This window comes from Escherichia sp. E4930 (genome assembly GCF_005845405.1).
In the GTDB taxonomy this organism is placed as follows: Bacteria; Pseudomonadota; Gammaproteobacteria; order Enterobacterales; family Enterobacteriaceae; genus Escherichia.
Window position 1 is genome coordinate 1 of sequence record NZ_VCDZ01000010.1, and the last position, 57,362, is coordinate 57,362.

Genomic DNA, 57,362 nt, shown 5'->3' on the forward strand with positions numbered 1-57,362 from the left:
CGTCAGCGTCGCWTCAGGCGTAATGTTTGCCGGATGCGGCGTAAACGCCTTATCCGGCCTACGGTTCAGGACTATTTGTAGGCACGATAAGACACGTCAGCGTCGCATCAGGCATTGTTTGCCGGATGCGGCGTAAACGCCTTATCCGGCCCACGGTTCAGGACTATTTGTAGGCACGATAAGACGCGCCAGCGTCGCATCGGGCATTGTTTGCCGGATGCGACATAGATCCAAATGCCACTGTATAAAGTTTTAGTTGCCGTTCTTCCCGCCTGTCAGGGGCGGGTTTTTTATGGCTTAGATAAACGCAAACGCATCGCCAAACAGGCGATCTTCCCGTGCATTACGCTCATTGCAGAACAGGTCACGGGCGATTTTCGCCATCTCAAAGCGGCCAGCGATATAGATATCATGCTCCGCCAGCGTACCGTGATCCTGCAATACCGCTGTTAACACGGTGCCAGTACGTCCACGCCAGCCCGCTTCTGGTTGTTCAACCACCGGCACCACACGCAAACCAGGATGCTTCAGAGAAAGCGCCTCAAGCTCGGACAGATCATAAAGGTGTTGCTCTTCACGCCCGCCCCAGTAAATGGTGATATCGCGATTGGGATTACGCGCCAACGCTGTCAGTAAAATCGAGCGCGCATAAGAGAATCCCGTGCCGCCCGCAATCAGAATCATCGGACGTTCTTCATCATCGCGCAGCCATGCTTCACCGTGGGGAATATCCACCACGATTTGATGATCTTTAAGGATGCGATCCATAACGGCTTTCGCGTAAAGGTTGATTTCAGAAGCGCCAATGTGCAACTCAATGAAACCTTGTTCATTCGGCGTCGAAGCCATTGAAAACGGGCGTTTGTCGCGCTCGTCCATCACCACCATCAAATACTGACCAGCACGAAAAGAAAAGGCCGCGTCTGGCACGATGCGGACACGATATACGGTATCCGTGATAGCTTCTACCGAGGTCACTTTACAGCTTAAGGTTGTCATGCGCTTTCTCTGTCGGATCGATAAATAGGGCAAAACAAACGCGCATCAGGCGCTTTTACCGTTGTTAAAAATAGCCAGTTCATCCCAGATGGCGTCAATATGCGCGACAACATCTGGATCTTTTTTGATGGGACGCCCCCATTCACGCTGGGTTTCCCCTGGCCATTTATTCGTGGCATCCAGCCCCATTTTTGAACCCAGCCCGGAGACGGGCGAGGCAAAATCCAGATAATCAATGGGCGTATTTTCTACCAACACCGTATCCCGCGCAGGGTCCATACGGGTGGTAATTGCCCAAATCACATCGTTCCAGTCGCGTGCGTTGACATCATCATCGCAGACGATTACGAACTTAGTGTACATAAACTGGCGTAAGAATGACCAGACCCCCATCATGACGCGCTTCGCATGTCCGGCGTACTGTTTTTTGATTGTCACTACCGCCAGGCGATAAGAACAGCCTTCCGGCGGCAGGTAAAAATCGACAATTTCCGGGAACTGTTTTTGCAGAATCGGCACGAACACTTCGTTCAACGCCACGCCCAGTACCGCGGGTTCATCTGGCGGACGCCCGGTATAGGTGGAATGGTAAATCGCATCTTCACGCTGGGTAATATGCGTCACGGTAAATACCGGGAAACTATCGACTTCGTTATAGTAACCGGTGTGGTCGCCATACGGCCCTTCCGGCGCCGTTTCGCCTTGTTCGATATACCCTTCCAGCACAATCTCCGCACTGGCGGGCACTTCAAGGTCATTGGAGATACACTTCACCACTTCGGTCTTAGTGCCGCGCAGCAATCCGGCAAAGGCGTATTCCGACAATGTATCCGGGACTGGCGTCACTGCACCGAGAATCGTAGCGGGATCGGCCCCCAGCGCCACAGAAACCGGGAAACGTTCGCCCGGATGCGCCGCGCACCACTCCTGATAATCCAGTGCGCCGCCGCGATGCGACAACCAGCGCATAATTAGTTTGTTTTTACCAATCAGCTGCTGGCGATAAATACCCAGATTCTGCCGCTCTTTATGCGGGCCGCGCGTTACGGTCAGCCCCCAGGTAATCAGCGGAGCGGCGTCTTCCGGCCAGCAGGTCATAATGGGAATGCGGTTAAGATCGACGTCATCACCAGAGACGATTTTTTGTTGGCAAGGCGCACCACGCAATCGCTTTGTCGGCATGTTTAACACCTGCTTAAACTGCGGCAGTTTATCAAACAGGTCGCGGAAACCTTTTGGCGGCTCCGGCTCTTTCAGAAACGCCAATAATTTACCGACTTCACGCAGCGCCGAAACATCTTCCTGGCCCATGCCCATCGCCACGCGTTTTGGCGTACCAAACAGGTTGCACAGCACCGGCATCGAATAACCTTTGGGGTTTTCAAACAACAACGCAGGTCCACCGGCACGCAGAGTGCGGTCAGCAATTTCAGTGATTTCCAGATGCGGATCCACCGGGAGCGTGATACGTTTTAGCTCACCCTGCTGTTCAAGCAGCGTCAGGAAGTCGCGTAAATCGTTATATTTCATGGCGTCCATTGTAGCCTCTTAATCTTCGCCCATTATACGGCGTTCATCTTCGCGATGCTGTAAATTTGTTAAATTAGCGTGAACTCTGACGGCATAACGCAAACCGGGGAATATAATTAACTTAGCGTAAAGCTTTTGCTATCCTTGCGCCCCGATTAAACGGATAAGAGTCATTATGCAATCCTGGTATTTACTGTACTGCAAGCGCGGGCAACTTCAACGTGCCCAGGAACACCTCGAAAGACAGGCGGTGAATTGCCTGGCGCCGATGATCACCCTGGAAAAAATCGTGCGAGGCAAACGTACCGCAGTCAGTGAACCATTGTTCCCCAACTACCTGTTTGTGGAATTTGACCCGGAAGTGATTCATACCACAACCATCAGTGCTACCCGCGGCGTCAGCCACTTTGTGCGCTTTGGCGCATCGCCGGCGATAGTCCCATCTGCGGTTATTCATCAACTGTCGGTGTATAAACCGGAAGACATTGTTGATCCGGCGACGCCCTATCCTGGTGATAAGGTGATTATCACCGAAGGCGCTTTCGAAGGTTTTCAGGCTATTTTCACCGAACCCGACGGCGAGGCTCGCTCTATGCTATTGCTTAATCTTATCAATAAAGAGATTAAGCACAGTGTGAAGAACACCGAGTTCCGCAAACTCTAAAACGCAATCCCAAACAGTGTTTTGACATTGGCATCCGTGGTGGCAGCCAGCCATGCGGCATCTTCCCCACGCCAGTGTGCAATACGTTGCAAAATATGGGGCAGATAGGCTGGCTCATTACGCCGTGACGATGGCTTCGGCGTGAGATCGCGCGGAAGCAAATACGGTGCGTCTGTTTCAAGCAGCAATTGCTCCGCCGGAATAAATGGCAACAGTTCTCGCAGCTCCAGTCCGCGTCGTTCATCGCAAACCCAACCAGTAATGCCGATATAAATTCCGCGCGCCACGCACGCCTGCATCTCTTCGCGTGTGCCGGTAAAACAGTGCAACACCGCGCCAGGCAGTTTATCCAGCCACGGCTCCAGCAATGTCATAAACCGCTCGTGGGCATCACGGCAGTGCATAAATACCGGCATATTTAACTCTGCGGCAATACGTAGCTGGGCAACAAAAGCGCGTTCCTGCTCTTCCGGCGTCGAAAAGTTGCGGTTAAAGTCGAGGCCACACTCACCAATCGCCACCACTTCTGGCTGCGAGGCCAGCGCCACAATCATTTCTTCTGTTGCGTCTTGCCACTGGCTACTGTCATGAGGATGCACGCCCGCCGTTGAGCAACAGGACGAATACTGACGCGCCAGCTTTTGCGCCTGCTGGCTTTCGCGCAGGTTAGTACCGGTGATGAGTAGCCCATTAACTCCCGCGTCAAAAGCGCGCGCTACAACATCATCACGGTCTTTCGCAAATTGCGAACTGGTCAAATTAACGCCGATATCAAACATCCTGCACTCCATATGACAACCGCCCTGACGGGCGGTTGAATTTATTCTTCAGTTTTTTCGCTTTCTGCTTCAGCGTCGTTTTCCTCTTCCCGATTTCGCCCTTTACCAACGTAAAAGCGTGAGAAGAAGACACCGATTTCAAACAGACAGTACATCGGGATCGCCAACAGCGTTTGCGAGAAGACATCCGGCGGCGTCAGAAGCATCCCGACGACGAATGCGCCAACCAGCACATACGGACGTTTTTTGCGTAAGTCTTCTGGCGAGGTAATCCCCATCCAGCACAGCAGCACAATCGCCACAGGCACTTCAAAGGAGATACCAAACGCCATAAACAGCGCCATCACGAAGCTCAAATAGCTGGCAATGTCGGTGGATACCTGCACCCCTTCAGGCGCGGTATTGGCAAGGAAACCAAACGCTAGCGGGAAGACCACGAAATAAGCGAACGCCATGCCGATATAAAACAGCAGAGAGCTGGAAACCAGCAGCGGCACCACCAGGCGACGTTCGTGCTTATAGAGTGCAGGAGCGATAAATGCCCACACCTGATAGAGAATCACCGGCGCTGACAGAATCAGCGACACCATAAAGGTCAGCTTGATTGGCGTAAAGAACGGCGAGGCCACATCGGTGGCGATCATCGTTGAACCTTGCGGCAACTGCTTGATCAATGGCGCGGATACCAGGTGATAGATGTCATTGGCGAAATAGACCAGACACAGAAATATCACGATCACCGCGATAATGCAGTTCAGCAGACGCTTACGCAGCTCAATCAGATGCGTGATAAGCGGTTGAGTATCTTCTACAGACATGTTTACGGTTTATCACTCGACGAAGGGGAATGTGCAGCGGTTTTCGGTTCAGCGTCCGCAGCAGGTTTTACCACCGGCTCTGGCGTGGTTTCTGGCTTCTGTTCCGGCGAACTGGCCTGCGTTTGTGCAGCGGCAGGCGTGACGCCTTCATGCGCAGCCTCATTGTCTTTCACCACCGGGTTATGAATGGTGTGCGCTTCATCGCTCGCCTTTTCAGGGTCATTCGCAACGTAGGAACGCTTCATCGACTCCGCGGCCTGGCGCAGTTCATCCATTGACGCTTTCAGTTCAGGCGTCAGGTTGGTGAGACTCGCCTTTTCAACCTTTTTCAGGCTGTCCTGAAACTCCTGGAGTTTTAACTCCTGGGTCAGTTCGTTCTGCACCGTTGTTGCCAGTGAACGCAACGCACGAATCCAGCCCGCTACCGTTTTTACCGCCACAGGCAGTCGTTGCGGCCCCAGAACGACGAGGCCGATGATGAACACCAATAGCAGTTCGCTAAAACCGATATCAAACACGGATTACACCTGCTCTTTATCGTGGCGCTTTGCGTCTTCTGTTTTAGCCTGTTCCTGATTCGCATCCGCCTGCTTATCGGCGATTGTTTTCGCAGTAAAATCAGCATCCTGACTGGTTTTATCCTGCTTTGGTTCATCATCGCTCATTGCTTTTTTAAAGCCTTTGATCGACGCACCAAGATCGGAACCGATGGAGCCGAGCTTTTTGGTGCCAAAAAGCAGTACAACGATGACGGCAATAATCAATAACTGCCAAATACTGATACCACCCATACATGTTCCTCTGTGGTAGATGATGATTAAACAAGGCCGCATTATACGTTACACGGCCCGCCTTGAGCGATGAAAAAATCAGCGTGTTTTGCACCAACCGACAAACCAGGCGATCAGACCGGCCGCCATTAACCAGCCGGGCATCAGCCCCCATTCCGGTCGGCTGACCAACAAGAATGTGCCGCTTAATACTAACGTCGCACCAATCCCCAATAAGTAACGAGATTGTCCCTGACGCACATGATTCGACTGTAACTCGCGCGCAATCTTATCAACACTATGCTGTAAATACTTGCCCTGGCGCAAACTGTCATAAACCAATTCAGGCAGTTCTGGCATTTTTTCGATCCAGAACGGCGCTTTTTCCTTAAATGCTCTCACCAGCGCGGGAATACCGACCTGATCTTTAATCCACGATTCAAGGAAAGGTTTTGCAGTTTTCCATAAATCGAGCTGCGGATAAAGCTGCCGTCCTACCCCTTCGATATAGAGCAAGGTTTTCTGAAGTAACACCAGTTGCGGCTGCACTTCCATATTGAAGCGACGCGCCGTATTAAACAGATTTAACAGCACATGTCCAAACGAAATTTCGGCCAGCGGTTTCTCAAAGATAGGTTCGCAAACGGTACGAATGGCAAATTCGAACTCTTCAACGTTGGTATCTGGCGGTACCCAGCCTGAATCGACATGCAGCTCTGCCACTTTGCGATAGTCGCGGTTAAAGAAGGCGATAAAGTTTTCCGCCAGATAACGTTTATCTTCCTTGTTTAGCGAGCCGACTATCCCGCAATCAATGCCGATATATTTCGGGTTTTCCGGGTGTTCATAGCTTACGAAGATGTTGCCTGGATGCATATCGGCATGGAAAAAGCTGTCACGGAAAACCTGGGTGAAGAACACCTGCACACCGCGTTCCGCCAACAATTTCATGTTAGTGCCGTTTTTCTCCAGCGCCGCAACATCAGAAACGGGAATGCCGTAAATGCGCTCCATCACCATCATCCCTTCGCTGCAATAGTCAGGGTAAACTTCCGGGATGTAGAGCATCGGGCTGTCTTCAAAATTGCGTCGTAACTGAATGGCGTTGGCAGATTCCCGCAGCAAATTCAGTTCATCAATCAAGGTCTTTTCGTACTCGCGCACCACTTCAGTTGGGCGCAGACGGCGGCCATCCGGCAGCAAACGCGGCACCCAGCGAGCCAGGCGGTAGATAAGTTTCAGATCCGCTTTAATCACCGGCAAAATGTCCGGACGGATGACTTTAATTACCACATCTTTGCCATTCGATTTCAATCGCGCGGTATGAACCTGGGCGATAGAGGCCGACGCCAGCGGCTCGATTTCAAAATCGTCAAACCACGCCTCCACCGGCAAGCCGCCCATTGCAGCTTCAATCTGCTGCTTTGCCAGTCTGCCATCAAACGGTGCGACTTTGTCCTGCAATAACGCCAGCTGATCGGCAATATGCGGTGGGAAAAGGTCGCGACGGGTAGACAACATCTGCCCGAACTTGATCCATACCGGACCCAATTCTTGCAGCGCCAGTCGTAGTCGCTCACCTAATGGTTTGTCTTTGTGCCGGTTCGGCATCCAGAATAATGAGTATCGCCATAACCGCAGCGGCAGGGTGATACGCATTTTAGGGATCAGTTCATCAAGTCCGTAGCTTAAAAAAGTGCGAATGATGAAATACAGGCGCCGTACTTCACCTGGCGTCATTAAACTGCCTCCAGTTTTTCCAGCCGTTTGGTTAACGCATCAACGGCACGTTCAACAGCGGCTGTCTCTTCCGCAAACCAGGCCACTTCAAGCGGACCAGGCGCCATACGCCACTCTTCGGTGATAGCTTCTGCCACGTAACGTTGCTGGCGTTTAATACCATGATGCAGGAATTTCGCACCGCCGCGCAGGGCTTTGCTGATTCCTTCAGCGGCGATATCACCGGTATAAGGGGCCAGCAGTTCCGCAGGGTCGAACTCTGCCAGATCTGCCAGCGCCACGAAATTCTGTACCACCTGAATATCGCCCTGCACTTCCAGCTCACCGCTACGAATTAGTGCGGCAAGCTGCTGGCGGTCACGAAGTTTCGGCAACACGCTGGCGTAGGCGATAACGGTGCAATCAGCATCGCCAGACCATTCGCCCAGCACATCGACCTGGCGTTCACTAAACACCAGAATTAGCGACGTCGAAAAGCCTTTTACCTCCACGCGCAATACTTTACCCAGCAGACGCGAGCGGGCTATTTTCAGCGCGGGTGAGCGATACAGGAAAGTGTTGAGCAGACTTTCAATTCCTGCCGTCACTAAAGGTTTAAAAGGCATAGTCGTACTCCTGTCAGAACTTATAACCACGATGCAGCGCCACAACGCCAGCCGTCAGGTTGTAATAATCGACACTTTCGAATCCGGCATCCTGCATCATGGCTTTCAGCGTATCCTGATCGGGATGCATACGGATGGATTCGGCCAGATAGCGGTAGCTGTCGGCATCGTTCGCCACCAGCGAGCCAATACGTGGCAGCACATGGAAGGAGTAAGCGTCATAGGCTTTGCTTAACGGTTCGATAATCGGCTTCGAGAACTCAAGCACCAGCAGGCGGCCGCCCGGTTTCAGCACGCGATACATTGAACGCAGTGCTTTATCTTTGTCGGTAACGTTACGCAGACCAAACGAAATGGTGATGCAATCAAAGGTGTTATCCGGGAACGGCAGCGCCTCTGCGTTCGCCTGAACATACTCAACGTTGCCAATCACACCGATATTACGCAACTTCTCGCGGCCCATTTTGAGCATGGATTCATTGATATCGGCGAGGACCACTTTGCCAGTCTCACCGACCAGGCGGGAGAATTTTGCCGTCAGGTCACCGGTGCCGCCAGCCAGATCCAGCACGGTCTGCCCACGGCGTACGCCGCTGCAATCGATCGTGAATCGCTTCCACAAACGATGAATACCAAATGACATCAAATCATTCATGACATCATATTTCGATGCCACGGAATGGAAAACGTGGGCGACCATATCCGCTTTTTGTTCTTTCGCGACGGTCTGAAAACCAAAGTGCGTCGTTTCTTGTGACTTATCCACCATCTCAATGCCTGCTCATCAAAAAATTGTTCCAGAAGTGTAACAGATTGGGCGTCGATGCCCTAGATTTCTACCCGGCTTAACTACCCCTAATGGGCTAGCGCGACTGCTGATTATATTCATCATCGCGTTGATAAGCTTCATCATTCGGCTGCCCCGGAACCGACCGCAGTCGATACTCTTCATCCTGGCTCACCGCCTGTTCAGCCAAGTCCGGATTAATCTCGCGTTTAATTTCTACCCCTAAACCGCGAAACGCTTCTGCCTGCGCCAGCACATTTCCGCGACCTGAAGAGAGTTTTTTCATCGCCTGGCGATAGTTATCCTGCGCTTTGTCCAGACTTTGACCAATCGCGGACATATCATCAATAAACAGACGCATCTTGTCGTACAGCTTGCTGGCACGATCGGCGATTTGCTGGGCGTTACGGCTTTGATGCTCATAACGCCACAGGTTGGCGATAGTACGCAACGCCACCAGTAGCGTGGTGGGGCTAACCAGCATGATGTTGTTCTTTAACGCTTCGGTGATCAGCTCCGGCTGGCGATCAAGCGCCAGTAAAAACGCTGGCTCAACGGGAATAAACATCAGCACGTAATCCAGCGTTCGTAGCCCCGGCAACTGTTGATAGTCTTTGCGCCCAAGCAAGCGGATGTGATTACGTACCGAAGCAATATGCTCCTGCAATGCGCTTTCACGTGTGTAGTCGTCTTCCGCGTTGAAGTAGCGTTCATAGGCGACCAACGTCATTTTGGCATCGATCACCACATCTTTCCCCTGCGGCAGCCGCACGATGACATCCGGCTGCATCCGCGAGCGAGCGTCATTTTCAATGCTTACCTGGGTTTCGTATTCATACCCTTCACGCAGTCCGGAAGCCTCCAGCACCCGCGTCAGTACCACTTCACCCCAGTTCCCCTGGGTTTTGTTATCGCCTTTCAGCGCGCGCGTCAGGTTGATCGCTTCCTGGGCCATTTGCGCGTTGAGTTGCTGTAGATTACGAATTTCGTGGGTCAGGGTATGGCGTTCTTGTGCTTCTTTACCAAAGCTGTCCTGTACCTGTCGGCGAAAACCATCCAGTTGTTCACGCAGCGGCGATAGCAGGTTGTTCAGACTCTGGCGATTTTGTTCATCTACACGGCGATTACTGTGCTCAAAAATACGGTTGGCGAGGTTTTCAAACTGCTCGCTCAAACGCTGCTCGCTGTTAATCATCTGGCGAATTTTATCGTCAGCATGTTGCTGTGCAGCTTCCATCCGCGTGGTCACTTCGCGCAGATCGGCCTCCAGCGAGGTGTTAATACTTTGCAGACTACGCACTTCGTTATTGAGCAATTCACACTCTGCACGCCAGTGCTCACTTTGGGTAATTTGTTGTTTTGCCGCACTTAACTCCGCGACCATCTCTTCACGTTCAGCTAATTGCTCGGCTTTTTGCTGCGCATGTTGATAACTGGCAAACAGCCAACCGATGGCCACACTGACCAGCGCAATAATGGCATAAACAATGATTGAGAAATCCACAAAGCCTCCTGACGCAACAACTTACCCGCACAAAATAGAATTGTGCTGTACAAACGTCCAGTTTGAAAGGTATTTCCTGCGAGGCGCTACGCAAAACGATCGTTTATTTTGCTTATTTTATCCCACAATATGAGACTAAGTTTATATTGTGGGACGCATCACCTTTTCCCCACTTTATTCTGTGAAACACTCGGCAATATCATCAGGAGACACCTATGGCAGAAACCTCTTCAACCACCGCTGGCGCACAAACGTTATTACGCGGACTGACGGTTATTAATGCTGTTTATAACGGTTGCCATGACCTGAAAAGTATCGGCGAGTTCACCGGCACGACGCGGAGTACAACCCATCGTTTAGTCTCTGTTTTGGTGGAGCAACGCTATCTGCGCCATGTCCCAACTCAGGGCTACCAACTGGGCGCCAAACTGATCGAACTCGGTGCCAGAGCTCTGGAAAGCACTTCATTGTATGAAGTTGCACAGCCCGTTTTGCAGCGTCTGGCCCGTTACACCCTGGACACCGTGCATCTGGGTATCGTTGAAAGCAACGAAGTGCTGTATCTGGAGAAAATCAACGGTCAGCGCGGGCTGGAGATGCGCTCACGTCCTGGGCATCGCATGCCTCTGGCGATTACGGGAATCGGTAAGGCGTTGATCCTCAACCGAACAGAAGAAGAGTGGCGCACACTATTTTTGACTTGTGGTGATGAAACAAAACTGGGCGCATTTATACAAAACATGCGCCGTTATGCCGCCAGTGGTTTTGCTTTTGATCTGGAAGAGAACGAGCCCACTATCCGTTGCATTGCAGCACCGATTTACAACGCCCGGAATGAAATTGTGGCGGCCATTTCTGTCGCCAGTACCACCACGTATATGTCGCTGGCGCGCCTGGAAGAACTGGCACCTTACGTCAAATCCTGTGCAGAAGAGATCTCCGCTGAACTGGGCTGGGGTAAGCACGTCCGCAAAGATAATTAAACCATGATTAAAGGAAACGGCTAATGTCGGGAAATACCTCATTTATTGCCCTGGACTGGGGAACGTCATCGCTTCGGGCATGGCGTTTTGGTGACTCACCAGATCCACAAGAAAAACGTGAATTCCCCTGGGGGATCATGAAATTACCCTCCCAGGCAGCAACACGTGAGGACGCTTTCCACGATACATTTTTGCGTGTCTGTGGCGACTGGCTGGCACAAACCTCATGCCCGGTTCTGGCTTGCGGCATGCTCGGCAGTGCGCAAGGGTGGCAACCAGCAGCTTATTTACCTTGCCCGGTCACTCTCGATGGACTGGCGAAGCAACTGACGCCGGTTATCCACCAGCAGCAGACAATGCTGCACATCATTCCCGGCGTGATTAAAGAAGGTGAAATGCCCGAAGTGATGCGTGGCGAAGAGACACAAATCTTCGGTGCCATCGCAATGGAACCTGCCCTGCAAGACGCAATCCGTAAGGGTGTGCCGGTGCTGATTGGCTTACCTGGCACTCATGCGAAATGGGCGGTGGTTGAAAACAACACCATTACCGATTTCCGAACCTTTATGACGGGCGAGTTATTCGATGTTTTATCCCGCCATTCTATTCTTGGCGCCACCATGCGTTCGGGAGATGAACCTCACTGGGATGCCTTCGCCCAAGGACTGACAGCGGCACTGGAGCATCATCAGACCGGATTATTATCGACGCTGTTTTCGACCCGTTCGCGCTTGCTGACCGATAATCTTACGCCGTCCTCACAGGGCGATTATCTTTCCGGATTACTGATAGGCCATGAATTATGTGGTCTGGCATCCAGCTTGCTGCGTGATTTACCCGCCACAACGCCGATCGCCTTAATCGGTAGCGCCACCCTGAACAGCCGCTATTCACGGGCGTTCAGCCACGTTTTTCCCGACAGACAGCTTCACGCAATTCCTAATGCCACTGAACAGGGATTATGGCGAATCGCCCACGCTGCCGGGTTACTCTCCACCAACGCCAGGGAATGTACTCATGCCATTTAATACTCTTTTGCAAAAAACCGGGTTAGTCGCCATTTTACGCGGCGTGAAACCGGATGAGATTGTCGCCATCGGTGAAAAGCTGTACGCCGCCGGATTCCGCCTGATTGAGATTCCCATGAACTCGCCGGAGCCGTTGCAAAGTATCAGTCTACTGCGCGACGCCCTGCCTAAGGACTGCCTGGTCGGAGCCGGAACTGTGCTTTCAGTAGAGCAGGTGGTCGCGGTTAAAGAGGCTGGAGGCCAGATTATCGTGATGCCGCATTGCGATACTGCGGTGATCCGTCGCGCCCGTGCGCTGGGTATGTATTGTGCGCCTGGCGTCGCTACGCCCACCGAAGCTTTTGCTGCCATTGAACATGGCGCCAATGCCATCAAGCTGTTCCCGGCTGAACAAATTACGCCAGAAGTCACCAAAGCCTGGCGTGCGGTTATTCCGCAATCCGTTCCGATGTTACCGGTAGGCGGTATCACACCGGAAACAATGGCGCGTTATCTGAGCCACGGCGCAAACGGTTTTGGTCTCGGTTCTGCGCTATATCGCCCCGGCATGACGCCAGAGCAGGTCTATGAAAATGCAGTGCTGTTTATGAACGCATGGAACAATTTAAATAATAAATAACTGAACAGAGGATGCAGCCAACCTCGGGGATATCGCTCCCCGAAGTTGGGGAGCGTGAGACTGATGACAAACGCTAAATTGCCTGATCTCTGCAATATACTGGATATGCAGACTTTTGTAGGCCAGATAAGGCGTTCACGCCGCATCCGGCAAAGGCAGCGCAGCCCGATTTAGCGATAGCGCCGGATGCGATGCTGGCGCATCTTATCCGGTCTACAGGACGCTGCAATTTATTGAATTTACACGATATTGCAGGCCGAACAAGGCGTTTACGCCACATCCGGCATGAATAAATCGCACGTTATCAACAAGTTGTCATTTCAGCAGACGACGCGCCGCTTCCACCACGATTTTCACCGCATGGCTTTCAGTTTGTTTCATCGTCTCAGCATTTGGGATCTCTTGCTGGGTGCGGTTAACGATAACGCCCGCCACCATACCCGCACGCAGGCCCTGGCTTGCGCACATGGTTAGCAACGTTGCGGATTCCATTTCATAGTTCATCACGCCCATCGCCTGCCACTCTTCCATAGAACCTTTAAAGTGACGGACTACGCGACCAGAGTATGTGTCATAACGTTCCTGGCCCGGGTAAAAGGTGTCAGAAGAAGCAGTCACACCAATGTGGGTGGTCGCGCCAATGGATTTCGCGGCTTCTACCAGTGCAGTAGTACATTCGAAATCAGCGACAGCCGGGAACTCCAGCGGAGCAAAGTGCAGGCTCGCGCCATCCAGACGAACAGACGCCGTGGTAACCAATACATCACCAACATTAATATGCGGCTGAATAGCACCCGTCGTACCGATACGCAGGAAGGTGCGAATGCCCAGCTGTGCCAGCTCTTCAACAGCAATAGAAGTAGACGGACCGCCGATACCGGTAGAGCAGACAATAACAGGTTTACCATCCAGCTCTGCGCGCCAGGTGGTGAATTCGCGGTGAGATGCCAGCTTAACCGGCTTATCCATCAGCGCGGCGATCTTTTCCACACGATCCGGGTCGCCAGGGACGATGGCAAGCGTAGCCCCTTGTAAATCGTTTTTAGTGAGGCCGAGATGAAAAACATCAGACTTGGACATATACAACTCCTCTGTGAATCGGTTTAGTCAGAAGAAGCAAAAAGACACTTTACCGAAGGATTTAACATTTTTTCGTGACACCCATCACCATGACGCAAATGTGTTGCATGCATTTACCTGATAAAAGTGATTTAAATCACATAAATAACTCTTTACCGTGTGTTGTTGCATAAAAGATGAGCCGATTCAGGCAATGTGATTTGTTGCATGCTGACTATAGTTAACATTGCGCAAAATTTTTATAAGGGTACGGAGAATACCATGGCAACAACACAACAATCTGGATTTGCACCTGCTGCATCGCCCCTCGCCTCGACCATCGTTCAGACTCCGGAAGATGCGATTGTGGCAGGGTTCACCTCTATCCCTTCGCAAGGGGATAACATGCCTGCTTACCATGCTCGCCCAAAGCAGAGCGATGGCCCACTGCCAGTGGTCATTGTAGTGCAAGAAATTTTTGGCGTGCATGAACATATCCGCGATATTTGTCGCCGTCTGGCGCTGGAGGGGTATCTGGCTATCGCACCAGAACTCTATTTCCGCGAAGGCGATCCGAATGATTTCGCCGATATCCCAACGCTGCTAAGTGGTCTGGTGGCAAAAGTACCTGACTCACAGGTATTGGCCGATCTCGATCATGTCGCCAGTTGGGCGTCACGCAACGGTGGCGATGTCCATCGTTTAATGATCACCGGATTTTGCTGGGGCGGACGCATCGCCTGGCTGTATGCCGCGCATAATCCACAGTTAAAAGCCGCAGTGGCGTGGTACGGCAAACTGACGGGCGATAAGTCACTGAATTCACCGAAACAACCTGTTGATATCGCAACCGATCTTAACGCTCCGGTTCTCGGCTTATATGGCGGCCAGGATAACAGCATTCCGCAGGAGAGCGTGGAAACGATGCGCCAGGCGCTGCGGGCAGCAAACGCGAAAGCAGAGATTATCGTTTACCCGGATGCCGGGCATGCGTTCAACGCCGATTATCGTCCGAGCTATCATGCAGAATCTGCAAAAGACGGCTGGCAGCGTATGCTGGAATGGTTCAGGCAGTATGGTGGCAAGAAGTCGCTGTAATGAGAAAAGACCGGGTGGTATTACCACCCGGTTTGGATTTATCCCCGACGCAAATTCTGCGCCGCCTGTACCATGTTCGCCAGCGCGGCGCGGGTTTCTGGCCAGCCGCGCGTTTTCAGGCCGCAGTCCGGGTTGACCCACAGACGCTCTGCCGGAATGCGTTTTGCCGCTTTCTTCAGCAAGGCTTCAATCCATTCTACGCTCGGTACGTTTGGCGAGTGAATGTCATAGACGCCAGGGCCAATTTCATTCGGATAATCAAACTCTTCAAATGACTCCAGCAACTCCATGTCGGAACGCGAGGTTTCGATGGTGATGACGTCTGCATCCAGCGCCGCAATAGAATCCATGATGTCGTTGAATTCGCAGTAACACATGTGAGTGTGGATTTGTGTGTCATCTTTCGCCACGGCGGCGTTGATACGGAAAGCCTCCACGCCCCACTGGAGATAGGCATCCCAGTCGCTGCGACGCAACGGTAAACCTTCGCGCAGCGCCGGTTCATCAATCTGGATGATGCCAATTCCAGCGGCTTCCAGGTCCGCCACTTCATCACGCAGCGCCAGCGCAATTTGTTTGGCGATGGTTTCACGGCTGACATCTTCACGCGGGAACGACCAGCAGAGAATCGTCACCGGGCCAGTCAGCATCCCTTTCACCGGTTTGTCGGTCAGCGATTGTGCATACTTCGCCCACTCTACGGTGATCGGTGCCGGGCGGCTAACGTCACCAATAACAATCGGTGGCTTCACGCAGCGGGAACCGTAGCTCTGTACCCAACCGTTTTGCGTAAAGACAAAACCGTCGAGGTGCTCGCCAAAGTATTCCACCATGTCGTTACGCTCAGCCTCGCCATGGACCAGCACATCCAGTCCCAAACGTTCCTGCTCAACAATGGCCTGCTTGATATGTTCCGCAATGCCCGTGCGGTAGTTATTGGCGTCAAGATTGCCCTTTTTGAAATCCAGACGCAGGGTACGAATTTCCGTGGTTTGCGGGAAGGAACCAATCGTGGTGGTCGGCCACGCTGGCAGTTTAAAACGCGCACGCTGGGCTTCAGCACGCACTTCATAGACATTCGCACGCTGACTGTCCTGCGCGGTGATCGCCGCCAGACGCTTTTCTACCGCCGGATTATGGACGCGGGTAGAGTGACGACGCGCCTGAATCGGAGCGCTCCACTCTGCCAGAGCTGCCGTATCACCACTGTTCAACGCATCGCGCAGCAATGCCAGTTCATGACATTTTTGCAGGGCGAAGGCAAACCAGCTTTTCACTTCTGCATCAAGACGTGTTTCCACACTCAGGTCGATGGGGCTGTGCAGCAACGAGCAGGAAGATGCCACCCACAAATCACGTTTGCCGACAATGTCCTTAATTTGCGCATATTTCTCGGTAAGATCGGCGCGCCAGACGTTACGGCCATTGATAAGACCAGCAGACAGCAGCCAGTCAGAAGGCAAACGCTTGTGCAGTTCAACAACGTCATCTTTGCCATGCACGAGGTCAACATGCAGCCCCTGAACAGGCAGCGCAGTAATCGTGTTGAGGTTTGGCGTTACGCCTTCAAAATAGGTAGTCAGCAGCAGTTTCACCTGGCCCTGGAGCGCGTCGTAAGCGGGTTTGTATGCATCCAGCCACGCCTGCGGCAGTTCCAGTACCAGCGCGGGTTCGTCGATCTGTACCCACTCAATGCCGCGTTTTGCCAGTTCTGCCAGCACTTGCTGATAAACCGGCAGAATGTCGTTCAGCAGGCTCAGGCGGTCAAATTGCTCACCTTTCACTTTACCCAGCCACAGGTAGGTAATCGGCCCCAGCAGCACAGGTTTCACCTTGTGGCCCAGCGCCAGTGCCTCGTCCACTTCCTCCAGCAGTTGCGTCCAGGTCAGTTTGAACTGTTGGCCTTTAACGAACTCCGGCACCATGTAGTGATAGTTGGTGTTAAACCATTTGGTCATTTCCGCCGCTGCCGCAGGTTCGCCAGTCGGCGCACGTCCACGACCAATACGGAACAGGGTGTCGATATCTACCGAACCCTCTTTGTTCTGATGACGCGCCGGAACATTACCCAGCAGCAGACTGGTAGTCAGAACATGATCGTACCAGGCAAAATCGCCCACCGGCAGCAGGTCGATACCCGCTTGCTTTTGTTGATCCCAGTGACGAGCACGTAATTCACGCCCTACTGCCAGCAGTTCTTCACGCGTGGAGTTCCCCGCCCAATAACTTTCTTGCGCTTTTTTCAGCTCGCGACGCAGGCCAACGCGAGGAAAACCGAGGGTGTGATTAAGAATTGTCATTATATGCCCCTTGTGGAATTTTTAGTATTTAGACGTCCAGATGTTTACACATCCATATTTGCCAGTTACTGTATATTCCTCAAGCGCAAATTATTCATGCCGAAGTGAAGGACTTTCATGATCGAAGTAAAACACCTGAAAACGCTACAAGCGTTGCGGAACTGCGGCTCGCTCGCAGCCGCTGCGGCGACGTTGCATCAGACGCAATCCGCCCTGTCTCACCAGTTTAGCGATCTGGAACAACGTCTTGGCTTCCGGCTATTTGTGCGTAAAAGCCAGCCGCTTCGCTTTACACCGCAGGGAGAAATCCTGTTGCAACTGGCAAACCAGGTGCTGCCGCAAATCAGCCAGGCACTGCAAGCCTGTAATGAACCGCAGCAGACACGCCTGCGCATTGCCATTGAGTGCCATAGCTGTATTCAGTGGCTGACGCCCGCGTTAGAAAATTTCCATAAGAACTGGCCGCAGGTCGAGATGGACTTTAAATCGGGCGTGACGTTTGACCCGCAGCCCGCGTTGCAACAGGGCGAGCTGGATCTGGTGATGACGTCCGATATTCTGCCGCGCAGTGGACTGCATTATTCGCCGATGTTCGATTATGAAGTGCGTCTGGTGTTAGCACCTGACCATCCACTGGCGGCGAAAACGCGTATCACGCCGGAAGATCTCGCCAGCGAGACGCTATTGATTTATCCGGTGCAGCGTAGCCGACTGGATGTCTGGCGGCATTTTCTTCAGCCGGCAGGCGTCAGCCCGTCACTGAAAAGCGTCGATAACACCTTATTGCTGATTCAGATGGTTGCCGCGCGGATGGGCATTGCCGCCCTGCCGCATTGGGTAGTAGAGAGTTTTGAGCGCCAGGGTCTGGTGGTCACCAAAACCCTGGGCGAAGGCTTGTGGAGCCGACTGTACGCCGCCGTGCGCGATGGCGAGCAGCGTCAGCCGATTACGGAAGCGTTTATTCGCTCAGCGCGCAATCACGCCTGCGATCATCTGCCGTTTGTGAAGAGCGCGGAGCGACCCACTTACGATGCACCCACAGTGAGGCCAGGATCACCAGCGCGCCTGTAATAAACGTTGGCCAGTGCGGCTGTTGGTGCCAGATAGCCAGGTTTACCAGCAGCCCTGCCGGAACGTGCATATTATTCATAATGCCCAGCGTTCCGGCGTCTACTTGGGTTGCGCCGTAGTTCCACATAAAGTAGCCAATCCCGGAAGCCACCACGCCAAGAAACACCAGAATGCCCCATTGCAGCGAGGTTTGCGGCATTTTCTGCGCATTTCCCAGCAAGAACCATGCAATCACCGCCACCAGGAACGCGCCGAGATAGAACCACGCAAAGGCGTTATGCTGCGGCATCGGACGAGTTTCCATCAGGCGTTTATAGCCCACCATACCGATGGCAAAAGTGATGTTGGAGAGCTGCACCAGCAGCAGGCCGGTCCAGAAATGGTCAGTCACCTGATCGTAGCGAATAATCCCGGCACCAATCACCGCCAGCAAGGCGCTAAAGGCATAGCCCCAGCGCAGACGGCGCTTACTCATGATGTCATAAATCAGCGTGATGTAGAGCGGCGTCAGTACGGTGAACAACAGCAGTTCGGAGACCGTCAGGTAGAGATAAGCACGGAAACTCAGCATATACATCACGCCAAGCTGCATCGCGCCCACCAGCATATACAGGCCGACCGTTTTCAGGCTATTGCCACGGGTACGCAGAAACGGCAGAAAAACGAGTGCCGCCAGACCAACGCGCACCAGCACCGCAAAATAGCTATCGACGTGCCCCGCAAGGTACTCGCCATAAAAGCTAAAGGAGAAGGCCCACAGAATCGTGGTGATGATAAGTAGCGCCACAATGGAAAACTCTTTGATTAACGAGTATCCATTGTAGCGAAGTATCAGGTTGACAACTGACCAAATAAAGAACGATTACGATAAATAGAGTTTACGCAGATAATGCGGCACTGCGTCTTCGGCGTTAGTACCAATCACTTCCAGCTCTGGATGCAGATCTTTCAGGCGCTGATGCGCGCTGCCCATAATGCAGCCTTTACCCGCCATCGACAGCATTTCGGCATCGTTCATCCCGTCACCAAACGCAATACAATCTTGCAGGCTGTAGCCCAGTTTCTTCGCTACCGCTTCCAGGGCATGGCCTTTTGAAACGCCGCCAGCCATGACTTCCAGGCAGGTTAAGGTAGAGAAACTGACATTGACGCGATCGCCCCAGCGAGCGTTAATCGCTTGCTCCAGTGGCAGAAGTTTTTCATGGGAATCACTGGTGAAGAACACTTTGCTGACACCTTCTGGTTCCAGCAATCCCGGCTCATACAGCGCATAATTGAACACCGCTTCTTTGAAAAAGCGCATCTCTTCCGGGCGATGGCGATTCATAAACCATTCATCATCGCGATAAACGTTAGTAATGATCTCCGGGTTGTCGTTGACCACGCCAAACAGGTCACTGGCAATGTCGCGATCCAGGTTATGAGCAAAAATCAGGTTGCCATCGAGGTCGTGAACGCGCGCGCCATTGGAGGTAATCATGTAAGACTTAATCTCCAGATTATCGCGAATTTGCCCCACATCAACGTGGTGGCGACCAGTCGCAAACACAAAGTTGATGCCGCGCGCGGTGAGCAGCTTCAGAGTTTCTTTGGCGTAAGGGGATAACGTATGGTCGGGAGAAAGTAACGTGCCATCTAAATCAGACGCAACAACCTGGTACATAAGAAATTTAAACCTCTGTAGAGCGGTTTCCGCTGGGTGAGTTATGCCTGTTGAAAAAATCAACGATGGCGTGGAGCGCGACTGAGCGCATTGCGTCCTTTTCAAAAAGGATCTCGTGGTACGCACCTTTAATTACCAACGGTCGACCTCCTTCTACAGGGTGGCCCGCGGCGGCGCGAAGTTCACAAAAACGGTCGTGCATGCGGTTATCCACCACGCGCTCTTCTTCAGCCTGCAAGAGAAGCGTTGGCGTGGCGTCATCACCTGCTCCGGCTAACACCTGTTCTCCGGCCAGAATACTTTCACGTACCCAATGGTATGTCGGCCCGCCGACACGAATCGTTGGGTCATCAGCATAGAAGCGTAGATTGCGCCGATATCGCTGCCTGCTGTGGGTAAGCACGTTGATGGCAAACGGCAAGGCGCGCCAGCGCCCGGTGCCTATCGCATAGCCATCGCGAAAACGTGGGTGCGCTTCGGCCCAGTTTAGGATCTGCCGCGCCATAAATGACGGCATGCGAATCACAATGCCGAACATTGGCGCGGTCAGTGCAATGGCATCGCACACGCCAGGATGGCGTTGCAGGAACAGAGTGGAGATTGCGCCGCCCATCGAGTGGGCCAGTATATAGCGTTTACGCCACGGACCTGGCTGGACCTCTTGTTGCCAGAACGCCGCCAAATCATCAACATAATCATCAAAGCGATTAACATGGCCGAGATGTGGATCGGCTAACAGACGACCAGAACGCCCTTGCCCGCGATGGTCGATGATTAATACGTCAAACCCCAGGTGAAACAGGTCGTAGGCCAGTTCCGCATATTTTACATAGCTCTCAATGCGCCCTGGACAGATGACGACCACCCGGTCATGGTGCTGCGCGCGAAAACGGACAAAGCGCACCGGAATGTCATCCACACCAGTAAACTCTGCTTCATCACGCTGACGCCAGAAATCAGTCAGCGGTCCCATGGTAAAAGCAGCAAACGCTTTTTCTCTTGTTTCCCAGTCTTTTTGCTGCTGAAACATCGGGTAATCTGCCTCTTAAACCACGTAAAATCGTTTTTTTAAGCGTGCCTGACACAACGCTGCGACAGTAGCGTATTGTGGCACAAAAATAGACACACCGGGAGTTCATCATGACTTTAGAATGGTGGTTTGCCTACCTGCTGACATCGATCATTTTAAGCTTGTCGCCAGGCTCTGGCGCAATCAATACCATGACCACTTCCCTTAACCACGGTTATCGTGGCGCAGTGGCGTCTATTGCTGGTTTACAAACCGGGCTGGCGATTCATATTGTGCTGGTTGGCGTGGGATTGGGGACGCTGTTTTCCCGCTCAGTGATTGCGTTTGAAGTGTTGAAGTGGGCGGGAGCGGCTTACCTGATTTGGCTGGGGATCCAGCAGTGGCGCGCCGCTGGTGCAATTGACCTTAAATCGCTGACCCCGACCCAATCACGGCGTCATCTGTACCAACGGGCCGTGTTTGTGAATCTCACCAATCCTAAAAGTATTGTGTTTCTGGCAGCGCTATTTCCGCAATTCATCATGCCGCAGCAGCCGCAAGTTATGCAGTATATCGTGCTCGGCGTCACCACCATTGTGGTCGATATTATTGTGATGATCGGTTACGCCACGCTCGCCCAACGGATCGCGTTATGGATAAAAGGGCCGAAACAAATGAAGGCATTGAATAAGATTTTCGGCTCGCTGTTTATGCTGGTGGGAGCGCTGTTGGCATCGGCGAGACATGCTTGAAAAATAATGTCGGATGCGGCGTAAACGCCTTACCCGACTTACTCTGATGACGCGTCTGGCATCAACGCGAAATAATCAAATGAATGCCAAATCCAGCAAATAACGCCCCGGCAAAACCATCAATCCACTTCGCCAGACGTTGATAACCACGGCGCATTTGCGGCAGGGCAAACAGGCTGGCAACGACGGTAAACCATGCCAGCGTTTCGACAATAATCAGCGCGAAAATGCCCCAGCGTTCGGTGGTGCCGACGTTATCGCCGACAAACAGCGAGAACACCGAGCCAAAGTAGATAATCGCTTTCGGATTGGCGAGATTGGTCAGTAAGCCTTTCAGGAAACTGCGCCCGCTTTTTGCCAGTTCTACCTGTGGCGCAGGTGCAGAAACAACCTCTTTTTTCAGTGCGCTACGCAGCATCTGATAACCCATCCAGCAGAGATACAGGCCACCGCCTACCATAATCAGCGTATGCAGCCAGGCCATTTTTTCGATAATCAGATGCAGGCCAAGCAGCGCAATCCCAGCCCAAACCATTACGCCGCAGGTAATGCCCAGCACACCCATCATCGCTTCTTTACGGGAACGACTGACAGCGGTCTGAGAGACAAAAAAGAAATCGGGACCGGGGCTCATAAGCGCCACGATGTGCACCATGGCAACGGTGAGGAATAACATCAACATACAATTGACTCGCGGGGGAAACGTTTACGGAATGTTCATCCTGGCACTTTTTTATGCCGCTGACTACTCTTCGTCGTCGCCGTCAACATGCGCGCGGATAAGCGTCATAAACGGTTTACCAAAGCGTTCCAACTTGCGCATCCCAACGCCGTTAACACTCAACATTTCGCTGGCAGTGATTGGCATCTGTTCCGCCATCTCAATCAAGGTTGCGTCGTTAAACACCACGTACGGCGGGACATTGCTTTCATCGGCAATCGATTTACGCAGTTTGCGTAATTTAGCGAACAGTTTACGGTCATAGTTGCCGCCGAACGATTTCTGCATCGCTTTCGGTTTGAGCGCCACAATACGCGGCACGGCAAGTTGCAAAGAGGATTCGCCGCGCAGTACCGGGCGCGCGGCTTCCGTCAGCTGCAACGCGGAGTGCTGGGCAATATTTTGCGTCACCAGGCCGAGGTGAATCAGCTGGCGGATCACGCTCACCCAGTGCTCATGACTTTTATCACGGCCCATGCCATAGACTTTCAGTTTGTCATGACCATAGTCGCGGATACGCTGGTTATTGGCGCCGCGAATCACTTCCACCACATAGCCCATACCAAACCGCTGATTCACACGACCAATGGTGGAAAGGGCAATCTGTGCATCGGTTGAACCATCGTACTGTTTCGGCGGATCGAGGCAGATATCGCAGTTACCACATGGTTCCTGACGACCTTCGCCAAAATAGTTCAGCAACACCAGACGACGGCAAGTTTGCGCTTCGGCAAATGCGCCCATCGCATTGAGTTTATGGCGCTCGATATCCTGCAATTGCCCTTGCGGCTTCTCTTCCAGGCAACGGCGCAGCCACGCCATATCAGCCGGATCGTAAAACAGCATCGCTTCCGCGGGCAGGCCATCACGCCCGGCGCGACCGGTTTCCTGATAATAGGATTCGATATTGCGCGGGATATCAAAATGCACCACGAAGCGGACGTTCGGCTTGTTGATGCCCATGCCAAACGCCACCGTCGCCACCACAATTTGCAGGTCATCGCGCTGAAATTTTTCCTGCACATCGGCGCGGACATCGTTTTCCAGGCCTGCATGATACGCCGCCGCGCTAATTCCTTTACTTTGCAGACGCGCGGCTGTGTCTTCTACTTTCGCCCGGCTGTTGCAGTAGATAATGCCCGACTTTCCCCGCTGTTCCTGCACGTAACGCATCAACTGATCGAGCGGTTTGAACTTCTCCATCAGCATGTAGCGAATATTCGGACGGTCAAAACTGCTGATTTGAATTAGCGGATCGTTCAGCCCCAGCAGGCGCACAATATCCTGGCGCGTGGTGTCGTCGGCGGTGGCGGTTAGCGCCATAAACGGCAGCGTCGGAAAACGCTGACGCAGCTGACCGAGCGCGGCATATTCCGGGCGGAAATCGTGGCCCCATTGGGAGATACAATGCGCTTCATCGACGGCTAATAAGACAGGATTCCAGTGCGCCAGATGCTCAAGAAAGTTATCCAGCATCAGGCGTTCCGGGGCGATATAGAGCAGACGAATTTGCCCGGTACGACAGCCTGTCATCACTTCAAGTTGCTGCTCGCGGGTTTGCGTCGAGTTAAGGCACGCCGCCGCCACGCCGTTGGCTTGCAGTTGATCCACCTGATCTTTCATCAACGAAATCAGCGGTGAAACAACCACGGTAAGGCCGTTTAGCAATAAGGCAGGAATTTGATAGCAAAGGGATTTTCCGCCACCAGTGGGCATGACGACCAGGCAATCGCGACCGGAAAGTACGGTGTCGATAATCTCTTCCTGACCAGGGCGAAACTGTTGGTAGCCAAAGGTTTCTTGTAAAACCTGCTTAGCTCCGGACTCCAGATTCAACACTTCCGCCTGCGCCACATTCACCCCGATTGCCTGAAATAAAAACAGGCGCTATTTTCAGCGCCTGCGCGAGAAACTGCAATGCTTTTAGTCTCTGAGAGGGTAATCCTGGATGCTGGATTCCAGATTTGCCTTTCAATCAACTCACATCAGAACAGGTCGTTTAACATAACTCCCACACCGACGCGGGTCTGGTTAAAGTTATAGTCGATGAGCGATTCGCCATAGCCGCTGTAGACTTGGGTATAAAGACGCACATGTTTGGTGATCGGGTAGCTTAAGCCTAACTCCGCACCACCATAACCGGTGTTCCAGTTGTACTGCCCTTTCGCGCTCAGCACAGCATCACCGAGGTGATAACCAATTTTAAGCTGGTAGTAACCCATATATTTGGTGATGTCCGGGTTATCGTCCGTATTACCCACCACATACCACGGTTTCACTTCCACCAGCCAGTTGCCGTTCTCTGCCATCAGGCGGGTGTAGATACGGTTCCAGCTACGGGAAGTCGGGTCTGAACGTCCGTTTGAGTCGTGGTTGTAGCCCATTTCCACATCGCGCAACGTCCAGCCAGCAAAACTATAATCGGTGGCAAAACCGAGGAACAATTGCGGTTCGTAGTTAGTTTCACGAAACGGTGATGACTCATCGCTATTAGAAAGCTGCCACCAGGATTTCTGGGTGTAGGAAGCGCCCAGTACAGAGTTTGGCCCCAAAATCCCCCGCCACAGCGGAAACGCCAGGCTCAACTGGAACTTTACTTCATCCTTACGCGCGTTCTCTGCCCAGTCGTAACTGGCAATAGCTTCTTTATTGAGATCGCTGGTTTGGGTGTAGATGATGTAGTTGGTGTCGTAAGGATAAAGGGTGAAAGGATTGTCATGCTCCTGCAACATATTGCCGATAATGCTGCCACGTACTGCTGGCGCGTCATGCACATCTTTCACCGTTGCCTCTTGCGCATTTGCCACTATCGGCAGCATACACATCGGCAACAAGCAGCCCAGTAGAGTCCGCATCGATCGTGTTCTCCGTAACGAATTATTGATTAGATGAATATTTTTTCTGCGGGCTATTTTACATACTTAGCTCAATTGCCGTTAGTTATCCCTTCCTAAAGTAGAAACCAACAACAAAGAAGCATAAAATCAACATTTCATTAACCAATGAAGTGTAAGGATGATATGTCTGCCGTACTGACCGCCGAACAAGCCCTGAAATTAGTGGGTGAAATGTTTGTTTATCACATGCCATTTAACCGCGCATTGGGGATGGAGCTGGAGCGTTACGAAAAAGAATTTGCACAGCTGGCCTTTAAAAATCAGCCGATGATGGTTGGTAACTGGGCGCAAAGCATTTTGCACGGTGGGGTCATTGCGTCGGCGCTGGACGTCGCCGCGGGTCTGGTGTGTGTAGGTAGCACCTTAACCCGCCACGAAACCATCAGTGAGGATGAACTGCGCCAGCGGCTATCGCGGATGGGGACAATTGATCTTCGCGTCGATTATCTACGTCCAGGCAGAGGCGAGCGTTTTACAGCTACCAGTAGCCTGCTGCGTGGGGGTAATAAAGTCGCCGTCGCCCGCGTTGAACTGCATAATGAAGAACAGCTTTATATTGCCAGTGCTACCGCCACCTATATGGTAGGTTGAATACATAAAAGCAGGTAAACTGCTGAGACTTATGACAAACGCAAAATTGCCTGATGCGCTACGCTTATCAGGCCTACCAGAGAAATGCAATATATTGAATTTGCATAGTTTTGTAGGCTGAATATGGCGTTAACGCCGCATCCAGCATGAACAAAGCACACTTTGTCAGCAAACTGAGCAGGTCAACTGCTATCAACAACAAAAAATGAGTTTTCCAATGGATGCAAAACAAACGCGGCAGGGCGTATTACTCGCTCTTGCCGCTTATTTTATTTGGGGTATCGCCCCAGCGTACTTCAAGCTGATTTACTACGTGCCCGCCGATGAGATCCTGACGCATCGCGTGATCTGGTCGTTTTTCTTTATGGTGGTACTGATGAGCATCTGCCGCCAGTGGTCCTATTTAAAAACGCTGATTCAGACGCCACAGAAAATTTTTATGCTGGCAGTCTCTGCCGTGCTGATTGGCGGCAACTGGTTACTGTTTATCTGGGCGGTGAACAATCACCATATGCTGGAAGCCAGTCTTGGGTACTTTATTAATCCACTGGTGAATATAGTGCTGGGGATGATTTTCCTCGGCGAGCGATTCCGCCGGATGCAATGGCTGGCGGTGATTCTGGCGATATGTGGCGTGTTGGTCCAGCTGTGGACTTTTGGTTCGCTACCTATTATCGCGCTGGGGCTGGCGTTTAGTTTTGCCTTCTACGGCCTGGTACGCAAGAAAATTGCCGTTGAAGCGCAAACCGGCATGTTAATCGAAACCATGTGGTTGCTGCCCGTGGCGGCGATTTACCTGTTTGCTATTGCCGACAGCTCAACCAGCCATATGGGGCAAAATCCTATGTCGCTGAATTTACTGCTGATCGCCGCCGGTATTGTCACTACCGTACCGCTGTTGTGTTTTACCGCCGCAGCCACGCGCCTGCGTCTCTCAACGTTAGGCTTTTTCCAGTACATTGGCCCGACGCTGATGTTCCTGCTGGCTGTGACGTTTTATGGTGAAAAACCGGGTGCCGATAAGATGGTGACTTTCGCCTTTATTTGGGTGGCGCTGGCAATTTTTGTGATGGATGCGATTTATACGCAGCGTAGAACGTCCAAATAAAAAATAAATATATTCTGAAAAAATATGCCTGCTCTTGCATGCATGAGAGTGGGCATATTGCCATGCTGACAGGAGACTCACACAAGGATGTAAAATTTATGTTACGTATATTTATCCCAACATCTAACGGTAAGATTTCCAGACGCCGATATATATTTTCATTTATTTTAATAAATTTCATTTTTGCCTTTCTTATTATCTTTTTTAACGATGGGGAAGCAGGTTTTCTTGTTATAGTCTCTACCATCGCACTCCATTATCTCGTCATCAACATGAATTGCCAACGACTCCGTGATAGTGGTTTCATATATATAAAAACGTATGTTTTTGGTACATTGGCAGTATATATTATCTCTATCATCACAATGATAGCCGAAGATTTTGCCTGTTCAGGCAATGGTTCGATGATTTTTTTAATTTGCTACTTTTCCACTTTCAGTATGCTAATGCTTGCACCTACTGATTCATCAAAACAATAGTACGGAGTATTTATGAGTAAGGAATATATGAACGATGGTTCATTAAGTGAAAAATGGAAATATCGATTTAATTTTTATGATCAACATGGTTTTCCTGGATTCTGGGGGGCAACACCAGAATATAAAGCAGCATTTAAAGCATTAAAAGTAAGACAACGCTTAACTATTCAAATGAATTTCATTGCTTTCTTCTGTTCCTGGATATATTTATTTGTCCTGGGATTATGGAAAAAAGCAATTATAGTTCTATTACTTGGTATTCTATCTCTATTTGTTGGTGCACTAATTGGCGTTAACATTCTGGGAATTGCCGTAGCAGCCTATGTTGCTGTTAACACGAACAAATGGTTCTATGAGAAAGAAGTAAAAGGGTTAAATACCTGGAGTCTTTGAATAAGAGATGGCTTAGCCTGGCTAAGCCACCGCCTTCTTTTTACAACCAGTTCTTGCGCTTAAAGTACAGATACGGTGCCAGGCCCGCGAGGATCATAAAGATAATCGCTGCCGGGTAGCCGAAGCTCCACTTCAACTCTGGCATAAACTCAAAGTTCATCCCGTAGCTGGAAGCGACCAGCGTTGGCGGCAGGAACACGACGGATACCACCGAGAAGATCTTGATGATGCGGTTCTGCTCGATGTTGATAAAGCCCATCGCCGCCTGCATCAGGAAGTTCACCTTCTGGAACAAGGATTCGTTATGCGGCAGCAGGGACTCGATATCTCGCAGGATTTCACGCGCCTGCTCCAGTTGCCCACCCGGTAAGCGTGCTTTACGCACCAGGAAGTTGAGCGCGCGCTGGGTATCCATCAGACACAGGCGAACTTTCCAGCCGATATCCTCCAGTTCTGCCAATGTGGAGAGTGCCTCGTCGTACTCATCGCCCTGACGCCCTTCCATAATCACCCGGCTCAGTTGCTCCAGATCGCTGTAGATGTTTTCAATTTCATCCGCTAACTGTTCGATTTTGGTTTCGAACAGATCCAGCAGCAGCTCGTAAGCGTTACCGTCTACCATCGACTGGCTGCGGGCGCGCATACGATACAGACGGAATGCAGGCAGCTCGCGTTCACGCAGTGTAAACAGACGACCATCGCGGATGGTAAATGCTACAGTAGAGTTACCGGCGTGATCTTCCGCATCTTCAAAGAAGAAGAAGGAGTGAATATGCAGGCCGTCATCGTCTTCAAAGAAACGCGCCGATGCTTCGATGTCTTCCAGTTCCGGGCGGGTTGCCAGGCTCTGGCCAAGTTCAGATTGTACGCGCAGTCGCTCGTCGTCATCCGGTTCGACAAGATCAATCCATACTGCATTTACAAGGGGTTGTGACTCTTCGACTTCCAGCCGGGTCAGTCGGTTATTTTCCAGTTGAAATGCGCTCAGCATGACCGGGACTCCCAATGCTTAAAATATCGGACAGTTCGGTGGGCACACAGAAACAAATTGAGTTTCAGACCATTAAACAGCCTGACTCAGCGCGACGGGAAAATTGAGGTCGCTGACAACCGCTAAGGCTATCAGCAAAAGGGGATAGCCTTAGGAGTTGATCCTGGATGACAGGATAGTGAGCCAGTATCTACTGGGTGTGTCCAAGGCGAATGTCCTCTTAGAGTGATCGTGCGCGCATGTTACGCCAGCAAAATTTTGCCGTCAACACGCAACGGAACACCACAGAACAATAGTTGAACTTCGCGCTTTTTGGTACTCGTCAAGGTCATTAACAGGATAAAAAAATCCCACATCCAGGACCTATAATGGCGCATCGGCTACTCATTGGTAAAGGAATGATCACCTTGAATCTCAAACGGATTTTTCTCGCCCTCACCTTGCTTCCCTTGTTTGCTGTTGCTGCTGATGACTGCGCGCTCTCTGACCCAACGCTGACTGTGCAGGCGTATACCGTTAATCCTCAAACCGAACGGGTGAAAATGTACTGGCAAAAAGCCAATGGCGAAGCGTGGGGAACGTTACATGCACTGCTGGAGGATATTAATAGCCAGGGGCAAGTTCAGATGGTGATGAACGGCGGCATCTATGATGAAAGCTATGCGCCGCTCGGTTTGTACATCGAAAACGGTCAGCAGAAAGTGGCGTTAAATCTCGCCTCGGGGGAAGGTAATTTCTTTATCCGTCCTGGCGGCGTTTTTTATGTTGCGGGAAATAAAGTCGGCATCGTTCGTCTGGATGCCTTCAAAACCAGTAAAGAGATTCAGTTTGCGGTGCAGTCAGGGCCAATGTTGATGGAAAACAGTGTAATTAATCCGCGTATTCATCCCAACGTCGCCTCACGTAAAATTCGTAACGGTGTTGGGATTAATAAACATGGGAATGCCGTGTTTTTGTTGAGCCAGCAGGCGACAAATTTTTATGATTTTGCCTGTTATGCCAAAGCGAAACTGAACGTTGAGCAGCTGCTTTATCTTGATGGCACGATTTCACATATGTATATGAAAGGCGGGGCAATCCCGTGGCAACGCTATCCTTTTGTCACCATGATTTCCGTCGAGCGGAAAGGTTAAGCATTGTACACTCGAGGAGGCCAGACAAACTGGGGCTGGCTACACAGCTGGAAAATCATCAGATAAATGAAGGGAAACAAAAATGAAAAAAACGCTCGCAACGTTATTTTTATTAACGTGTCTGGGATCATCGTCCGCTTATGCGGATAACGCTTTGATTTTACAAACTGATTTTAGCCTGAAAGATGGGGCCGTCTCGGCGATGAAAGGCGTCGCTTTCGGCGTTGACCATAATCTTAAAATCTTTGATTTAACCCACGAAATTCCACCGTATAACATCTGGGAAGGTGCTTATCGCCTGTATCAGACTGCCAGTTACTGGCCGCAAGGTTCGGTGTTTGTCAGTGTGGTCGATCCGGGCGTAGGCACTGACCGTAAATCGGTAGTGCTGAAAACCAAAAACGGTCAATACTTCGTTTCACCGGATAACGGTACGCTCACTTTGGTGGCGGAATCGCTGGGTATTGAGAGCGTCCGGCAAATCGATGAAAAAACCAACCGCCTGAAAGGTTCCGAAAAGTCATATACCTTCCATGGTCGCGATGTATATGCCTACACAGGGGCGCGTCTGGCTTCCGGCGCGATTTCCTTTGAGCAGGTGGGGCCTGAGCTTCCGGCAAAAGTTGTCGAACTGCCTTATCAGAAAGCCAAAGCAACAAAAGGTGAAGTGAAGGGCAATATCCCGATTCTCGATATTCAGTACGGCAATGTCTGGAGCAATATCAGCGACGAGTTGTTGAATCAGGCGGGGATCAAACTCAACGATACGTTATGTGTGACCATTTCCGAAGGTTCCGAGAAAAAATACGAAGGGAAAATGCCGTATGTCGCCAGCTTCGGCGATGTGCCGGAAGGCCAGCCGATGGTCTATCTGAACAGCTTGTTGAATGTTTCCGTGGCGCTGAATATGGATAATTTTGCGCAGAAACATCAGGTTGCGTCTGGTGCTGACTGGAATATTGATGTGAAGAAGTGCGCTAAGTAAGGTGCTGATGCCGGATGCGGCGTAAACGCCTTATCCGGCCTGGCGGGTGCAATTCTCGTAGGCCGGATAAGGTGCGCAGCACCGCATCCGGCAACGTGATCGTAAATTACACCGTCTCCAGTCGGGCGTAAGCTGCCACCAGCCATTTGATTCCCTGGCCCTGGAATGCCACCTGCAACCGGCTATGCTCGTCGCTGCCTTCCATATTGACGATAGTGCCTTCACCAAACTTAGCGTGGCGCACGCGCTGGCCGAGTTTGTAGCCGCTGTCGTTCTCGACCATCGGCGTACCCATCCGCTGATGGCTAACCGGGCGGCTTACCGTGGCGCGCAGGCGCACCTCTTCCACACACTCTTCCGGCAGCTCGCCGATAAAGCGCGACGGGCGATGGTAAACCTCTTTGCCATACAGACGGCGAGTTTCCGCGTAGGTCAGCGTCAGTTTCTGCATCGCGCGGGTTACGCCAACGTAGGCCAGACGGCGTTCTTCTTCCAGACGCCCACCTTCATCCAGCGACATCTGGCTTGGGAACATGCCCTCTTCCATACCGACGATAAACACCTGCGGGAACTCCAGACCTTTCGCCGAGTGTAGCGTCATCAACTGCACCGCATCCTGCCAGGTATCCGCCTGCCCTTCACCTGCTTCCAGTGCCGCATGGGAGAGGAATGCCTGCAGCGGCATTAAATCTTCATCTTCTTCGTTGTAGCTGAACTGGCGCGTTGCCGTCACCAGTTCCTCTAAGTTTTCGATACGCGTCTGACCTTTTTCGCCCTTCTCCTGCTCGTACATGGTGCGCAGGCCGGAGTCTTTAATTACCCGGTCAGTCTGTACATGCAGCGGCATATCGGCAGTTTCCTGTGCTAAGGCGTCGATCAGTTCCATAAACCGCTGTAAGGCGCTGGCAGCACGTCCGGCGAGGGCTTTTTCCTGCAACAGTTCACGACACGCTTGCCAGAGTGTTAACTGGCGATCGCGCGATGTTTGACGCACCACGTCCAGCGTCCGGTCACCAATACCCCGCGTTGGCGTATTGACCACGCGCTCAAAGGCCGCGTCGTCGTTGCGGTTGGCAATCAGGCGCAGATACGAGAGCGCATCTTTGATTTCCTGGCGTTCGAAGAAGCGCATCCCGCCGTAAATACGGTACGGCATACTCGCCTGCAATAACGCCTCTTCCAGCACGCGCGACTGGGCGTTGCTGCGGTAGAGAATCGCGCACTCGGCAAGCGCCCCGCCGTTGTCCTGCCAGGTCTTGATGCGGTTAACCACAAAACGCGCTTCGTCGAGTTCGTTAAAAGCGCAATAGAGGGAAATCGGCTCACCGTCCGCGCCATCGGTCCACAATTTTTTACCCAAACGCCCGTTGTTGTTTTCAATCAGGGCGTTAGCGGCGCTCAGAATATTGCTGGTAGAGCGGTAGTTCTGCTCCAGACGGATAGTTTCAGCACCGGGGAAATCATTGAGGAAACGCTGAATATTCTCGACCTGCGCCCCGCGCCAGCCGTAGATTGACTGATCGTCATCGCCAACAATCATTACTTTGCCAGTGTCGCCCGCCAGCAGGCGGATCCACGCGTACTGAATGTTGTTGGTATCCTGGAATTCGTCCACCAGGATGTTGGTAAAACGTTCGCGGTAGTGTTGCAGGATATGCGGCTTGTTAAGCCACAGTTCGTGGGCGCGCAGCAGCAGCTCGGCGAAGTCCACCAGGCCCGCGCGGTCACACGCTTCCTGATACGCCTGATACACCTTCTGCCAGGTCTGCTCCACCGGGTTACCGTAGCTTTGAATATGATGCGGACGCAGGCCTTCATCTTTCTGGCTGTTGATGTACCACATTGCCTGGCGCGGCGGCCACTGCTTCTCGTCGAGGTTCATGGCTTTGATCAGACGCTTAAGCAGGCGCAGCTGGTCTTCACTGTCGAGGATCTGGAAATCCTGCGGCAGGTTGGCGTCCATATGGTGCGCACGCAGCAGGCGGTGCGCCAGTCCGTGGAAGGTACCGACCCACATGCCGCCCTGGCTGGTGCCCATCAGTTGCCCGATACGATGGCGCATCTCCGCCGCCGCTTTGTTGGTAAACGTCACCGCCATAATCGAGTATGGCGAGCAGTTTTCCACGCTCATCAGCCAGGCAATACGATGCACCAGTACGCGCGTCTTACCACTGCCCGCGCCCGCCAGCACCAGAAGGTTGCTGCGTGGCGCGGCCACCGCTTCGCGCTGTTTGTCATTAAGGCTATCGAGCAGGTAAGAAACGTCCATTGGCACCGCCGCGTAAAAATAGGTTGGGCGGAGAAGCGCAACGCCCTCCGCCAAAAAGCTGGGTATATATACAGATTTGCTGATTATATCAGCGAGGTCAGAGATGCCAACCGGGAAATTTCCAGATGCGGGAGTAAACGGCTATCCCAGGTTTGCATCAGATCGCCATTTTCCGGTCTGATCCAACAGGCCTGCATTCCGCTGCGAATTGCCCCGCCCACGTCAGTGGTGAGATCGTCCCCAACATGTAAGATCTCGCCGATCGGCACGTTGAGTTTTTCCGCCGCCAGGAAGTACATATCGCTGAACGGTTTCGAGCGCCCGTGCGGGCCAGCGCGCAGCACAAACTCAAAATAATCCCCCAAACCAAACAGCTCCGGCTGGGCGTTACCGTTGGTGATCGCCACCAGCGGCCATTTCTTCGCCAGCTGTTTTAAGGTGTCGTGCGTTTGCTGCGGAACATCGATCCGGCTGCGCCATTTGGCAAAGTTGATCATTGCTGCGTGTGCGCCTGCACTGGCTTCTTCGGCACTCAGCCCGGCGTCGAGCATCGCTTGTTCAATCGAACGAAAACGCCAGCGCGTCACGTCGTGATAAATCTCGGGTTCCGCTTCCCGTACCGCCTGGCGCAGGCGTTGCAGATCTTCATTCTGGAAGCTGCGCAGCGCCGGATGATAATTTTGCACAAAGATAAGTGCTTCTTGCTCAGTACGTTGGATCACCGGACGGTTATCGTAAAGGGTATCATCCAGGTCAAAGGTGAGCGCCGAGATGCGCCCCAAAGGCCGGTAAAAACGCATTATTTCCCCCGTTTGGCGCGTGGATGCGCCGCATCGTACACCGAGGCAAGGTGTTGAAAATCAAGATGAGTATAGATTTGCGTGGTGGAGAGGTTGGCATGACCCAGCAGCTCCTGCACACCACGAAGATCGCCGCTCGACTCCAGCATATGCGTAGCGAACGAGTGACGTAATTTATGCGGGTGAACGTGATTATTCAGCCCTTGTTTTATGCCCCATTCGGCAAAGCGTTTCTGTACATTACGCGCGGAGATACGCTTGCCCAGTTTCGACAGGAAAAGCGCGTCGTCTTCGCTGCCAAACAGGTCGCGCAAATCAAGCCAGTGCTCAATCCACGCCACGGCGTTGCGACCAATCGGCAGGCGGCGCTCTTTGCTGCCTTTCCCCATCACCCACACTTCGCCGGACTCCAGGTCGAGGTGTTTGATATCCAGCCCCACCAGTTCGGAAAGACGCAGACCCGCGCCGTACATCACTTCCAGCATTGCCCGGTCGCGCACGGCGAGGGGATCGTTGATATCAATATCCAGCAGCCGATTCATATCGTCGACGTCGATATTCTTCGGCAGATGACGTGGCGCTTTCGGTGCCGAAACACCTTTCGCCGGGTTGGCTTTGAGCTCGTTCTGGCTGACCAGCCAGTCAAAAAAGCTACGTAGCGCAGAGAGGCGTAATGCGAGGCTTGCCGCGCCCAGCCCTTTACGGCGACTGCGTACAGCAAAATTGCGTACCATCGCTGCATCGCATTGTTGCCAGCTTTGCAGGCCGTTTTCGCTGGCAAAATTGATGATCGCCTCAAGCTGACGCTGGTAGTTAAGTAGGGTTATCGGGCTAAGCTGACGCTCCACGCTCAGATAACGTAGATAGCGTTCTACATCGGTATGTAAATTGGTCATACGCGTTCAATCCAACGCTCCAGAAGCTCCGGCAACATCAGCGCAATTTCATCAAGTAACTGCGTTCCCTGCCCTTGTTGATAGTGATTAGCATCGCGACTGGTGAACAGCACTACGCCTAAATCAGCATCGCTTCCCAGCATCGACATCGCCACCGATCCCACCGCTTTCGCTTCCGGTAGCACCACCAGCAGCTCCGGCCCGTTAAGCGGCCCCAGATAGTGCTGCTCCTGCCCCAGACGCTGAATACGCAGTGGTTCGAAAGCCTGACGGTTTAATGCCAGATGAGTATGGTTCGACGGCGCACCTAAGCGCCAGCGATCCGGAAACAGACGCACACTCGCGCCCGCCAGACCGAGATCGCGCGCCCAGCGGTGAAAACGCATCAGCATATCGTCGAGACTGCTGGCGGCGGTGAGACTGCGCTGCAGGTAGAGTAAGCGATAAAACAGGCCTTCGTTGGCGATAGCCTGTTCCATCAAGAGCGACATGTTCTCTTCCAGAACATGAATATGGTTACGCGCGCGAGCCATATGCCATTCGACCAACGAAACGGTACCGCGTACCGGATGTGGCACACGTATCGCTTCTACTGCGCGCGCATTGCGGATAAAAAACTCAGGATTTTTAATCAGATAATCGACAACCGCCCGGTCATCAAGCTCCGTGAGTGTTTCCTGTAGTTCTTCCCCTGGTTGCTTCATAGATGAATAAATCCGTCGTAAACATGTACTGCCGGACCCGTCATATATAACGGATGACCCGGACCTTTCCAGGCGATATCAAGACGACCACCAGGGAGTTCCACACGTACTTCTTCGGCCAGCAAACCTTGCTGAATCCCTACCGCAACCGCCGCACACGCGCCGCTGCCGCAGGCCTGGGTTTCTCCTGCCCCACGCTCATAAACGCGTAAACGAATATGCTCGCGCTTAACCACTTGCATAAAACCGATATTGGCGCGCTCCGGGAAACGTTCGTGGCTTTCCAGAACAGGCCCCAGTGTTTCTACCGCCGCAGTATCGACATCATCGACCTGAATCACGCAGTGCGGATTTCCCATCGACACCACGCCACATAAGATTGTCTGCTCGGCGGCGCGCATAATATAGGTCTTTTCCGCTTTGTTAGCGCGAAACGGCACAGCGGAAGGTTCGAAGTTGGGCTCGCCCATATTTACGCGGACCAGATCATCATCGGTGACGGTCAGAACCATCCGCCCGTTGGCGGTGCTGACGCGGATATCGCGCTTATTGGTCAGCCCTTTCAGACGCACAAAACGGGCAAAGCAGCGCGCGCCGTTGCCGCACTGCGCCACTTCACTGCCATCAGCATTAAAAATGCGATAGTGAAAATCCAGTTCAGGATCATACGGCGGCTCAACCACCAGCAACTGATCAAACCCTACTCCCAGGTGCCGATCCGCCAGGCGACGAATCAGTTCCGGTGAAAAAAAGACATTCTGCGTTACCGCGTCGACGACCATAAAATCGTTGCCAAGGCCATGCATTTTCGAGAACTGCATCATTTACTCCAATCACGCGGGTACAGAAACTGACTTTTAGTAATTCACCTGGGATGGACCATCGCCAGTGGCGCGGTCGTTTTTATCCGGCACCGTGGATTGCGTTTGCGTCTCAACCGGTTTGGTCGGCGGCGGTGCGTTTTTATCTGCAGGCGGGAAATAGAGCGGACCTTTCAGACCGCAGCCCGTCAGGCTGAAGAGAGTAAGTAATACAGTGAGTGCCTTAAACACGTTTTTCATTATGGATTGCCTGTAAAGTTCATCGCTTTCTGCTTTCTATCATCGCAGGAGAAGGCGTAAAAGCAAGCATTTAGCGACTCTTTATGAAGTCTGAAAAGTGAGGAATTGCTGCGAGTATAACGCTTACACGTGGGGATTTATGTTTTGCTGGTGGTTTCGTGATCGGCACCTCGCGCCAGGATGGCTTTATGCACTATCGCAATGTGGTTTGTTTGTTGGCTTGTTCGTTGTTTTTATCGTCGGCATGGGGATGTCGGCTTTCCGCGCCTGAACATAATATTTACCAGAAACAGGGAAAAGGCGTGGTATACCTGCGCCCTTATAAAGAAACAAATCTTTCTCTTCCTGACGTGAATTACAAAAGTTTGCGTCGGTTACCCAATTTATTAATAGACCCGACAACACTAGACGAATGGGATAAAGAACCGCCTCTGACTGATTTGACAATCGACTACCTCTATGAGGGCGCACAGGCCTGGTATCCTCATTATTCCTGGTATAGCGATGGTCGCAATATCCTCTACGCGGGTGAAGTTGTGCAAAACCCTCCCGGCACACCTCCCGTCGATGTCGCCTCGTTCAAGGCATGGGGTGATTTTGCCGCAGATAAACACAGTCTCTATTTTGAAGGCAAGCGCACCGATGACAATGGTGGGGGAAATAGCTTAGATATCAAAACGCTGCATCAGGTGGAATTCCGGCCTCCCTGGGATCCTGACTTACTGGGGCTGATATTACGTGACGCTAATTTCTTGTATATCAATGGGCATCGCCTCGCAGATCCCGATAGTTTCCATGTGCTGGCACAAAAGTCCTGGGATCAGCGAGGAACGTTTTCTACCGCGTTTAATCCCTGTGTGGCTATGCCATTTGGCCCCTGGGATACCCTTGCCCGAACATGGACCAAAATCCTGATCAACGGCGAACAGCTTGATGCCGACCCGGACACCTTTTCCGTCGTGCGCTGGATGCCCGGCTCACTCTTGACCTGGCGTGATAAAAACGGGCTGCAGCGTAAAGTCCTCGACAAGGAAAATCTGGCGTGGGATGAGGATTTAACAAAGCACTGTCTGGATTTTTCTCTGCTGGAAAAGAAAGTGTTCTGGCGTAAAGGGCCTGCTTGTAAACAGGAAGAGTTACCCGGACTCGATCCTGAACAGTTCCACCCCATCAGTGATGCTGTCGCCCAGTATCAGGACTCGCTTTATACCATCATCGAAACAGAGTCTGGTGACCGCAAGCTGGAGATCGTAAAACTCGATGATCCCAATCTTATTATCAACAAACGTTTCAACGCCGGGAAACACCACGGCTATTTACTTACGCGTGCCGAAGGGTGGCCATACCATTCCGGTTTACACGTGTTTGAATCTGACGGACCGCTGATCTTACTGGATAACCGCTCTCCGGATGAACGCGAAGCCCATCTTAATGACCATCCCTTTATGCGCAGATGGTATGCCCGCGATAACCGCTACGTTTACAGCTTTGATGGCGCGCAGCTCTGGCGATACCGCACCGCGGATCCGAAACAAGTTCGCTTAATCTGGAAGGAACAACATTCGGGATATGGCTATGGCGTAAATTACAAAACGGGATATCTGGACGGAAAAATTACCGATGACGGCGAATTTATTCCTGCCCCGCGCAATGAGGCGACAAAATGAAGGGTCAAATAATCACAGTTGCACTCATCCTGTTGGGGCACACATTTCTGACGCCTGCTGTACAGGCCATAGGGTTCGACTATTACAACGATCACGGTGTCATGTCTTACGGTAAAGGTAATTGGGTGGATAAGAAAATCATTGCCCAATTTCCGAAGATGAACAGGACCGATTTGCGCCTTGTGACAAATATATCCGGGGAGCGGGAGTTGGTGGAAGGCTATATACCTTCCGATGAAATAAGCATAGAAAATGAGGAATATCACTGGGTGACAGACGGCCGCGTTATTCTCTGGCGTGGCAAAATCGTTAGCAATCCACCGGGAACACCCACTGTCGATATTGCCAGCTTTCAGGCTATGGGCCGCTTCGCGGTCGATAAATATAGCCTCTATTTTGACGGACAGCGTACCGAAAGTAATAGCGGCGCGTCACGTGTTGATCTGGCGACACTAAAAGCTATCGAAGGTAACTCTACCACGCTGGTGGATAGTAAAAATCTCTACTTGTCCGGTAGACGTCAGGGGAGCAGCAGTGATGTTACTGTATTAGAAAAAAGATGGTGGGGTATTAATCCACGTCTTATGAGTGTAAACAGAAATTTGTATTCCAATGATCTGCTTATCCGCAGTGGGCAGAATATTTATTTAAATGGCGTTCGCCTTGCGGCGGATGCAGATTCATTTGAAATAATTCGCTGGATACCTCATTCACTGCTGGTTTTTCGCGACAATAAGGGTCTGCATCGTTATCCCTTTGGTCAATTATCTGGCAAAGCGATACCCGTAGATGATGACGTCTCTTTTGAAGTAGGGGAAAGTCGCGTTCGCTGGCGTAAACAGCTCACGCCCGACCGTCAGTGGAGCAAGTGGATAGACCTACCGGGTATTGAACCTGAACAATTTCATCTGATTACTGGCAATATTGCGCAGTATAAAGATCGGCTGTATGTAACAAAATTATCGGCATTTGGTGAAGACCAGCTTGAGATAATCCCGCTGGATACGCCAGACCTGGTCATTGAACGCTCATTTAATAGCGGTAAACAGCATGCTTATTTTATCCGCCCATTACGGTCAAAGAGTGTGCAAATTATTCCAGTTAACGGTCCGCTAACTAAAAACGATCGCTTCGCTTATGACGATCGCAATGTTTATACATGGACCGATACAGAGGTAAGGATTACGCCATCCCCCTGCCCGGCTAAAACACGCGTCAGAGAAGAGAATGTGCGTGAAATTCATAACAGAGACATTATTATTCCGGTGACGGATGAATCATGCCGGAACGCAGCCGCAGAGGTGCAAACTTTGAAGCCCTGACCCCATGCCGCTATACTGCCGCCATCACTTAAAAACAGGATACAACAATGAACGACAGTGAATTTCATCGCCTGGCTGACCAACTGTGGCTGACCATTGAAGAGCATCTGGACGACTGGGATGGCGACAGCGATATCGACTGCGAAATCAACGGTGGCGTGCTGACCATTACCTTTGAAAACGGCAGCAAAATCATTATTAATCGTCAGGAACCGCTGCACCAGGTGTGGCTGGCGACCAAACAGGGCGGCTACCATTTTGACCTGAAAGGCGATGAGTGGATTTGCGACCGTAGCGGTGAAACCTTCTGGGATTTGCTGGAGCAGGCGGCAACGCAGCAGGCGGGTGAAACCGTCAGTTTTCGCTAAGATTGCATGCCGGATAAGCCTCGCTTTCCGGCACGCTCATCACGAAAAATACTGCTGTAATAGCGGCGCATCGTGATCCTGGTTGGCAGGCGGCATGTTGCCAATAGATTTGGTGCGGAACGGAATCACCTGTTCGCGACCATCGACCTTCACAATCTGATAGAACTGCGGCAGGTTGAAGTTGATGAAGCTTGAGCCGTAGGTGAAGCGGTCGTGCGATGACGAGTAGAAGCGACTGACGTCACGCACCAGTTCCTCTTTGCTGCCTTCGCAGTGGTGATACACCTCAACCCGGTTGCTTTCGTCGAGAATGTAGATATTAAAGCCATTCTCGTCCTGCGTTTCTTCGAAGAAAAACTGGATGATCCCTTCGCTGGCAAAGCCGTCCACCACCGCCGGTAATTTGACGTGATTGGTTTCAACCTGCACTGACAGGCCGTGCAGTTTGTTATGCGAAATAGCGCCATAAAACTCGATGGCGTTCTCCAGTTTCTGTACCGATACATTCAGGCGTTCGAAGAACAAGCCCCAGGTTTGACCAGAAACGCGCAGCGCCTTGAAGCGCCCGGTTTCCTGGCGGGTGCTGGAAAGACGCAGTTCAATACACTCAGAAACCAGTTGCTGCACGCGAGTACGGATTAAGCCGCGCAGATGCTGGCTATAACAGAAGACTTCCACGCTATCTGGCGGTGCGGCGTCCTGATGCATTTTGCCGAGAATGGTTTTCAGGGCTTCGATCATCGATTGCTCGCCGTTGAAGTGCAGCGTACGCACTTCGTTCCAGGAGTTGCGGTACAGCAGGTCAACACTACCTACCAGGCAATTTTGATTCTCGCCAAAGCTGAAGACATCCAGCTTACGGAAATCAAAATGCACCACCTGATTGCGGAACGCAGCTGTCGGGTCATATTCCAGGTTAACGATAATCGCCAGATGGCGGATCTCACACGGGCTGTAGAGCGCCTTCGGTGTCGGTGCAGGTAAGCGCAGCGGGAAATGGTGCGACACGTCGGCGACCATCTCCTGCAACTTCGGCAAGTCGACAACGCCGTTGCCTTTAATGTACAAACGGGTGCGCGAGGTCAGCAAGCCGTTAAACCATGCCCACGCCACCAGTTTATTCAGGTAACGGTTATATTCCAGCGGCTGATGGCTGATGATCGACTCAATATTTGGCGCGCGGTTATACAGATACCAACCTGAACGGTTAGCACGGCCCGGCGGTACATAAATAAAGGTCAGATTCGGTTCCGAGAGATCAGGTGAAATCTGCGGGTTTACCAGCGTCACTTTACCCGGTAATGCTTCAAACGCGGCGTACAGTTTACGCGTCAGCACGCCGATATCCTGCGGGCTGGCGGAGACGCTAAGGTTATTGCGGCGCGCAAAGCGGATCAGATTACGGTAGCTCTGCATCATTGCGTCGAGCAGCTCGTTGTGCGCCTCACGCACCTGATCTATCTTCCAGTTAGCGCGGTTATCGAGCATTGCCAGACGAGCATCGTCCCATTCCCACTCTTTCACCAACTGGCTTAACACTTCACGACGCCAGCCTACGCAGGCGCGTTCACGGCTGAGTTTTTCGCACACTTTTAAATAGAAGCAGCGGCGTACTAAATCCAGACGGGTGAAATCTTCAATCGCCGTCAGGTACTCAGTAACACGCTCCAGCATCATGCAGTACGGATCGAGGCCAAACGACACAATTTCGCCGTCGTGCAAACGCTGTTTGATATCTTTCGCCAGCAGGCGTGGATTCGGATATTCCCAGGAATAGGCTTCCAGCAGCAGTGTCTTCAGCACCGCTTTGTACGGGGAATCGATACTTTTGTAGAGTTGCCAAAGGCTGGCACCAAAGTACTCTTCAGCGGAAAGCGAGCTTAAGCCGCCGAGATCCAGCCATTCATTTGGCGTCAGCACGCCCTGCGCGTAGAGCGTCATTACGTAGTCATCGTAATGCTCTTCTTCGTCGCAAGGCACCATATTCCACAGAATACGCTTACCGGCGAGACGCACGGCGGTACGGTAAAATTCATCAAGAAGCAGTATATGCTGGGTGGAGCCGCAATCTTCGCCCCCCAGACTGCCACTCTCGTTGTGGCGGAAACGGTTTTCATCAATCAGGAAGAAGCTAACTTCCACCCCCAGCGAGGCAGCCCAGCTTTCCAGCAGGCTACATTTACGTTGTAGTAACTGGCGCTCTTCGCTATCGAGCCAGGATTGATGACAGACCCAGATATCCAGGTCAGAGGAACAACTTTGCCCTACGGACGAAGTACTGCCCATGGTGTATACACCAGTAATCGGAAGCTCGCCTTTCGGCGGGTCCTGTACTGACATTCCACGATACAGTTCAAGTTCGTTCAGGTAGTGGCGTTGGGTTTCATCAGGCGTGTAAAGGCAAATGCCTTTGGGAACGTTACCATCAAGGTAACCCGGCATTAGCGGATGGTGATAGTGCAACAATGTCGGCAGCAGACTGTAAACCTGTTGGAATGCAGGCCCCATGGCAGCAAGCGCGCGATCCACGCGCAATTGATTTATGGCATCCAGTCTCTGTTTCAGAGTCTCAATATAGAGGTACAAGACGTATCGCCTGATTTGCTACCCGTCATGTCTGTGATTCCGGCAACATCAACGGAAACACGCGGCATTCGGGATATTTCGTATGTCAAAGGTAACTGTTACCACTTTCCGCGCCTGGTTTTTTTAGTTTCACGACGAAAAAATGGTCTAAAACGTGATCAATTTAACACCTTGCTGATTGACCGTAAAGAAAGATGCGCTACATACAAGTGTAGCACCGTTTATTCTCTGTAAATTCCTTATTACGACGGCTTGAAACGCCTGTCAGGATTCCATTTACGTTTTGCATTAACGTCAACGTTTCACCACAACACTGACATCGCTCCAGCAAGGATGTTAGGATGGACCACGGATGATAATGACGGTAACAAGCATGTTAGACAATGTTTTAAGAATTGCCACACGCCAAAGCCCACTTGCACTCTGGCAGGCACACTATGTCAAAGACAAGTTGATGGCGAGCCATCCGGGATTAGTCGTTGAACTAGTACCGATGGTGACGCGTGGCGATGTAATTCTTGATACGCCGCTGGCGAAAGTAGGCGGAAAAGGCTTATTTGTTAAAGAGCTGGAAGTCGCGCTTCTGGAAAACCGCGCCGATATCGCCGTACATTCGATGAAAGATGTGCCGGTTGAATTCCCGCAAGGTCTGGGGCTGGTCACCATTTGCGAACGCGAGGATCCGCGTGATGCCTTTGTGTCCAATAATTATGACAGTCTGGATGCGTTACCGGCTGGCAGTATCGTCGGGACTTCCAGCTTACGTCGCCAGTGCCAACTGGCGGAACGCCGCCCGGACCTGATTATCCGCTCTCTGCGTGGGAACGTTGGAACACGCCTTAGCAAGCTGGATAACGGCGAATACGATGCCATTATTCTTGCCGTGGCTGGATTAAAACGTTTAGGGCTGGAGTCCCGCATTCGCGCTGCGCTGCCCCCTGAAATTTCTCTTCCGGCAGTCGGACAAGGTGCCGTAGGTATTGAATGCCGCCTTGATGATACGCGTACCCGCGAGCTTCTTGCCGCGCTTAATCACCATGAAACCGCGCTACGCGTCACCGCTGAACGTGCGATGAATACCCGTCTGGAAGGGGGTTGTCAGGTGCCGATTGGCAGCTATGCCGAACTTGTCGACGGCAAAATCTGGTTGCGTGCGCTGGTCGGTGCGCCGGACGGTTCGCAGATTATTCGTGGTGAACGCCGCGGTGCGCCGCAGGATGCCGAGCAAATGGGGATTTCACTGGCGGAAGAGCTACTGAATAACGGCGCACGGGAGATTCTCGCTGAAGTCTATAACGGAGACGCGCCAGCATGAGTATCCTGGTCACCCGCCCATCTCCAGCTGGAGAAGAGTTAGTGAGCCGTCTGCGCACACTGGGGCAGGTGGCCTGGCATTTTCCGCTGATAGAGTTTTCCCCGGGTCGGCAATTGCCACAACTTGCCGACCAGCTATCAGCACTTGGTGAAGGCGATCTATTGTTTGCCCTTTCGCAACACGCCGTTGCTTTTGCCCAATCACAACTGCATCAGCAAGCCCTTAAATGGCCATCACTTGCTGGTTATTTCGCCATCGGCCGCACCACTGCGCTGGCGCTGCATACCGTGAGCGGACACCAGGTTCGTTATCCGCAGGATCGGGAAATCAGTGAAGTCTTGCTACAATTACCGGAATTACAAAGTATTGCGGGCAAACGTGCGCTGATATTACGTGGCAACGGCGGTCGTGAGCTGATTGGAGAAACTCTGACGGCACGCGGTGCTGAAGTCACTTTTTGTGAATGTTATCAACGGTGCGCCATTCATTATGACGGTGCAGAAGAGGCGATGCGTTGGCAATCCCGCGAGGTGACGACCGTCGTTGTTACCAGCGGTGAAATGTTGCATCAACTCTGGTCATTGATCCCACAATGGTATCGTGAGCACTGGTTACTACGCTGTCGGCTTTTGGTCGTCAGTGAGCGTTTGGCGAAACTCGCCCGGGAACTGGGCTGGAATGACATTAAGGTCGCCGATAACGCTGACAACGATGCGCTATTACGGGCATTACAATAACTCTCATAACAGGAAGCCATAATGACGGAACAAGAAAAAACCTCCGCCGTGGTTGAAGATACCAGGGAGGCCGTGGACACCACGCCACAACCTGTCGTTGCAGAAAAGAAGAGTAAGAACAGTACCGCTCTGATTCTCAGTGCGGTGGCTATCGCCATTGCTCTGGCAGCAGGCGTCGGTTTGTATGGCTGGGGTAAACAACAGGCCGTCAGTCAGAATGCCACCAGCGATGCCCTGGCGAGCCAACTCACGGCACTGCAAAAAGCCCAGGAAACCCAAAAAGCGGAGCTGGAAGGCATTATTAAGCAACAGGCTACGCAGTTAGAGCAGGCGAATCGACAGCAAGAAACGCTGGCCAAAAAGCTGGATGAAGTTCAACAAAAGGTCGCCACTATTTCAGGTAGTGACGCCAAAACCTGGCTTCTGGCACAGGCGGACTTTCTGGTAAAACTTGCCGGACGTAAACTCTGGAGCGATCAGGACGTCACCACCGCAGCAGCGTTACTGAAAAGCGCTGATGCCAGCCTGGCAGATATGAATGACCCCAGCCTGATTGCTGTTCGTCGGGCAATTACCGATGATATCGCCAGCCTTTCTGCGGTATCACAGGTGGATTATGACGGTATTATCCTCAAGTTGAATCAGCTCTCTAATCAAGTGGATAACCTGCGTCTGGCCGACAATGATAGCGACGGTTCGCCAATGGATTCCGATGGTGAAGAGCTTTCCAGCTCCATCAGCGAATGGCGCATCAATCTGCAAAAAAGCTGGCAGAATTTTATGGACAACTTCATTACGATTCGCCGTCGTGATGATACTGCCGTACCGCTGTTAGCGCCGAATCAGGATATCTATCTGCGCGAAAATATTCGTTCCCGTCTGCTGGTCGCCGCACAAGCTGTGCCGCGTCATCAGGAAGAGACGTATCGTCAGGCGCTGGAGAACGTCTCCACCTGGGTTCGTGCTTATTACGATACTGAAGATGCAACGACCAAAGCATTCCTCGACGAGGTGGACCAGTTAAGCCAGCAAAATATCTCGATGGATCTTCCGGAAACCCTGCAAAGCCAGGCGATGCTGGAAAAACTGATGCAGACTCGCGTGCGTAACCTACTGGCACAACCGGCAGCAGGGGCAACGGAAGCTAAACCTGCACCTGCACCTGCACCTGCACCTGCACCGCAAGCTGATGCCCCGGCAGCCGCGCCGCAAGGAGAATAACCATGCTAAAAGTGTTATTGCTCTTTGTGTTGCTGATTGCGGGGATCGTGGTCGGCCCGATGATTGCCGGTCATCAGGGTTACGTACTGATCCAGACCGACAACTACAATATCGAAACCAGCGTGACTGGCCTGGCGATCATTTTGATTCTGGCGATGGTCGTGCTGTTTGCCATTGAGTGGCTACTGCGGCGGATCTTCCGCACCGGCGCGCACACCCGGGGTTGGTTTATCGGACGTAAGCGTCGCCGCGCACGTAAGCAGACAGAACAAGCGCTGCTAAAACTGGCGGAAGGCGATTATCAGCAAGTTGAAAAGCTGATGTCAAAAAATGCCGATCACGCTGAACAGCCGGTGGTGAACTACCTGCTGGCTGCCGAAGCCGCACAGCAACGAGGGGATGAAGCGCGCGCCAATCAGCATCTGGAACGCGCAGCGGAACTGGCGGGTAACGACACCATTCCGGTGGAAATCGCCCGCGTTCGCCTGCAACTGGCACGTAATGAAAACCATGCGGCACGCCACGGCGTGGATAAGTTACTCGAAGTCACACCACGCCATCCGGAAGTGCTGCGTCTGGCGGAACAGGCTTATATCCGTACCGGCGCGTGGAGCTCATTACTGGACATCATCCCGTCAATGGCGAAAGCCCACGTTGGTGACGAAGAACATCGCGCAATGCTCGAACAACAGGCATGGATTGGCCTGATGAATCAGGCGCGGGCCGATGACGGCAGCGAAGGTTTACGTAACTGGTGGAAAAACCAAAGCCGGAAAACGCGTCATCAGGTGGCGTTGCAGGTGGCAATGGCGGAACATCTTATTGAGTGTGACGATCATGATACTGCCCAGCAAATTATCATCGACGGCCTGAAACGCCAGTATGATGATCGCCTACTGCTGCCGATCCCACGACTGAAAACCAACAATCCGGAACAGCTTGAAAAAGTGCTACGCCAGCAAATCAAAAACGTCGGCGATCGCCCGCTGTTGTGGAGCACATTGGGCCAGTCACTGATGAAGCACGGCGAATGGCAGGAAGCATCCCTCGCCTTCCGCGCGGCACTGAAACAACGCCCGGACGCCTACGATTACGCATGGCTTGCCGACGCGCTGGACAGACTGCACAAACCGGAAGAAGCCGCATCGATGCGCCGCGACGGTTTGATGTTGACGTTGCAGAACAACCCGCCGCAATAGTTCTTTCTAACCCGGAGGCAAGCACCTCCGGGGCCTTTCTGATACATAAAAAAACGCCTGCTCTTATTACGGAGCAGGCGTTAAAACAGGTCTGTATGACAACAAGTGGGTGCTTCACTCAACGTTGTGTCCATGGTGTCTGATGAGGCATAAGCGACATCTGTCAGTGGACGATAAGCACCGTAAACGGCTCTGCGTCATTCCTAAGTTTATGAGGCACTAAGGCGAACATAAGAGATGGAATGAGCATCTACCCAATTATTATGCCACACAGGCCCGGGAAATAACATCCTTTAATACTTGTTATGAGACAATTCTGCAATCCAGGTTTCTTTCGTTCGCAATAATTACCTGAGAAAATATCATCCAGAACCTTACTCTCTTTAATTATTAATACTGTGAATTGTTAAAAATATTCAATAAGAAATATATATATTAATTACACTTCTAATCAAAAATAGCATCAATAATCAACACGATACAATAAACCTGCGTTACATATCCCCCGCCCGAAGGGTAGGATTGAAAACGCTCTCCTGATCTTTCGATTCATCCTCATGGCAAATAAATAATATATTTTCATCATAATTATTTATAACCCCATTTTATCAGGGAGAGGGATCTCAATTATCAATGCTTAATTACGTCATCCATTTAATGACATGAAACCGGAGCATTTTGCATGGAAATTTCGTTTTCACCCAAACTACTGGTGGTCGCAGTCGCCACCGCTATTCCTTTGCTGGCCAGTGCTGCAGATACCCCGTCAACCGCTACCGCGCGCGAAGGCTATGCCGGGTATGATCACCCTAACCAGTACCTGGTTAAACCTGCACGATAATATGATGCCTGTGATGCAGCATCCGGCACAGAATAAAGAAACTCAGCAGAAGCTGGCGGAATTAGAGAAAAAGACCAGTAAGAAACCGAACGTGGTTGTTTTCTCACTGGATGACGTGGGCTGGATGGATGTCGGCTTTAATGGCGGTGGCGTGGCGGTAGGTAACCCAACGCCAGATATTGACGCCGTTGCCAGCCAGGGGCTGATTTTAACCTCTGCGTATTCTCAACCGAGTTCTTCCCCTACCCGCGCCACCATTCTCACCGGGCAATACTCCATCCACCACGGCATTCTAATGCCGCCGATGTACGGGCAACCAGGCGGACTGCAAGGGTTAACCACTCTGCCGCAATTGCTGCACGACCAAGGTTACGTCACTCAGGCCATCGTGAAATGGCACATGGGGGAAAACAAAGAGTCGCAGCCGCAGAACGTCGGCTTTGATGATTTCCGTGGCTTCAACTCAGTGTCCGATATGTATACTGAATGGCGCGATGTTCACGTCAACCCGGAAGTCGCCCTGAGTCCGGACCGTTCTGAATACATCAAGCAATTACCATTTAGCAAAGATGATGTTCATGCGGTGCGCGGCGGCGAACAACAGGCCATTGCCGACATTACGCCGAAATATATGGAAGACCTGGATCAGCGCTGGATGGAATATGGTGTTAAGTTCCTCGACAAGATGGCAAAGAGCGATAAGCCTTTCTTCCTCTATTATGGCACTCGCGGCTGCCACTTCGATAACTACCCGAACGCCAAATATGCGGGAAGTTCTCCGGCCCGTACCTCTTATGGTGATTGCATGGTAGAGATGAACGATGTGTTCGCTAATCTGTATAAAGCACTGGAGAAAAACGGTCAGCTGGATAATACGCTTATTGTCTTCACCTCCGATAACGGTCCGGAAGCCGAAGTGCCTCCGCACGGCCGCACACCGTTCCGTGGTGCGAAAGGATCTACCTGGGAAGGCGGCGTTCGCGTTCCGACTTTCGTGTACTGGAAAGGCATGATCCAACCGCGTAAATCTGACGGTATTGTTGATCTGGCAGATCTCTTCCCAACAGCACTGGATCTGGCGGGGCATCCTGGGGCGAAAGTGGCGAATTTAGTGCCGAAAACCACCTTTATCGATGGTGTAGACCAGACATCTTTCTTCCTGGGAACAAACGGCCAGTTTAACCGTAAGGCCGAGCACTACTTCCTCAACGGCAAACTCTCTGCTGTACGTATGGATGAGTTCAAATACCATGTGCTGATTCAGCAGCCATACGCTTATACCCAGAGCGGGTATCAGGGTGGGTTCACCGGCACAGTAATGCAAACGGCCGGATCGTCGGTGTTTAACCTGTACACCGATCTGCAGGAAAGCGACTCCATCGGCGTGCGCCATATTCCGATAGGTGTACCACTGCAAACCGAAATGCACGCGTATATGGAGATCCTGAAGAAATATCCACCACGCGCGCAGATTAAATCTGATTAAGCCGGCGATATCGCTACATCGGGCCACACTGACCTTGCCGGATGCGGCGTGAACGCCTTATCCGGCCTACAAGCCTTGCAAATTCAATAAATTGTAGCGTTCTGTAGGCCGGATAAGATGCGGTCAGCATCGCATCCGGCAATCAACCGCAGGCGGCCGCCGATTTCTACTTACTCACCACCAGCAAATGTGCCTGCATAATGTCGCTGGCCGGGCGACCGTGCGCCAAAAAATCAGCCATTGCTTTAAGATACGGCGGTAGATGGCGGAAATAACGCTGATATCCGGCACACAAATAATTCAGCCCTGGCTTGCCGCTGGCATCGAGCATAAAGCGGTGTTTCGGGCAGCCTCCCCAGCACGCTTTTAACACGTTACAGCTGCGACACTGCGTCGGTAACTGATTAAATTTATCTTCACCAAAAGTCTGCCGCTGCGGGGAATCGATCATTTCTGCGATAGTCTGCTGAAGCATATTCCCCAGCCGATATTGCGGATAAACATAGTGATCGCAGGCGTAAACGTCGCCGTTGTGCTCAACAATCACCGAGCGCCCACAGGTTGGCTGATGATGGCAAACCGCACCCGGCGCACCGACAAAATTGGCAAACGCCCATTCGATATTCATCACGAAAATCTTGCCGACGTCGTGTTTGATCCAGTGGTCGAATATCGCCACCAGAAACTCACCAAACTCATCGGGGCGCACCGACCATTCCGTCAGTTCGCCCTGAATATCGCCGGGCGCATGTAGTTTCAGTCCATCGCGGGCAGCTGTTTCATCAGCCAGACGCTCCACTACCGGAATAAACTGGATGAACTCCACGCCCGCATCACGCAGAAAATCATAGACCTGCAAAGGTTGTAACGCGCTGGTGCGGTTAACGCAGACCAGCACGTTATAGTCGACATGATGCTTTTGCAGCAGCGTCAGGACACGCATCACCAGCTTATGCGTTGGTCTGCCGCTTTTGGTCACGCGATATTGATTGTGGATCTCAGCCGGACCGTCCAACGACAGTCCGACAAGGAAATGATGCTCCGCGAGAAACGCGCACCATTCATCATCCAGCAGCACGCCGTTGGTCTGGAAGCTGTTACTTACCTGCCTGCCAGCACCGTATTTCGCCTGTAGCGTCACGGCACGGCGGTAAAACTCCAGCCCGAGTAACGTTGGTTCGCCGCCCTGCCAGGTAAAAGCCACTTCGTTTTGTGGTTCGCTGGCGGCAATATAGTGACGGATATACGCTTCCAGCGTGTCATCGTCCATATGCGTGACTGGCTTTTCGCGATAAAGGGATTGTTTTTCGAGATAAAAACAGTAGTCACAGTTCAGATTACAATCGGAACCGCTCGGTTTCGCCATCACGTGAAACGCACGCGTTGGAACCTGTTGCAGCATGGTCGCTCCTTGCCTGAAGTCATCCTTCAATACGTTAAGGGCGAAATCATACCGTGGGGCAATGAGTTATTACGGGCGTTTATTGCGAAGGGAGAGTGACGAAATGCACAGAAAACAAAAAACCCCGCCGAAGCGGGGTTCAAAATTGGTCGGCGAGAGAGGATTCGAACCTCCGACCCACTGGTCCCAAACCAGTTGCGCTACCAAGCTGCGCTACTCGCCGAAATACTGCTTTTTGAATTTTTAGTTCAATTCTTTAAAGTCGTGGTGCGAGGGGGGGGACTTGAACCCCCACGTCCGTAAGAACACTAACACCTGAAGCTAGCGCGTCTACCAATTCCGCCACCTTCGCATTGTCACAACTTCTAATAATGGGGTGGCTAATGGGATTCGAACCCACGACAACTGGAATCACAATCCAGGGCTCTACCAACTGAGCTATAGCCACCACTACAAATCTTGTTACGCGGTATTACTACCACCGCAGCTCAAGCGCCGGGACTAAATGGCGCGCCCGACAGGATTCGAACCTGAGACCTCTGCCTCCGGAGGGCAGCGCTCTATCCAGCTGAGCTACGGGCGCTTAGCGCCGTTGCGGGGGTGGATAATACGGACTTCCCACCCCTCTGTCTAGTCCCTTTTTAAATAAAATGCGCGTTTGGTTACGGTTTGCGCGCTTTGCTGATTATTTCTCCAGTTTATGCGCTTTACCGTGGCGATTAAGGCCAAAAACTTTATAAATCGCCGTCACCGCCAGCATGAAGATGATGCCGACAAACAGCGACATACGGGTATCTTCATTAAAGTACATACCGATCAAAACGCAAATCAGGAATGCCATTGTTACGTAGTTAGCCCACGGGAACAGGATTGAGCGGAACGGATGGCTGGCAATCGCCGCTTTGTGTGCACGACGAAAACGCAGCTGGCTTATCAAAATCACAAACCACGGCACCATGCCCGGAAGCACGCTGGCGCTGTAGACGTAGACAAACACGCGCTGTGGGTTAGGGATGATATAGTTCAGGCATGAGCCAATTAGCAGGATAGCAATGGATACCGCCACGCCTGCAACCGGCACACCGTGACGGGAAACTTTCGCCATCACCGCCGGTAACTGACGGTTTTTCGCCAGCGCGTAGAGCATACGTCCGCAACTGTACATGCCGCTGTTACAGCCAGAGAGCGCAGCCGTCAGCACCACAAAGTTGATAATGCCCGCCGCTGCGGTAATGCCGATTTTGGCGAAAGTCAGTACGAACGGGCTGCCGTTGCTGCCAATTTCATTCCACGGGAAGATGGTGACGATAACGAAAATCGCGCCTACGTAGAAAATCAGGATTCGCCATAGCACCTTGCCTACGGCACTGCGCAGCGTCACCTGCGGATTCTTCGCTTCACCGGCTGTAATGCCAATCAGCTCCACGCCCTGGTAGGACGCTACCACAATACACAGCGCGGTCAGGAACCCTTTCCAGCCACCCGCAAAAAAACCGCCATGCTCTGTGAGATTGCTAAAACCAATCGACTGCCCACCATTGCCAAAGCCAAAGAAAATCACGCCCAGGCCAATGACAATCATCACGATAATCGTGGTGACTTTGATCATCGCGAACCAGAACTCGATTTCACCGTACAACCGCACCGCTGCCAGATTCGCCAGTGCCACCAGCGCCACCGCGATCAATGCTGGTATCCACTGCGCCATCTCCGGGAACCAGAACTGGACATAAACGCCAATGGCGGTGATTTCTGAGATCCCCACCGCCATCCACATAAACCAGTAAGACCAGGCGGTGAGATAGCCAAAGAACGGGCTCATGTAACGATGCGCATAAACGGCGAACGAACCGGTAACCGGTTCGAGGAACAACATTTCGCCCATTGAGCGCATGATGAAAAAGACGAACAGCCCGGCGATGATATAGGCCAACAATACGGATGGTCCGGCCCATTTCAGGGTACTGGCGGCCCCCATAAACAGGCCGACGCCAATGGTGCCCCCCAGGGCGATGAGTTCGATATGTCGAGCTTCCAGCCCACGCTGTAGCTCTGGTTTGTTATCTGCCATAAATCCTCGTGTTGTGTTTGCATGCTTTCCGGTGTTACCGGTTATCGTTATGGGTACATCGAGTGTTGCGAATGTTTTCGTAATTCAGGAGAAATGGCAAATAAAGCATTAAAAATTTGAATGCTTTGTGTAATAAAAAGACAGGCAGGCGACGAAGTGACCACTCCGTCGCTTTACAGAGAGAGGAAAATCAGAGATCGCCGGTGTAATGCCAGCGTAAATAACGCAGCAAACGAAGCTGGCGCTTAATGCGACTCGGCTGCGAAAGCAGTCTATAAAGCCACTCCAGTCCCAGTTTTTGCCAGATTTTCGGCGCGCGTTTTACGTGACCGGTAAAGACATCGTACGTTCCACCAACGCCCATATACAGCGCATTAGGGTGCACCAGGCGGCAGTCGCGCATGAAGATCTCCTGCTTTGGTGACCCCATTGCGACAGTGACGATTTGCGCACCACTGGCGTGAATACGCTCAAACAGCGCCTGACGCTGCTCAGGCTTGAAATAACCGTCCTGGCTGCCAACGATATTCACATTCCACTGGTCGCGCAGTTTAGCTTCGGTCTGCGCCAGCACATCAGGTTTACCGCCCACAAGAAATACCGGCGTCCCTTCCTTGCCAGCGCGCGCCATTACTTCTTCCCAGAGATCGGCACCGGCAACGCGGGAAACCTGTGCCTGCGGGTACTTTTTACGCACCGACCGCACAACGCTAATGCCATCGGCATATTTAAATTCGGCAGCGTTAATTAACCCCCTGACCTCGACGTTATCTTCAATGGTCAGCATTTTTTCGGCATTAATGGCAACCAGCGTTCCCTGCTTAAGCTGCCCGTCAGCGAACAGATAATCGAGGGCATGCTGCATATCACGCCAACCGATCAACTGTAAGCCACGCAGCGTATAGGTCGGTGCCGTGGTGTTGTTATTCATTGTTATCCTTCAACCTGCGTCCGGAGCGATGATTTTATTCGTTTATGAACGAGTCCGGCGCTATCAAAAAGCCAGTACAGCAGTTTTGCAATCATCAGGCTTGCGCCGAAGACCACGATAAAAAAGACGACACGCGAGACAAACGAATCCAACCCTTCGCGCGCCAGCACGATCATATTGAAGATCGCCCCGAAGCAGAAACTGTGGAGAATCGCAGCCTTATAGCGATTAGTTTCGCGGTTGCCCAGCTCATACAACCAGTCGAACCACTTGATGATCAGACCAACCACAATCGCCCCGAGCGGGATGAACAACGCACCGCCCATAACAACCAGTGAGCCTATAAGCGTAGGCGAGATCGCCAGCCCGGAGTGGTTATTCAGCACTTCCCAGGTAAAGTAGTTGGCGGAGTTCAGCACCATACTCGGACGCCCCGGCCACAGCCAGGAAGGGATAAAGACATAGAAATCGCGGACAATTGGAGCCAGGCCCTGGAAGTCAATGTTGTCGTAGTTCTGCAAAAGCAGCGCCAGATTCTCCCACGGCGAGAAAGTGTCGCGGGTGAGATAGAGAAACGTATAGAACGCCTCATCGCCGCTGACGCTCATTCCATAGCGTTTTAGCGCCAGCCAGAACATGCCAACAATCCCCAGCACGCCCGCCGCCGCCAGCATCCACAACGATATCCAGCCGCGAATAATGCCGATAAACAGGAAGATAGCAAACGCGATAATGATATTGGCGCGAGTGCCGCCGACAATCATGTAAGTCAGCAAACCGAAGGCAACCGTGCTGACGAGGAAAAACAACCACGCTTTGCTGTCCTGGCGCAGAAAGTAGACCACTAACATTGCCGGGATGAAAAAGTAAAAGAAACGCTTTAACGCCACGCCAGAGACTTCGCTGGAGAAGATCTGGCTGTAGGAGTTAAGCCGGAACAGCAAAAAACCGTTATGCATGAAAAAGATGCCAACGCTCACCAGCGCGATGCCCATCAGAATCACCCACGTGAGATTGGTTTCTACGCGGTTCATGGTAAACACTGGACGGCGCGGTGCATCGGCAACGCGTTTGCGTAAGCGTGTTTTGTAAGTGACGTAGTAAACTGCGTAAAATCCCCCCGCAGAAAGTAACGCCTGCAACAAGATCTCTGGCGGCACCACGGCAACATCAAAGCGAAACACCAACAAGCTGGTCAGCGGGAAGCCGAAGAAAAAGGTCAGCAAAAACAGCAATGAAAAGAAGACATTGAAGTTAAAGCGCACGCGGCGAAACTCAAACCATGTCAGCGTGGCGATAAACAGCGTGCAGAGCAGCCAGACAACAAAAAGACCGCTGAATTGCAGCAGGCTCATGCGACCTCCCCGGTGGCAATAGCCAGCGCCCGCTGCCAGCCTTGCAGATAGTTCGGGCTAAAGAAGGCAATGTTGTTTTTATCCACCGACGCCAACTGGCGCTGCGCTTCACGCACAATATCTTCATTGAGATCGTCAGTGGTAAACAGCACCGGCAAATGTTGCTCTGTCATATCCTGCCAGAACGGATTTTCCCGGTTAAGCACACAAGGAATGCCCGCCTGAATCAGTAAGCACAGCGTACCAATGCCCTGCTGGCGAGCAAAAATAAAGTAGCCGAGATCGCACTGGCGAAGTAGCGCCAGATAGGCGTCAAATTCCAGTTTTTCGCTCAGAACTTGCAGATTTTCTTCGCTGAATAACTCGAGCCCCGCCTGATGAACTTCGTCGATGTACGCTTCGTTATTAGGCGGATAGCCCATCGGTACAACCACTTTTACCGTATCGCCAAACTGCTGATGAACAGCGCGCAAGGCGGTGATATGCTCATTGCTGCGATCGCCGGAGTTCCCTACCAAAATGGTCATTTTCCCTTCACGTTGCCGATCGTTCGCCATTGTATTGAGAGAAGGGTCCATCCGGGTTGGGAAGTAAATCAGTTCGCCCCGCACCTTTGGATGCGTTTTGGCAAAAAAGCTCAAGTCTCCCCGAGTGGCAAACACACAGCCCACTCGCTTTTGTGCCAGTCGGCGCAGCGGATAAAAAAGTTTATATCTCAAGCCACTGGAAAGCTCATACAGATCTGCCCCCCAGATATGCCAGTAAAACTGGCTGGGCTTGATTCCGCCACTAAGCAGCGCCAGCCACAGCTTTGGATTGAACTGACCGTGGAAGAAAAACCGCTGCTGACGGTTAGCTTTCGCTTTTGCGATAACGGCTTCTGCCAATGACCTTTTCCCCGCAAAAAAGCGGATAGTGAGCGCCGGACAACTATCACTTAAGCCGTCGTCCTTGCCAGCAACCATAAACTCGCGCGCGTGCTCGCTCGTCGCGGCCAGCGCGTCATTGAAAAACCGCAGAACGGTTTGGTTATGGTGAGGGATATCCGATCCCAGTACGTGAATCAGTACAGTCATGCCCGCCTACGCCAGAGTAAAAACACGCCACAACAAAGAGAAAAATAGACGATATAAGTTGCCATGTAGGCCTGCGCCGCGCCCAGGGCGCCATGCGCGGGGATCAACCAGTGGGCAAATACCATCAATAAAGTGAACTGGCTGACTTCCGCCAGAATATAAAACCGCAGCGACGCTTTGGCGATCACCAGATAACCAAAGACATAGGCGCCTACTTTTAACACATCGCCGACCAACTGCCAGGCAAAGAGATCCCGCATGGCGGTAAATTTATTCGACAACAGCAGCCAGATGGCAAAATCACGCAGTAGCCAGACGGTGAAACTCGCTGCCGCCACAGCCGGTAAAACAAATTTCAGCGACTTCACCACTTCCCGAGTGATATCGCGTTTTTCCGTTAGCCGCGACAACGTGGGCAGTAAATATACACTGAACGATGCGGTAATAAATTGCAGGTAGGCGTCGGAAATACTGCTCACCCCTTGCCAGATCCCCACTTCATCCCAGCTATACTGCGCCGCCAGCAGTTTACGCATCATGATGTACGCAACGGGCAAGGTCACCGACGTAATCAACGCCATGAGCGTAAATTTGCTCAACTGCCCTGCCAGACCGTTATCCCAGCTGGGTTTTAGATAGCTTAACGGGACAGCACCACGCTTAATTAACATGACAGCGGCAGGCATTACCACCAGCGCGGGAATCAGCGCCAGACCAAGCAACGCGCCTTCATAACCGCCAAAACGGTAACTGACATAATAAGCAATAACGCCAATCAGGCTGCCGACAATCAGCGATAACGCATTACCCGCGGCATCGCGAAAGCCTTTCATTAGCGCCAGCAACAGGTTGCCCCAGGCGATCCCCATTTGCACCAGCGCCACTAAACGCACCAGCCCCTGATAGTCGGTATTACCAAACAATCCCTGGCTGATTGGCGCAGCCGCCAGCACAAAGACCAGCGCCATCAGGGTGGAGA

53 protein-coding genes, 4 tRNA genes and 1 pseudogene (1 of these 58 running past the window's edge) are annotated in these 57,362 nt (G+C 52.1%); 21 read left to right on the plus strand and 37 right to left on the minus strand.

Annotation, left to right across the window (positions count from 1 at the left end; genetic code table 11):
- Positions 1 to 297 precede the first annotated feature (297 nt).
- On the minus strand, positions 298 to 999 hold the full coding sequence (fre, locus tag FFT88_RS13920) for an NAD(P)H-flavin reductase (protein WP_130209480.1): 702 nt from the start codon (positions 997 to 999) through the stop codon (positions 298 to 300).
- A gap of 45 nt (positions 1,000 to 1,044) precedes the next feature.
- The gene (gene ubiD / locus FFT88_RS13925) at positions 1,045 to 2,538 is read right to left on the minus strand and encodes a 4-hydroxy-3-polyprenylbenzoate decarboxylase (RefSeq protein ID WP_000339804.1); all 1,494 of its coding nucleotides are present in this window, start codon (positions 2,536 to 2,538) and stop codon (positions 1,045 to 1,047) included.
- A 166-nt stretch (positions 2,539 to 2,704) separates the two neighbouring features.
- On the opposite strand from ubiD, the gene rfaH reads away from it, so the two are divergent.
- Entirely contained in the window at positions 2,705 to 3,193 is a 489-nt protein-coding gene (rfaH, locus tag FFT88_RS13930; protein ID WP_130209478.1) for a transcription/translation regulatory transformer protein RfaH, read from the plus strand.
- Here the strand turns inward: rfaH and tatD are convergent.
- The 8 genes from tatD to rmuC all read right to left on the minus strand — a co-directional run bounded on the left by tatD (position 3,190) and on the right by rmuC (position 10,196).
- On the minus strand, positions 3,190 to 3,972 hold the full coding sequence (tatD, locus tag FFT88_RS13935) for a 3'-5' ssDNA/RNA exonuclease TatD (protein WP_135403508.1): 783 nt from the start codon (positions 3,970 to 3,972) through the stop codon (positions 3,190 to 3,192). The genes rfaH and tatD overlap by 4 nt on opposite strands.
- A gap of 41 nt (positions 3,973 to 4,013) precedes the next feature.
- Positions 4,014 to 4,790 (minus strand): Sec-independent protein translocase subunit TatC, encoded by a 777-nt coding sequence (tatC, locus tag FFT88_RS13940; protein WP_000109937.1) that lies wholly within the window; start codon positions 4,788 to 4,790, stop codon positions 4,014 to 4,016.
- Positions 4,791 to 4,792: 2 nt separating this feature from the next.
- Complete coding sequence (gene tatB, locus FFT88_RS13945) at positions 4,793 to 5,308, minus strand: Sec-independent protein translocase protein TatB (protein WP_130209474.1); 516 nt, start codon at positions 5,306 to 5,308, stop codon at positions 4,793 to 4,795.
- A 3-nt stretch (positions 5,309 to 5,311) separates the two neighbouring features.
- The gene (gene tatA / locus FFT88_RS13950; RefSeq protein WP_130209472.1) at positions 5,312 to 5,581 is read right to left on the minus strand and encodes a Sec-independent protein translocase subunit TatA; all 270 of its coding nucleotides are present in this window, start codon (positions 5,579 to 5,581) and stop codon (positions 5,312 to 5,314) included.
- Positions 5,582 to 5,659: 78 nt separating this feature from the next.
- A complete protein-coding gene (ubiB, locus tag FFT88_RS13955; protein WP_130209470.1) occupies positions 5,660 to 7,300 on the minus strand; it encodes a ubiquinone biosynthesis regulatory protein kinase UbiB in 1,641 nt (546 codons plus the stop codon).
- Positions 7,300 to 7,905 (minus strand): ubiquinone biosynthesis protein UbiJ, encoded by a 606-nt coding sequence (ubiJ, locus tag FFT88_RS13960; RefSeq protein WP_130219480.1) that lies wholly within the window; start codon positions 7,903 to 7,905, stop codon positions 7,300 to 7,302. The genes ubiB and ubiJ overlap by 1 nt, the downstream gene beginning before the upstream one ends.
- Before the next feature lie 13 nt (positions 7,906 to 7,918).
- The gene (gene ubiE, locus FFT88_RS13965; RefSeq protein WP_000227958.1) at positions 7,919 to 8,674 is read right to left on the minus strand and encodes a bifunctional demethylmenaquinone methyltransferase/2-methoxy-6-polyprenyl-1,4-benzoquinol methylase UbiE; all 756 of its coding nucleotides are present in this window, start codon (positions 8,672 to 8,674) and stop codon (positions 7,919 to 7,921) included.
- Between the two features lie 94 nt (positions 8,675 to 8,768).
- Positions 8,769 to 10,196 carry a DNA recombination protein RmuC gene (gene rmuC, locus FFT88_RS13970; protein WP_130219483.1) on the minus strand — a complete coding sequence of 476 codons (1,428 nt, stop codon included), beginning with the start codon at positions 10,194 to 10,196 and terminating at the stop codon, positions 8,769 to 8,771.
- Positions 10,197 to 10,411: 215 nt separating this feature from the next.
- On the opposite strand from rmuC, the gene FFT88_RS13975 reads away from it, so the two are divergent.
- The 3 genes from FFT88_RS13975 to FFT88_RS13985 are packed head-to-tail and all read left to right on the plus strand — an operon-like array spanning position 10,412 to position 12,826.
- A complete protein-coding gene (locus FFT88_RS13975) occupies positions 10,412 to 11,179 on the plus strand; it encodes an IclR family transcriptional regulator (RefSeq protein WP_135403509.1) in 768 nt (255 codons plus the stop codon).
- A gap of 23 nt (positions 11,180 to 11,202) precedes the next feature.
- Positions 11,203 to 12,207, plus strand: coding sequence for a 2-dehydro-3-deoxygalactonokinase (locus FFT88_RS13980; protein ID WP_135403510.1), 1,005 nt, complete (start codon positions 11,203 to 11,205; stop codon positions 12,205 to 12,207).
- Positions 12,197 to 12,826: a 2-dehydro-3-deoxy-6-phosphogalactonate aldolase gene (locus FFT88_RS13985; RefSeq protein WP_130209460.1), complete on the plus strand. Its 630-nt coding sequence runs from the start codon at positions 12,197 to 12,199 to the stop codon at positions 12,824 to 12,826. The genes FFT88_RS13980 and FFT88_RS13985 overlap by 11 nt, the downstream gene beginning before the upstream one ends.
- Before the next feature lie 315 nt (positions 12,827 to 13,141).
- Here the strand turns inward: FFT88_RS13985 and udp are convergent, their stop codons facing one another.
- Positions 13,142 to 13,906 carry a uridine phosphorylase gene (gene udp / locus FFT88_RS13990; protein WP_130209452.1) on the minus strand — a complete coding sequence of 255 codons (765 nt, stop codon included), beginning with the start codon at positions 13,904 to 13,906 and terminating at the stop codon, positions 13,142 to 13,144.
- Positions 13,907 to 14,167: 261 nt separating this feature from the next.
- Here udp and FFT88_RS13995 point away from each other — a divergent pair, with 261 nt between their 5' ends.
- Positions 14,168 to 14,983, plus strand: coding sequence for a dienelactone hydrolase family protein (locus tag FFT88_RS13995; RefSeq protein ID WP_135403511.1), 816 nt, complete (start codon positions 14,168 to 14,170; stop codon positions 14,981 to 14,983).
- A 38-nt stretch (positions 14,984 to 15,021) separates the two neighbouring features.
- Here the strand turns inward: FFT88_RS13995 and metE are convergent, their stop codons facing one another.
- Positions 15,022 to 17,283: a 5-methyltetrahydropteroyltriglutamate--homocysteine S-methyltransferase gene (gene metE, locus FFT88_RS14000; RefSeq protein ID WP_130219498.1), complete on the minus strand. Its 2,262-nt coding sequence runs from the start codon at positions 17,281 to 17,283 to the stop codon at positions 15,022 to 15,024.
- 117 nt (positions 17,284 to 17,400) lie between these two features.
- Here metE and metR point away from each other — a divergent pair, with 117 nt between their 5' ends.
- Entirely contained in the window at positions 17,401 to 18,354 is a 954-nt protein-coding gene (gene metR, locus FFT88_RS14005) for an HTH-type transcriptional regulator MetR (RefSeq protein WP_000573618.1), read from the plus strand.
- Here the strand turns inward: metR and bioP are convergent.
- The 3 genes from bioP to pldB form a co-directional block, all read right to left on the minus strand.
- A complete protein-coding gene (gene bioP, locus FFT88_RS14010; protein WP_001196233.1) occupies positions 18,242 to 19,141 on the minus strand; it encodes a biotin transporter in 900 nt (299 codons plus the stop codon). The two genes, metR and bioP, sit on opposite strands and share 113 nt — an antisense overlap.
- Positions 19,142 to 19,216: 75 nt before the next feature.
- Positions 19,217 to 20,017 carry a sugar/pyridoxal phosphate phosphatase YigL gene (gene yigL, locus FFT88_RS14015; protein WP_064530561.1) on the minus strand — a complete coding sequence of 267 codons (801 nt, stop codon included), beginning with the start codon at positions 20,015 to 20,017 and terminating at the stop codon, positions 19,217 to 19,219.
- Positions 20,018 to 20,024: 7 nt separating this feature from the next.
- Entirely contained in the window at positions 20,025 to 21,047 is a 1,023-nt protein-coding gene (pldB, locus tag FFT88_RS14020) for a lysophospholipase L2 (protein ID WP_135403512.1), read from the minus strand.
- A 110-nt stretch (positions 21,048 to 21,157) separates the two neighbouring features.
- Between pldB and rhtB the strand changes: the two genes are divergently transcribed.
- Positions 21,158 to 21,778 (plus strand): homoserine/homoserine lactone efflux protein, encoded by a 621-nt coding sequence (rhtB, locus tag FFT88_RS14025; protein WP_130219502.1) that lies wholly within the window; start codon positions 21,158 to 21,160, stop codon positions 21,776 to 21,778.
- A 61-nt stretch (positions 21,779 to 21,839) separates the two neighbouring features.
- Here the strand turns inward: rhtB and rhtC are convergent, their stop codons facing one another.
- The 3 genes from rhtC to pldA form a co-directional block, all read right to left on the minus strand.
- Positions 21,840 to 22,460, minus strand: coding sequence for a threonine export protein RhtC (rhtC, locus tag FFT88_RS14030; RefSeq protein ID WP_000928845.1), 621 nt, complete (start codon positions 22,458 to 22,460; stop codon positions 21,840 to 21,842).
- 63 nt (positions 22,461 to 22,523) lie between these two features.
- On the minus strand, positions 22,524 to 24,353 hold the full coding sequence (gene recQ, locus FFT88_RS14035; RefSeq protein WP_130209494.1) for an ATP-dependent DNA helicase RecQ: 1,830 nt from the start codon (positions 24,351 to 24,353) through the stop codon (positions 22,524 to 22,526).
- Between the two features lie 131 nt (positions 24,354 to 24,484).
- Positions 24,485 to 25,354 (minus strand): phospholipase A, encoded by an 870-nt coding sequence (pldA, locus tag FFT88_RS14040; RefSeq protein WP_130209440.1) that lies wholly within the window; start codon positions 25,352 to 25,354, stop codon positions 24,485 to 24,487.
- Positions 25,355 to 25,519: 165 nt separating this feature from the next.
- Between pldA and yigI the strand changes: the two genes are divergently transcribed.
- The 4 genes from yigI to FFT88_RS14060 all read left to right on the plus strand — a co-directional run bounded on the left by yigI (position 25,520) and on the right by FFT88_RS14060 (position 27,967).
- Entirely contained in the window at positions 25,520 to 25,987 is a 468-nt protein-coding gene (gene yigI / locus FFT88_RS14045; protein WP_135403513.1) for an acyl-CoA thioesterase YigI, read from the plus strand.
- 217 nt (positions 25,988 to 26,204) lie between these two features.
- Positions 26,205 to 27,095 (plus strand): EamA family transporter RarD, encoded by an 891-nt coding sequence (rarD, locus tag FFT88_RS14050; protein ID WP_000339104.1) that lies wholly within the window; start codon positions 26,205 to 26,207, stop codon positions 27,093 to 27,095.
- Between the two features lie 98 nt (positions 27,096 to 27,193).
- A complete protein-coding gene (yigG, locus tag FFT88_RS14055; RefSeq protein ID WP_276606372.1) occupies positions 27,194 to 27,574 on the plus strand; it encodes a protein YigG in 381 nt (126 codons plus the stop codon).
- A 12-nt stretch (positions 27,575 to 27,586) separates the two neighbouring features.
- The gene (locus FFT88_RS14060; protein WP_000032581.1) at positions 27,587 to 27,967 is read left to right on the plus strand and encodes a DUF2628 domain-containing protein; all 381 of its coding nucleotides are present in this window, start codon (positions 27,587 to 27,589) and stop codon (positions 27,965 to 27,967) included.
- Between the two features lie 40 nt (positions 27,968 to 28,007).
- On the opposite strand, the gene corA is transcribed toward FFT88_RS14060, so the two are convergent.
- Both corA and ysgD read right to left on the minus strand, forming a co-directional pair.
- Positions 28,008 to 28,958: a magnesium/cobalt transporter CorA gene (corA, locus tag FFT88_RS14065; RefSeq protein WP_130209436.1), complete on the minus strand. Its 951-nt coding sequence runs from the start codon at positions 28,956 to 28,958 to the stop codon at positions 28,008 to 28,010.
- 150 nt (positions 28,959 to 29,108) lie between these two features.
- The gene (gene ysgD, locus FFT88_RS25615; RefSeq protein WP_211180520.1) at positions 29,109 to 29,165 is read right to left on the minus strand and encodes a protein YsgD; all 57 of its coding nucleotides are present in this window, start codon (positions 29,163 to 29,165) and stop codon (positions 29,109 to 29,111) included.
- A gap of 161 nt (positions 29,166 to 29,326) precedes the next feature.
- On the opposite strand from ysgD, the gene FFT88_RS14070 reads away from it, so the two are divergent.
- On the plus strand, positions 29,327 to 30,091 hold the full coding sequence (locus tag FFT88_RS14070; protein ID WP_135403515.1) for a phosphodiester glycosidase family protein: 765 nt from the start codon (positions 29,327 to 29,329) through the stop codon (positions 30,089 to 30,091).
- An 82-nt stretch (positions 30,092 to 30,173) separates the two neighbouring features.
- Positions 30,174 to 31,076, plus strand: coding sequence for an S-adenosyl-l-methionine hydroxide adenosyltransferase family protein (locus tag FFT88_RS14075; RefSeq protein ID WP_130223379.1), 903 nt, complete (start codon positions 30,174 to 30,176; stop codon positions 31,074 to 31,076).
- Between the two features lie 106 nt (positions 31,077 to 31,182).
- Here FFT88_RS14075 and uvrD read toward each other — a convergent pair whose 3' ends face one another.
- The 6 genes from uvrD to FFT88_RS14105 form a co-directional block, all read right to left on the minus strand.
- The gene (gene uvrD / locus FFT88_RS14080; RefSeq protein ID WP_135403516.1) at positions 31,183 to 33,345 is read right to left on the minus strand and encodes a DNA helicase II; all 2,163 of its coding nucleotides are present in this window, start codon (positions 33,343 to 33,345) and stop codon (positions 31,183 to 31,185) included.
- Positions 33,346 to 33,428: 83 nt separating this feature from the next.
- Positions 33,429 to 34,145, minus strand: coding sequence for a 5-amino-6-(5-phospho-D-ribitylamino)uracil phosphatase YigB (yigB, locus tag FFT88_RS14085; RefSeq protein WP_130223381.1), 717 nt, complete (start codon positions 34,143 to 34,145; stop codon positions 33,429 to 33,431).
- Positions 34,145 to 35,041: a tyrosine recombinase XerC gene (gene xerC, locus FFT88_RS14090; RefSeq protein ID WP_135403517.1), complete on the minus strand. Its 897-nt coding sequence runs from the start codon at positions 35,039 to 35,041 to the stop codon at positions 34,145 to 34,147. Before xerC ends, yigB begins: the two co-directional genes overlap by 1 nt.
- Positions 35,038 to 35,745 carry a DUF484 domain-containing protein gene (locus FFT88_RS14095; protein WP_130219517.1) on the minus strand — a complete coding sequence of 236 codons (708 nt, stop codon included), beginning with the start codon at positions 35,743 to 35,745 and terminating at the stop codon, positions 35,038 to 35,040. Before FFT88_RS14095 ends, xerC begins: the two co-directional genes overlap by 4 nt.
- Positions 35,742 to 36,566, minus strand: a complete 825-nt coding sequence (gene dapF, locus FFT88_RS14100) for a diaminopimelate epimerase (protein WP_001160654.1) — start codon at positions 36,564 to 36,566, stop codon at positions 35,742 to 35,744. Before dapF ends, FFT88_RS14095 begins: the two co-directional genes overlap by 4 nt.
- A gap of 36 nt (positions 36,567 to 36,602) precedes the next feature.
- Positions 36,603 to 36,806 carry a lipoprotein gene (locus FFT88_RS14105; RefSeq protein ID WP_000799889.1) on the minus strand — a complete coding sequence of 68 codons (204 nt, stop codon included), beginning with the start codon at positions 36,804 to 36,806 and terminating at the stop codon, positions 36,603 to 36,605.
- A 188-nt stretch (positions 36,807 to 36,994) separates the two neighbouring features.
- On the opposite strand from FFT88_RS14105, the gene FFT88_RS14110 reads away from it, so the two are divergent.
- Genes FFT88_RS14110 through cyaY form a run of 3 tightly spaced genes read left to right on the plus strand, consistent with a single transcriptional unit; the run spans position 36,995 to position 40,163 of the window.
- A complete protein-coding gene (locus FFT88_RS14110) occupies positions 36,995 to 38,473 on the plus strand; it encodes a DKNYY family protein (protein ID WP_135403518.1) in 1,479 nt (492 codons plus the stop codon).
- Positions 38,470 to 39,795, plus strand: a complete 1,326-nt coding sequence (locus FFT88_RS14115) for a DKNYY family protein (RefSeq protein WP_135403519.1) — start codon at positions 38,470 to 38,472, stop codon at positions 39,793 to 39,795. Before FFT88_RS14110 ends, FFT88_RS14115 begins: the two co-directional genes overlap by 4 nt.
- A gap of 47 nt (positions 39,796 to 39,842) precedes the next feature.
- Positions 39,843 to 40,163, plus strand: a complete 321-nt coding sequence (gene cyaY, locus FFT88_RS14120) for an iron donor protein CyaY (RefSeq protein ID WP_000999936.1) — start codon at positions 39,843 to 39,845, stop codon at positions 40,161 to 40,163.
- Positions 40,164 to 40,202: 39 nt separating this feature from the next.
- Here cyaY and cyaA read toward each other — a convergent pair whose 3' ends face one another.
- Positions 40,203 to 42,749 carry a class I adenylate cyclase gene (cyaA, locus tag FFT88_RS14125; RefSeq protein ID WP_135403520.1) on the minus strand — a complete coding sequence of 849 codons (2,547 nt, stop codon included), beginning with the start codon at positions 42,747 to 42,749 and terminating at the stop codon, positions 40,203 to 40,205.
- 373 nt (positions 42,750 to 43,122) lie between these two features.
- Here cyaA and hemC point away from each other — a divergent pair, with 373 nt between their 5' ends.
- The 5 genes and pseudogenes from hemC to aslA all read left to right on the plus strand — a co-directional run bounded on the left by hemC (position 43,123) and on the right by aslA (position 49,548).
- A complete protein-coding gene (hemC, locus tag FFT88_RS14130) occupies positions 43,123 to 44,064 on the plus strand; it encodes a hydroxymethylbilane synthase (protein WP_130237980.1) in 942 nt (313 codons plus the stop codon).
- Positions 44,061 to 44,801, plus strand: coding sequence for a uroporphyrinogen-III synthase (hemD, locus tag FFT88_RS14135; protein ID WP_135403521.1), 741 nt, complete (start codon positions 44,061 to 44,063; stop codon positions 44,799 to 44,801). The genes hemC and hemD overlap by 4 nt, the downstream gene beginning before the upstream one ends.
- Before the next feature lie 21 nt (positions 44,802 to 44,822).
- The gene (hemX, locus tag FFT88_RS14140; protein WP_135403522.1) at positions 44,823 to 46,022 is read left to right on the plus strand and encodes a uroporphyrinogen-III C-methyltransferase; all 1,200 of its coding nucleotides are present in this window, start codon (positions 44,823 to 44,825) and stop codon (positions 46,020 to 46,022) included.
- Between the two features lie 2 nt (positions 46,023 to 46,024).
- Positions 46,025 to 47,221, plus strand: coding sequence for a protoheme IX biogenesis protein HemY (gene hemY, locus FFT88_RS14145; RefSeq protein ID WP_130223391.1), 1,197 nt, complete (start codon positions 46,025 to 46,027; stop codon positions 47,219 to 47,221).
- A 682-nt stretch (positions 47,222 to 47,903) separates the two neighbouring features.
- Positions 47,904 to 49,548: pseudogene (gene aslA / locus FFT88_RS14150) on the plus strand (arylsulfatase AslA).
- A gap of 166 nt (positions 49,549 to 49,714) precedes the next feature.
- Here the strand turns inward: aslA and FFT88_RS14155 are convergent.
- From FFT88_RS14155 to wzxE, 10 genes are all read right to left on the minus strand, one after another.
- A complete protein-coding gene (locus FFT88_RS14155; protein WP_135403523.1) occupies positions 49,715 to 50,950 on the minus strand; it encodes an anaerobic sulfatase maturase in 1,236 nt (411 codons plus the stop codon).
- A 146-nt stretch (positions 50,951 to 51,096) separates the two neighbouring features.
- Positions 51,097 to 51,173, minus strand: a tRNA-Pro gene (locus FFT88_RS14160).
- A gap of 42 nt (positions 51,174 to 51,215) precedes the next feature.
- Positions 51,216 to 51,302 (minus strand) — tRNA-Leu (locus tag FFT88_RS14165).
- Positions 51,303 to 51,322: 20 nt separating this feature from the next.
- Positions 51,323 to 51,398, minus strand: a tRNA-His gene (locus FFT88_RS14170).
- 58 nt (positions 51,399 to 51,456) lie between these two features.
- Positions 51,457 to 51,533: transfer RNA gene (locus FFT88_RS14175), tRNA-Arg, on the minus strand.
- Positions 51,534 to 51,635: 102 nt separating this feature from the next.
- Positions 51,636 to 53,021: an amino acid permease gene (locus FFT88_RS14180; RefSeq protein WP_130223395.1), complete on the minus strand. Its 1,386-nt coding sequence runs from the start codon at positions 53,019 to 53,021 to the stop codon at positions 51,636 to 51,638.
- A gap of 190 nt (positions 53,022 to 53,211) precedes the next feature.
- Positions 53,212 to 53,952, minus strand: coding sequence for a lipopolysaccharide N-acetylmannosaminouronosyltransferase (gene wecG / locus FFT88_RS14185; RefSeq protein WP_135403524.1), 741 nt, complete (start codon positions 53,950 to 53,952; stop codon positions 53,212 to 53,214).
- A 2-nt stretch (positions 53,953 to 53,954) separates the two neighbouring features.
- Positions 53,955 to 55,307: an ECA oligosaccharide polymerase gene (gene wzyE / locus FFT88_RS14190; protein WP_130219536.1), complete on the minus strand. Its 1,353-nt coding sequence runs from the start codon at positions 55,305 to 55,307 to the stop codon at positions 53,955 to 53,957.
- Entirely contained in the window at positions 55,304 to 56,383 is a 1,080-nt protein-coding gene (gene rffT / locus FFT88_RS14195) for a TDP-N-acetylfucosamine:lipid II N-acetylfucosaminyltransferase (RefSeq protein WP_135403525.1), read from the minus strand. The genes wzyE and rffT overlap by 4 nt, the downstream gene beginning before the upstream one ends.
- Positions 56,380 to 57,362, minus strand: the 3' portion of a protein-coding gene (gene wzxE, locus FFT88_RS14200; protein WP_130258646.1) for a lipid III flippase WzxE. The gene runs 268 nt beyond the window's last position; only the last 983 of its 1,251 coding nucleotides appear in the window; the start codon falls outside the window, past its right edge; its stop codon occupies positions 56,380 to 56,382. Before wzxE ends, rffT begins: the two co-directional genes overlap by 4 nt.

What these genes read in the sequence shown, in the direction of transcription:
- fre (WP_130209480.1), bottom strand. Translation starts at nt 999, where the DNA reads ATGACAACCTTAAGCTGTAAAGTGACCTCGGTAGAAGCTATCACGGAT.
- ubiD (WP_000339804.1), bottom strand. Translation starts at nt 2,538, where the DNA reads ATGGACGCCATGAAATATAACGATTTACGCGACTTCCTGACGCTGCTT.
- rfaH (WP_130209478.1), top strand. Translation starts at nt 2,705, where the DNA reads ATGCAATCCTGGTATTTACTGTACTGCAAGCGCGGGCAACTTCAACGT.
- tatD (WP_135403508.1), bottom strand. Translation starts at nt 3,972, where the DNA reads ATGTTTGATATCGGCGTTAATTTGACCAGTTCGCAATTTGCGAAAGAC.
- tatC (WP_000109937.1), bottom strand. Translation starts at nt 4,790, where the DNA reads ATGTCTGTAGAAGATACTCAACCGCTTATCACGCATCTGATTGAGCTG.
- tatA (WP_130209472.1), bottom strand. Translation starts at nt 5,581, where the DNA reads ATGGGTGGTATCAGTATTTGGCAGTTATTGATTATTGCCGTCATCGTT.
- ubiB (WP_130209470.1), bottom strand. Translation starts at nt 7,300, where the DNA reads ATGACGCCAGGTGAAGTACGGCGCCTGTATTTCATCATTCGCACTTTT.
- ubiJ (WP_130219480.1), bottom strand. Translation starts at nt 7,905, where the DNA reads ATGCCTTTTAAACCTTTAGTGACGGCAGGAATTGAAAGTCTGCTCAAC.
- ubiE (WP_000227958.1), bottom strand. Translation starts at nt 8,674, where the DNA reads ATGGTGGATAAGTCACAAGAAACGACGCACTTTGGTTTTCAGACCGTC.
- FFT88_RS13975 (WP_135403509.1), top strand. Translation starts at nt 10,412, where the DNA reads ATGGCAGAAACCTCTTCAACCACCGCTGGCGCACAAACGTTATTACGC.
- FFT88_RS13980 (WP_135403510.1), top strand. Translation starts at nt 11,203, where the DNA reads ATGTCGGGAAATACCTCATTTATTGCCCTGGACTGGGGAACGTCATCG.
- FFT88_RS13985 (WP_130209460.1), top strand. Translation starts at nt 12,197, where the DNA reads ATGCCATTTAATACTCTTTTGCAAAAAACCGGGTTAGTCGCCATTTTA.
- udp (WP_130209452.1), bottom strand. Translation starts at nt 13,906, where the DNA reads ATGTCCAAGTCTGATGTTTTTCATCTCGGCCTCACTAAAAACGATTTA.
- FFT88_RS13995 (WP_135403511.1), top strand. Translation starts at nt 14,168, where the DNA reads ATGGCAACAACACAACAATCTGGATTTGCACCTGCTGCATCGCCCCTC.
- metE (WP_130219498.1), bottom strand. Translation starts at nt 17,283, where the DNA reads ATGACAATTCTTAATCACACCCTCGGTTTTCCTCGCGTTGGCCTGCGT.
- metR (WP_000573618.1), top strand. Translation starts at nt 17,401, where the DNA reads ATGATCGAAGTAAAACACCTGAAAACGCTACAAGCGTTGCGGAACTGC.
- yigL (WP_064530561.1), bottom strand. Translation starts at nt 20,017, where the DNA reads ATGTACCAGGTTGTTGCGTCTGATTTAGATGGCACGTTACTTTCTCCC.
- pldB (WP_135403512.1), bottom strand. Translation starts at nt 21,047, where the DNA reads ATGTTTCAGCAGCAAAAAGACTGGGAAACAAGAGAAAAAGCGTTTGCT.
- rhtB (WP_130219502.1), top strand. Translation starts at nt 21,158, where the DNA reads ATGACTTTAGAATGGTGGTTTGCCTACCTGCTGACATCGATCATTTTA.
- rhtC (WP_000928845.1), bottom strand. Translation starts at nt 22,460, where the DNA reads ATGTTGATGTTATTCCTCACCGTTGCCATGGTGCACATCGTGGCGCTT.
- pldA (WP_130209440.1), bottom strand. Translation starts at nt 25,354, where the DNA reads ATGCGGACTCTACTGGGCTGCTTGTTGCCGATGTGTATGCTGCCGATA.
- yigI (WP_135403513.1), top strand. Translation starts at nt 25,520, where the DNA reads ATGTCTGCCGTACTGACCGCCGAACAAGCCCTGAAATTAGTGGGTGAA.
- rarD (WP_000339104.1), top strand. Translation starts at nt 26,205, where the DNA reads ATGGATGCAAAACAAACGCGGCAGGGCGTATTACTCGCTCTTGCCGCT.
- yigG (WP_276606372.1), top strand. Translation starts at nt 27,194, where the DNA reads ATGTTACGTATATTTATCCCAACATCTAACGGTAAGATTTCCAGACGC.
- FFT88_RS14060 (WP_000032581.1), top strand. Translation starts at nt 27,587, where the DNA reads ATGAGTAAGGAATATATGAACGATGGTTCATTAAGTGAAAAATGGAAA.
- corA (WP_130209436.1), bottom strand. Translation starts at nt 28,958, where the DNA reads ATGCTGAGCGCATTTCAACTGGAAAATAACCGACTGACCCGGCTGGAA.
- FFT88_RS14070 (WP_135403515.1), top strand. Translation starts at nt 29,327, where the DNA reads ATGGCGCATCGGCTACTCATTGGTAAAGGAATGATCACCTTGAATCTC.
- FFT88_RS14075 (WP_130223379.1), top strand. Translation starts at nt 30,174, where the DNA reads ATGAAAAAAACGCTCGCAACGTTATTTTTATTAACGTGTCTGGGATCA.
- uvrD (WP_135403516.1), bottom strand. Translation starts at nt 33,345, where the DNA reads ATGGACGTTTCTTACCTGCTCGATAGCCTTAATGACAAACAGCGCGAA.
- yigB (WP_130223381.1), bottom strand. Translation starts at nt 34,145, where the DNA reads ATGCGTTTTTACCGGCCTTTGGGGCGCATCTCGGCGCTCACCTTTGAC.
- xerC (WP_135403517.1), bottom strand. Translation starts at nt 35,041, where the DNA reads ATGACCAATTTACATACCGATGTAGAACGCTATCTACGTTATCTGAGC.
- FFT88_RS14095 (WP_130219517.1), bottom strand. Translation starts at nt 35,745, where the DNA reads ATGAAGCAACCAGGGGAAGAACTACAGGAAACACTCACGGAGCTTGAT.
- dapF (WP_001160654.1), bottom strand. Translation starts at nt 36,566, where the DNA reads ATGCAGTTCTCGAAAATGCATGGCCTTGGCAACGATTTTATGGTCGTC.
- FFT88_RS14105 (WP_000799889.1), bottom strand. Translation starts at nt 36,806, where the DNA reads ATGAAAAACGTGTTTAAGGCACTCACTGTATTACTTACTCTCTTCAGC.
- FFT88_RS14110 (WP_135403518.1), top strand. Translation starts at nt 36,995, where the DNA reads ATGCACTATCGCAATGTGGTTTGTTTGTTGGCTTGTTCGTTGTTTTTA.
- FFT88_RS14115 (WP_135403519.1), top strand. Translation starts at nt 38,470, where the DNA reads ATGAAGGGTCAAATAATCACAGTTGCACTCATCCTGTTGGGGCACACA.
- cyaY (WP_000999936.1), top strand. Translation starts at nt 39,843, where the DNA reads ATGAACGACAGTGAATTTCATCGCCTGGCTGACCAACTGTGGCTGACC.
- hemC (WP_130237980.1), top strand. Translation starts at nt 43,123, where the DNA reads ATGTTAGACAATGTTTTAAGAATTGCCACACGCCAAAGCCCACTTGCA.
- hemD (WP_135403521.1), top strand. Translation starts at nt 44,061, where the DNA reads ATGAGTATCCTGGTCACCCGCCCATCTCCAGCTGGAGAAGAGTTAGTG.
- hemX (WP_135403522.1), top strand. Translation starts at nt 44,823, where the DNA reads ATGACGGAACAAGAAAAAACCTCCGCCGTGGTTGAAGATACCAGGGAG.
- hemY (WP_130223391.1), top strand. Translation starts at nt 46,025, where the DNA reads ATGCTAAAAGTGTTATTGCTCTTTGTGTTGCTGATTGCGGGGATCGTG.
- FFT88_RS14155 (WP_135403523.1), bottom strand. Translation starts at nt 50,950, where the DNA reads ATGCTGCAACAGGTTCCAACGCGTGCGTTTCACGTGATGGCGAAACCG.
- FFT88_RS14180 (WP_130223395.1), bottom strand. Translation starts at nt 53,021, where the DNA reads ATGGCAGATAACAAACCAGAGCTACAGCGTGGGCTGGAAGCTCGACAT.
- wecG (WP_135403524.1), bottom strand. Translation starts at nt 53,952, where the DNA reads ATGAATAACAACACCACGGCACCGACCTATACGCTGCGTGGCTTACAG.
- wzyE (WP_130219536.1), bottom strand. Translation starts at nt 55,307, where the DNA reads ATGAGCCTGCTGCAATTCAGCGGTCTTTTTGTTGTCTGGCTGCTCTGC.
- rffT (WP_135403525.1), bottom strand. Translation starts at nt 56,383, where the DNA reads ATGACTGTACTGATTCACGTACTGGGATCGGATATCCCTCACCATAAC.